Origin of the sequence: Ralstonia sp. NFACC01 (assembly GCF_900115545.1) — a bacterium.
GTDB lineage: Bacteria > Pseudomonadota > Gammaproteobacteria > Burkholderiales > Burkholderiaceae > Ralstonia > Ralstonia mojiangensis.
The window spans coordinates 512101-566727 of the sequence record NZ_FOWV01000001.1 but is presented as its reverse complement, the minus strand read 5'-3'; the positions used below and the strand labels follow the sequence as shown (position 1 = coordinate 566727).

Here is a 54627-nt window from a genome sequence, read left to right as displayed (position 1 = left end):
GAGAATGTCGGCATTGTTGTCGCAACGCGCTTCCCTCTCAGTTGCTGGTATTTCGTAGTAGCTCACCGGAGCAGCAGCGACAAAGCTGGGCATGCCTTCGTGAGTTTCTCCACACGTGGCGCATTGAAAGGCGAAAGTCATAACAGCTAGTCCCGTTTCTTATCCAAGTGTTGCCGGTAAAGCAACCGAATCGCGAGGACCATTTCCAGCGATAGCCACAGCGCTCCAAACCACCTGAAGACAACGATGTTGGCGTGATGCCTCGCGGCACTCGGAACGACGCTGTCGCTATGGAGCACGTTGGCGTTCAGCCACAGGATTCCATCGCGCAGCCAATAGACGGTCGCCACCATCGCCAAGCACAGCGGCACGCGACAAGCAATGCCTTTCCAGCCAGGATGGTTTACAGCATGGTCAATCCACCTAAACGGATTCACTTACACACCTTCTCGAATGGCTACATCTGACCGTCAGCGGACGGACGCGGTGCCTATGTATGTTGCTCAGGTCTCACCACCATACGGTGACGAGACCCAAATGCTCAAACTATCGTTAGCGGCGGCGGGCCTTACGCATCGTCCTTGTATGTCTTCTTCGCTTTTCGCCAAGAGGACTCTCCAAATGGTTGCACCCCAAGCACATGTGCCCAAGAGCTGTATCCACCTAAGGCGCACAGAACTACAGCACTCATGAAAACGATGATTCGGAGGGCACTTGGTGCGACGTCGCAAGCAAGCGCCACATAGCCGATGCCGACACCGAAGAGAAACAACAGAACCCTAACGGCTCCAGAAAAATTCCCGTCGCGAAGTAGCTTCATTGCCTTGCTCTCTTCCTACAGTAGCCACTTCTGGCCGGATGCGGTCGATGCGTCGGTAACCGGCGGCCCTCGCCGCCCCGAACAGGTCACTGTCCTGATTGCCGCGTCACGGGGTCAACCGGTCAGCTCGCTCCTTTGTAAGTTGTTCTTTGCACGAGAGAATGTATAGCCCCTCATATGCACCACCCCCAGCTCCCATCTGCCCTTCATATGTACATGCTGCATCGCGATACGCCTGCCACGCGTGCTGCGCGCGAATAAGCGAGGCTTCGAAACCCTCCTCTTTTGCTTTCACTATCGCTTGCTCGTAGGCGGTATTGAGGCGAATGTCCTCTCTCGTCCACCGATAGCTTGCACAGACCTTCATCGATTGCGTCTCGCCACTACTACAGGCGTCGTAGTTTCTCCGAATGTCCGACGGGCTAAGACCGGTGCGTTTCGCCATTTCCTGGACCACCGCTTCGTCCGGTGCGGCAATGGCCAACGTCGAGACCAGCAAGGGGAGGATTAGGATGACTTTCATCGGTAATAGCGTGTTTGTGTTACGCAGCATATGGGAACGGCAGCTCCTGGCCGAAAGCAGACGGCGCTTACCCGCTCACAGCCGCCAAGGCTGCCTGATCCGTTACACCCGAACATTGCACCGTCTCCCCACCCGCCGTATACTCGGCCAGTCGCCGGAAACACCGGCACACGGGCTTGGCCGCCCGGTTTTCCACAGGCGCAATCAAGCCGCGCCTAAGTATTTGCGCGGCTTCTTTGTTTGCGCACGCTTGGCATCTCCTATGGTGGGCCGGGTGGGGACTCCTTCGGGGGTGCCGGAGCCTGTGGTCCGGTCGGCCAACCCCGCTTCGGTCCACCCCCCACGCTTGGCCGCGTGGTGGGCGGTACAAAAACCGCACCACAGGAGTCTGCTATGACTGAAAATCTCAGCAGCGCGTCCGCGCTCGCCTCTACTCAGAACACGTTCAATTTCGAATCCCACTCGGTACGCGTTGTCATGCGCGACGGAGAGCCATGGTTCGTTGCCGCAGACGTCTGTCTTGCCTTGGGATTGTCGAATCCGAGCGAAGCCTTGCGGTCGCTCGATAGTGACGAACGAATGACCCTCAGCTTAACTGAGGGCTTAACTGGCCGGCGCGGCGGCGCCCGTTTGCAGGCGATCGTCAGTGAATCGGGCATGTACACCCTCGTCCTGCGATGCCGAGACGCAGTGAAGCCCGGTACCGTGCCATACCGCTTCCGCAAGTGGGTCACGTCCATCGTCCTGCCGGCCATCCGCAAGACCGGCCAGTTCACGGCGCAACCGCGCATCGACGCCGCGCCCCGCGCAGCCCTCACACCGGAAGAGCTCGCCAGCCTCTACCCCGCCGACGTCGAGCGTGCGCTGCAACTGCTCAACAAACACATCTACCAGGCAGACCGCTACACCGGCATGCTCATCGTCTTGCAGCACGACGACGCCAAAGAACCCGTCGTGATCTCCGCCGGCAGCTATCGGCACAAGCGCGCCCGCGCGCTGACTGACTTCGCGCGCGCGTCGGTGCAGATTTCGGATTTGATTGAGGCGGGGGTGTAGGGGGTGGGATGGGCTCGCATCGTTGGCCAACCTGCGAGCCCCCTTGTTTTGCGTGCCACACCCATGGTGCGACACGCACAACACGATTGGAAGGCGCCTTAGCTGATCGGCGGAAGGAGTTGGTCTACACGTTGACTGAGGTTCTCTTCTCGCGTTACCACTGCAGGGAAAGTGCGACGCAGGAAAAGCGATGACCTCATATCAACATTGATTGCCATCTTCCCATTGGGAAGATCATCTACCATGGCAAATTTGAACAACGCTGCTGCCTGTGGACTTGCAGCTTTCACGATGGCCTCTAAATCTCCGTCTGCAGTCGTCGCCTGCGCCATTTGAAAAAGAAGTGCCAAGGCACTGGCCAAGTGCGAGCGCAAGAAGAGATTTTCGTCAAACCGGGAGTCTGGGGCGACGTGAAGGATGGCCCTGACGACATCGGCGTAGCGTTCAGATATCTGGGATTCACTCAAATCCGCAAACCCGAGTGTCTCGTTGACCGCGGCCTCTGGCTTGCCGGAGCCAGACAGGAATCCTGTGGCAAAGTAGTAGTCTTCAATCGTTCCTCTGCGCAACACAAAGCATCCGGCCGCCTCTAGCACCTCTAGAAAGCTGTCGAGCATCCTCCTCGCTCTCGCAATTTCAGTTCCGCAAGAAAGCTTCTCAAGCTGCTCAATCGGTGTAGTCAATAGCGAAACGTACGCGGCCCGTGTAGTCGCTTTATCGGTCGGCTTACCGTCCTCCAAATCGGACAGATACCGATGCGTCGCCGACAAATCAGCAAGTACGTTTCCGTGATCACGGATGACCTGTCCCACCACCGACTTCACCTTAGCTGCCATTGCAGCAAAGCCGTCATGCGCGCGGTCAATAGCTAGCTCGTTTGCTGTTTTGCTTACTTGGAAAGAATTGATTAACGAAGCATCGTCCGCAAGCGCATCTAGGTCTGCCAGCACCGCAACGCGCTTCCCGATGAGCCGAAACAGTTGCAGCGTTTCAGAAAATTCCCCTTTCCCTATGACTGGCAGAACACTCACACCATTGCCGGCCAATGAGCATTTCAGTGATTGCTCTAGCGCGTTCACTATGATTTCATCGCTCGGCCCCTCAACAAGCAGCACGGTCTCAGAGAAAAATGCACTCTTGTGCGTTTCCGCAATCCGACTGACGAAGGCTGCCAGCTTCCGCCGCTGCAGAATGGAATCTGTGGGAGATAGTTGGACAGGGGCGCTGACTCGGTTAGTGAAGAATACGAGGCCAGGTAAATCTGCGACCGTTCGCAACTTCAGCATGCTCGGGGAATGCGTAGAGATGACGACTATCTTTTTAGACGAATCGCTAAGAGGGTCCCCCGCAACGTTGTTAATCTCACCAAGAAGAAACGCTTGCAATTGGGGATGAAGGGAAATTTCCGGCTCATCTATGAGAAGCGCGGCAACATTGTCATCGTAAAGCGCAGTCAGAATCCCGATGAGATGAAGTACACCGCTTGCCTCTGTGTTGGTGAAGAATCTTCCCTCTTTGGAAGAGAAGCCTACCTGTAAGCCCGTCTGGGTCCATTCAAGCGTCAAATTGCGCTTAAAAAGTTTGTGCAATCGCGCCTCGACTTTGATACGCAAGTCAGGGCGGTCGTGCAGAGCCAGCACATCACCAACAATTGATTCGAACCCCCAGCGCTGTTGAGTTTGAGATATATGGCCTACTGCGGCCGCGTCGCTCGGAATATATGTCGCAGTGAGCGCAGACCGGAAACCTTCCAGGGGCGCCACGCGACCCGCTGCCAGAAAGCGGACTTGCCCACCAACACCCCTCTGCGGCAACAAGTTAGCGAGCGACGCCTTTAGCCCGCGCATTACTTGGGTTTTGCCCGTTCCGTTTGGACCAAGAAGCGTGGTAACGGGGGTATGAATGCTGAGAGAGACCCCGGCCTCCGAGGTTCCGGGCCGCGCAGGCAAATGCATCTGAAGCGGAAACAATCCAGCCGTGATTTCCTTCTGCGGTAACTCTTGTTCGCCTTCTACGGGCACTCCAAGCTCTGACGTCATCAAGCCCCCCAAGTTCTGTCATTAATGAGAGCCAGTGTACTAGACGCACCTTTCGTTAGTGACCTCAGGGACCGTACTATTGGAACGAGCCACTACAGTGGACAAAAGGCGGTGCGGTTAATCCACGTATCGACGGACCGCTCGCTCCGAAGCCCACTACGTTGTTAAAGCTGGATACAAACATTAGCCCCCCGCACCGCCCGCTCCCTCCCCTGCAAATACCTCAGTTTCTCGGCATCCCGCTCCGCCCCGGCGAAGAGATCGACAAGATCCGCCGCATCCTCTCCAGATAGCTCACATCGGCCGGCGGCTCCATCGCCCAGGCCGGCGCCGGGCTGATCTTCACTTGCGCCGGCACCGGTGTCGGCGTCGGGCTGGCAACGGGCGCGCACTGACATCCGTACAGTGCCAACAGCAAGAGCGTGCTGCAGGCGCGTGTTTTCAGCGGTGGCACGTTGCATCTCCGAGAAATGGGTACGGTCGAGCGCGTCGAGCTGGTCGGTAAGCTGCCGGTGTTTGTCGATGGCAGCCTGCAGCGCCGTCACGACGGTATCGACGGCGGCCTGGCGCTCGATGGCGTGGTCGCGTTGCAGTTGCGCGATGGTCTTGTCGTACCGGTTTGCCTGCCAGCCCCACGCGGCTGCTGCAGCTACCGCCGCCACTGCCACCAGGCGGATCGTTGCGAAGTTCATTGGCTTTGCCTTGTCGGATGATGTGAGTGACCCACAGCCCCGCCACCGCCAGCGCGCAATGCAGTTGCACGGTGGCGATGTCGTGATTGGCGCCCAGCGCAGTGGAGGCGCTGCCGAGCGCGCACAGGGCGACTGCACACAGCAGCAGCGCGCCGCGCAGCCCATGCGGAATGGCCTGCGTGAGTGCAGACCAGGCCGCCCCCGCGCAGATGCCCACGAGCGCCACGATGTCGATGGCGGTGAGCACGTCGTGTTGGCTGAGCGTCATTCTTTGCGGCCTCCTGTCCAGCGTTGGGCTGCCTGCTGCAGCCAGTCGTGCACCAGGCGCCGCAGCGCCGGAAGCTCGCCGTATGCGTAGCCGACGATGGTCAGCCCGAACACGCCGGCGATGAACTTGATGGCGTCAGACTCAAGCCCCGCTGGCACGTGCCACAAAGCAATGACGCCGTTGCCCAGGTAATGCGCGCAGGCAATGCCCAGCAGCAGCGCTGCCACGCGCTGCACCGGCGTGCCCGGTATGAAGCGCAACGACACCAGCGCGCCGGCCGCGCTGGGCAGAATCGTGTCCACCACGCGCAGTAGCGCGCCCCAACCTGTTTGCTCTGCCATTCATGCTCCCAATGCTTGTTTGGCGACCGCCCAGCGCGCGCGGCGCGGCTCTGCGCCCTCCATGGCGGGGCCGTTGATGCGGCGCGTGATCTCGTCAAACTTGCCGGCGTCGGCCAGCTTGCCCAGCCCGAAGGCCCACCAGTACCAGCCGGCGGAGAGCGCGGCGTATTCATCGCGCTCCAGCAGCTCGGGGTGCGTAACGAGATCCAGATCGAGCGCGTGGCCGCACTCGCGGTAGTTGGCCAGGAAGGTGATTTGCTTGAGGCCGCGGCCCCGGTAGCGCCAGCCGTCGCCGCTGGCGGCGTCACCATTGCCGTAGCGGTTGGCGTAGGCGATGTTGGCGATGCGCATCTGCCGCTCGAGCGACACGGCACGCTCGCCGGGCTTGCGGCCGAGCGTGACGGCCAAGGCGGGCGTGACGCGCGAGAACATGGCCGGAAGCGCGGCCACGGCGTAGTTGAACGATTCCGTTACGCGGGTGAAGCCGCCGGACTCATGCCCGATCTGCGCGATAAACGCTGCCTGCTGTGCGGGCGTGGAGATGCCGAAGCGCTTGCACGTGGCCTCGATGTGCGGCCACCAGCGATCGGCAAGCGCGGGCGGCAAGGCTGCAGCCTTGCTGAAGGTGTGTTTGTTCATGGCTTGGAAATGAAAAAAGCCCGCCGAGTGGCGGGCTGTTTGGGATGCGGCCGCAGTTGCGAGCGCGTGTGTCTTGTTACTTGGGCGGCGCAGGAATGACCAGGTTGGTCACCTTGGCTGCCTTCTTCGGCTTGCCCTGGCCGGCTTTGGCCTTGCCGGTGTTGCCGCCGTTCAGGCTCACGTTCACCAGCCAGCTTTTGTTGGCGTAGATGTGCGTGACGGTATCGGCCAGGTAGTCGCCATCGGCTTGGGCTTTAAAGCCCTCAAGGCGCAGCGTTTTCTCGGCGCTGATGTCGGCCCGGCCCATCATCTCCAGATCGCCCTCGGCGGTGCTGCGGTTCATGTCTTGCAGCTTGGCCTTGGCGGCGGCCTTGGCGGCCTGCGGGCTGGCGTGCACGTGTCGATCGGTGTGCGTGGCCTGCGCGGGGCCGCCGTTGGGCGCGTCCGGGTTGGGGATGTACAGATCGATCTTGCGGCCGGTCTTGGCATCGTGCGCGCGGGTTTTGACGCCGCCGACGCTGCTGCGATCCGGAAACGTCAGGCGGTAGCGCATCAGGTCTTCCGGCCGCAGCACGATGGGCGCGAGCGGCTTGCCGTCTGCGGATTTGCCGCCGCCGCGCGGGGCAACGATCAGCCGCCCGCCCTTGACCGTTGCCGTGCCGCCGTACTGCTTTGCAAGCCGGGTGATGAAATGCAGATCGCTCTCGCCGAACTGGTCTGCGCGCTGCACCTGTGCCTCGATCGTGCAGGCGGGCTTCCACCCGTGCCGCGCGGCCACGCTTGCCACGATGGCCGTCAGCGTGGTGCCGGTGTAGCTGGCGTTGCGCTGCGCCTTGGCCGTGGCGCGCATGTCGGCTGGCTTGCCGCGTATGACGATGGTGGCGGGCGGGCCGCTCAGTTCGATCTCGTCGACGGCGTAGGTGCCGCGCGTGGATAGGCCTTTGCCGGCCCAGCCGAACGAGATGCGCAGCTTGGCGCCCTTGGGCGGGAAGGCGATCTTGCCGTCGCGGTCATCGAGGCGGATCTCGCAGCGGTCGGATTCCATGCCGGGCTTGTCGGTGGTGCGGATCTCCAGCACGCGATCGCGCAGCAGCGCGGTGATGTCTTTGCCGTCTGCCAGGACTTCGAATTGGGCTTCCATGGGCTACGTCCAGAGCTGGATGGGCTCGTCACGTGGGGGCGTGAGGTCGGGCAGGTATATCTCCACGCCGGCGGCGTACGGCTGGCGGCGTGCGGCGAGGCCCGGGTTGGCATCGAGCACGGCTTCCACGGTGCCGGCCAGCGTGCCATATGCGCGGTAGCAGAGCACGTCGAGCACGTCGCCGTCAGATGTTCTGATAGTCATCGCCATAGCGTCGGAACTCCAAATCGAAACCCTGTTTGCGCGGCGTGCCATCGGCCAGCAGCGCGCCTTGCTCTTCGCCCACGCGGTCGAGGAAGTAGCGGCCGAGCACGTCGCCCGAGCCGGTGGTGAGCTGCACGGGCTTGAGCGCGGCACCAATCGCCCGCAGGCGATCAAGCTGCCCTGCCCCCGCGCCGCCGGCGGTAAAGATGGCGCCTGATACGGTGATGGTGTCGCCGCCGGCGCCCACGGCCTGCAATGCCTCTTGCCGCTGGATGCGTTCTTGCGCGGCGATGTTGTAGCGGGTCTCGCGGCGCAGGCGGTCGTATGCGGCGGTGCTCAGGCCAAACTGGAATTGCTCGCCTTCATCGGTCGACAGCACGAGCAGGCGTTCGGTGGCGCCTGCGGCTTGGCCGGCGCCGAGGAACTTGTCCGGGCCGAGGGCGTAGCTGGGCACCAGGCTGCGCACGCTGGGCGTGACGGCGGGCAGCACGGCATCGAGGCGGCGGCGTACGGTTGCCAGTGCGTCGCTGGTGGTTTGCGCGGCGCGCAGGACGGATGCGAAGCGCTCGCCCGCGGCGGTGCGCTGGATGCCGGCCAGCGCGGTATCCGTCAGGCCGAGCGCGCGCTGCGCTGCACCTCTGCCTGCAGCCGTTCGGCCTACGCCGCCAATGGCTTCAGCGGCAGCGGCAAGCGCGGTGCCGGCGCTGTTCAGGTCGCCCAAGGCCTGCGCCTCGCGGCGATGGGCGTTGGCTTCCCCTGTGCCGTCCGGCTTGTCCAGCAACCGCTCCATCTGCCGGACATGCTCGGCCGCGCGCGCCGCATGCGTTGCCGCTGCGGATGCGAAGGTCTGAAAATCCATGGTGTGTTCCGTTACAGATGCGGGCGATCCGACATGGCGGCGCGGCGTTGCTGCGCGGCGTATTCGTCGAACTGGCGGCGCAGGTGGGGCATCAACTCCTCGGCAAGCTGGCGCGGGTCTTTGACGTCGCCGTGCACTGTCAGGGCGATGCGCGGGGCGAATTCGAAACGTTGGTCGATCTGCGGCGGCGGTGCCGGTGGTGCCTTGGCGAGCGCGCTGGCCGTGCCAAGCGCCTCCACGGCGCCTGCTGGCAGAACGGGCTTACCGGCTTCCATCGCGGCCTTGGGCTTGGTGCTGCCCAGCGCCAACCCTGCTGCGGCGCTACCCGCCGTGCCGCCCAGGTACGAACCCAGCATGCCGCCCAGCAGCCCGCCGACCACCGTGCCGATGGGCCCTGCGATGGCGGTGCCGGCGATTGCACCGATGGCGCGGCCCGCAGCTCCGCCGGCAAGTTCGCCCGCCAGCCCTGCGCCAATGCCCGCGATGGCTTTGGCCTTATCGGCTTTGGAGCCGGGGCCCTCGGCCGCTTGGGCGCTTGCCATGCCGGCCGTGCCCACCAGCGCCAAAACGCCCGCGACAGCGCCGACCTTGCCCAGCTTGGGCGCTGCACCTTTCAGGAACCGGCCCGAAGCGCCCAGCACGCCGGGTGCCTTTGTTGCAGCCGGTGCCACCTTGGCGGCAGAGGCAGCCACCCCGGCCGTGCGACCCACGCCCGCCGCAACGGCGTTGCCACGAGCGATGTCGGCAACGCCCTTGCCGATCTTCCATACGGCGCGCCCGGTCCTGAACGCCAGAATAGACGCCAGCACGCCGCCGATGGCGACGGTGGCCTTGGGCGATTCCGCCGCCAGCTTGCCGACCGAGTTACCGGCGCCGGCAGCGAGATCCGCCACGCTATCCGTCACAGGCTTGAGCGCATCGCCGATGCGGCGCATGGCTTCATCCCACGCCTGCCCGACTTCGGCCCATTTCTGTTTGGAGCTGGCGCGGCGGTCTTCCAGGTCTTTCTCGATCTCGCCCGCCGCCTTCGCGCCCTCGTTCTTCAAGCGCTGGTAAAGATCGGCGTTCTGCATGTAGGCGGTCAGCGCGGCCTTGACCTGCATGTCGTTGAAGAGATCGCCGGTCTTCATGGTCTCTTCAAACGCACGCATCTGCGCGTCGCGCTTGGCGGGGTCGGATTCGCTGTTGAACTGCTTTGCGGCGGCGGCAAGCTGCTTGGCTTTCTCCGGGTCGGCCTGCTCGATGTACGCGCGGGCCAGCACGAAGGAAGCTTCCATCGTGCTCCAGCCCTTGCCGATGGCCTCGCGCATCTTGGCCTGATAGTCGATGCCGGCCTTGGCGTAGTTGCCTGCCGTCTCGGCGCTGCCGATCTTGGAGAACCAGTTTTTGGTGTTGTTGGCGGCCTCGTCTGCGCTGCCGGCGGTTTTCATCTGCACCTGCAGCAGCGCGCCGAGCTGCTCGACCGATGAGTTGCCGACGATGCCCAGCTTCTGCATGTCGGCCAGCAGCACCGGGAACCAGCGTGCCATGTCGCTCGATTCGAACGAGCCTTCCTTGCCCTGAAACGCGATGGTTTCCAGCGCCTGGGCCATCTTTGCCGGGTCGGATATCTTGGCGTTCTGCTCGAGCGCCTGGATCATCCGCGCCGTTTCTTTCGGGTCGGCGCCCTGGCTGACGGAGAACTTGCCCACCAGCGGCGCGAACGACAGCGCGCGGTCGAGATCCATGCCGGCCGACACCATCTGGTTGACGGCATCCGCCAGCACATTGCGGCCGATGCCGCTTTGCTGTGCGGAGGCGGCAATGCCGCTGCTCATCTCGCGCTCTTTGTCGGTGCGCGCGGCGCCCGCCTTGATGGCGATGTCGCGGATGATGGCTTCGTAGTTGGCGGAGATGGCCGTCGGCACTGCGGCGGCGGCGACGAACTTCCCAGTGTCGCCCATGGTATTGCGCAGGCTGTCTCGGCCACTGGCGACAAGCTCAGTGCCGCGCGCACGCAGTTCCAGCCCGCGTGCGGTACGGCCGAGCCGTTGATACGAGCGGTCGAGCCGGTCGACCTCGAATCCGGCTTCGCGTATCGCGCGGGTGTTGCGCTCGATTTTGATGCGCACCTTGTCTGCCGCGCGGTCGCCGGCGGCGTGCAGATCGCGAAACTCGCGCTGCAGGCGTTGCGTCTCGCCAATGGCGTTCTGCCAGACGCGGGCCTCGCCGGCACGTTTCTTCAGTGCGTCGAGCTTGCTGCCGACCTCGTTGACGGCACGACCCAGTGTGGAGCTGACCGCACCGCCGATGAGGATGCCGAGCGCAATGTCTTTTGTTGCCATGCATTCTCCTGCTCAGTGGCGCCACGGCGGCGCGTCAGTCGGTCAACCACCACACCATGTCGTCGACCGTCATCGCATCAATCTCAGACGGGCTGACGCCCATCGCCAGCAGGCGCTTGGTCAGCAGCTTGACCTCCCGCATCGGCACCCTCGCGGTCGGCCAGCAGCCGAAAGTAGCCGCGCTGCACGCGCTGGTAGTCAACGTAGGTCAGGCCCTCGATGTCGTTCTGGCCGGCGGTGGCCAGCGAGGCAAACAGCAGGATCTCGCGCAGCTCTTCATCGCCGCCCGACTGCTGGCCGGCGACGCGCATGTCGCGCACGGTGGGCTGGCGCAGCGTGAGCGCATCGACCTTGACGCCGTTGACGGTGGCAGGAAACTTCAGCTTGATGGTGGTGGTTTGCATCTTGATGTGTCTCTTGTGGGGCCTTACATGCCGATGGCGGCGCGCACCTCGGCGAGCTGGTCAACGCCGTCGATGACGCGCTTGCAGCCGAGCACGTCGATCTCGTGCCAGACGCGCCCGTCGATCTCGAGCTTGTAGTAATCAGCGCTGACGGAGTACTTGGATTCGGACTTCTCGCCGGGCTTCCACGAGCCGGGATCGACCTCGTAGAGCATGCCTCGCAGGACGAGCACGACGCTGCGGGTCTTGCCGTCTTTGGTGCGCAAGGCGCCACGGAACGTGCCGTTAAAGGCGTTCTGATCGGCCAGGCCGAAGAGCTTCAGCACGGCGGTGGACAGCGTGACGAGCGAGAACGAGGCTTCCATCGCCTCCATGCCCATGTCCAGCTTGACGGGCGCATCCATGCCGCCGGCACGGTAGTCCTCCGTCTTGATCTTGAGCTTGGGTGGCGTCAGTTCCGACGCTTGCCCCGCGAGGTTCGTGCCGTCAACGAACAGATTGAAGTTGTAGAGTGTCTCGGGTACCAACGTGTGCCTCCGTTATTTGGTGTCGAGCACTTCGGTCAGCCACTCGTTGGTGACTTCGAAGCGGAAGATCGGGTTTTCTGCGGGGATGACATCGGTGAACCGCACGTTCCACACGACGCGGCCCTGCTCGATCTGGCTGGCGGTGTTGAGCACCGGGTCTGCGTAGACCTCGAAGTTGATCAGCGCGCCCGCGTTGCGTTGGTCGCGCATGAACGCCTGCAGGCCTTCGGTGACGTCGTGCACGTACGTTTTGGTGATGCCACGATCGACCGCCCATTTGTGGCCGGCCTGCGCGGCATCCATGAGGATGTCGAGCGTGCGCACACGCGTGACGAACGACCATTTCGGGTCTGCCGACAACGTGCGGTTGCCCCACAGCCTGTAGCCACCGTCGCGGATGACGGTGGCGATGCGAGCTTCGTTGAGCAGGTTGGCGCGGCAGGTTGGATCGTTGTCGAGAAACTCGATGGGCCGGCCGGTGCCAGTGATGCCGACGAATTCCTTGTTGGACGGCGACGCCCAGTAGCCGTACTGCGCATCCGTGTACGCGAACAGGCCTGCGACAAAGGCGGATGCAGGTGCCTCGGCTTCTGCGTTGGCGGTGGTGTCCCACGTGCGCACGCCCGGGTCGACCATGTACAGGCGCTTCGAACCGAAGTTCTTGGCATACGCGAGCGCAGCTTCGTCGGTGGTGTTCGGCCCATCGATGATGCCGATGGCGCGCAGCTTGGACGCCAGTGCGTCCACGGCCGTCGCCACTGGCTGGCGTGCGGTGAACCCCGGCGCGATCAGCAGGCGCGGTTGCACGTTGAAACGCGACTTGGCGTCGAGCAGCGATTGCAGGCCCGTGCGCATGCCAGCGCCCGTGGTGCCGCCGATGACGCTTGAGGTTAGCGCGTCTGCATCGTCGGAATCCGCAACGCCGGTTGCGACGATGACGGCCGACGTGCGCTCCTGAATGGCCTTGATGGCGCGGGTGATGGCGCTGTTCTGGCCGAAGGCCTGCGCTGCCTCGCGCGGGTTGGTGATCTGCACCGGCACATCGGGCTGCACGAGATCCGGGCCCGGCGTGTACGTGTCGACCAAACCGATGATGGACGACGACGGCACGGCGATCGGGCGCGGGCCCGTGTCGACAATCGTGGTGGTGATGCCGTGGAAGAAAGAAGATGCCATGCGGCTCCTCGATGGGAAGTGGACATGAAAAAACCCCGCTCGGTGGCGGGGCTCGTTTGGGTGTGCGGTCAGGGGCCCTTACGGCAGGCCGGCGGCGTCGACTCAGTTGTCGATATCGATCTCGATGGGATACCGGCCGTCGCGCGGGACGTGAGCGTGTTGCGTGTGGATGACCTTGCCGGCGCTGTACACCGTGACGGTGTAGGTGCCTTCTGCGATCTCGATTTCCTTGCCGAAATCGACGCCGTTATGGCCCCAACGCGCCGTGCCAACCGTCACGGCCGGACCGACGAGATTCTCTTTGTTGTGCCCCACAAGGGTGACGACGACTTTTGCCATGATTGCTCCTGAACAGTTGAACGTGTGACGGGTGGTCATGGGCGCCTGTGCGTGACGGGTGCGCCGATGACTCTCTTTACGGTAGGGAGCGGCGCGTCGGTTTCCTATGGGGCATGCGTCACGTGTCTGAGGTCTGGGCCTCGGTGTCTTGGGCGTCTGAGAGCGCCCGATCCGACAGCGCATCCGGGATATCCGGCCAGGTGAAATCGGCAGGAAAACCGGGCTGGTCGGGCACCTCGCGCAGTGCCTGCCGGTACTTGCCGACCTGTTGCGCCTTGCTGGCGTCGCCAGTGTCCATGGCCTTGTAGAACATGGCGTCGGCTGCCATGAGGCGACGGTCGCGCTCTTCGCGGGCACGTTGGCCCAACACGTGAAGTCGTGCCGCTTCGCCGTGCTGCTCAATCAGCGCAGTAACCTCTTCGTCGGTGGGCTGGCCGTCTGCGTGCCACGCGATGATGCGCGCGGCTTCGGTCTGCTGGCCGGTGTCGGGGCACATGCTCTGGCCGACCCAAAAATCGACGCCGTGAACGAGATCGGGGTACTTCTGCTGCAGGCAGAAGATCAGTTCATCATGGGTGAGCATTGGCTGTATCCTTATTGGTTGCGCAGTTGGACTGCGCGAAGGTAGTGCGTGTAGAAGCCGTTGCGTAGGCCGACGAGGACGTAAGGCGCAGGCAGGTCGGCTTGACCGGAGCTTGACCCGGTAGAGACGCCACCAAACTCAGTGATGTCGGTGTTCCATTGGCATACCGCGCCCGAGTTGGCTTTGCCACCGCTCAGTCCCGTTAGGTACGTGGAAAGCCACTGCCCAGCCCACGACATGTAGACGTTGCCGTTGGTGGCAAGGATGCCGCCACCGTTGCCAGCGTGTATGTCGCCTTGAGCGACCAGGGTGCCGCTGCCGCCGAAAGTGAAAGCGTTGACGCGGCCTCCGACGTGCATGGAGATATAGGGAACAGTTGCATCGCTACCGCCTGCATAGCAGTCAATCGCCGCAAGGTGGCGGGCGCCCCACTGTGTCCAGCGAATGCCCATGTAGGCCGCTTCGTTCCACGGGCAATCGATCTGAAGCGCCGGCGTCCGGTTGGCGTTCCACTCCGTGAATGCGCCGCCGATGGAATCCGTGCCGTTGGACGAGACCGTCAGCGCGGACCTGCCGTAACCGACACCAAAATAGAGACCCTTGTTGGCCACCAAGCCCCCGCCGTCCGTCGTAAGGGGATTTGGCAGGTTGGCCGTATCCCACGGAGTTGCGCCCTCGAAGAGCGGGCGCACCGCGAAGCCGAAACGGCCGGTCGTGTAGTTGATATAGAACGGCTGGTTCCGATTGCTTCCGTCGGCGTTGTAGCCGTTGAGGACGAGGTTGCCGGTGGAGGCAACCATGAACATGCGCCAGATGACGGTATCGCCACCGAACTCGAGGAACCCTCGTCCGTCTTTGTTGTAGGCCGGTAGATTGATCCCACCGCGCGTCTTGAACAGATCGGCCAGGACACCGGCTGGGGTGGACATGTTGCCGTTCCCATCGATTGCGCACACACGTACATACGTTGAGAAATCACCCTCGGCGGCCGTATTGCGGTCGATGATGAGGCTCCCGTTGCTGGGGACCACACGAAAGCGACCTACCGTGATGGGTTGGGCCGTGTCAGTGAAAAGCAGCTCGTTCGATGGGCCGCTGATGTCAACGATGCCAGTGACCACGCCACCCGAGCGCGGCAACGCATCGGCTGCAATCTCTTGGACCTCATCGACATGCCGGGAGAGCGCCGCGACCGATTCCTTGGTTGCGTAGCGCTTGTCCGCATCACCTGTCACGGCCATGCGAACGGCTGTGACCTGCTCGTCGACATACTCGCGCGTTGCCACGACGATGGCGGGGTCGATCTTGAGCACGATGCTGCCTGCCGCCTTGTGGATCAACATCATGCGGAAAAACTGTCCGCGTCCGGAGCCCTCTGCGAGCACCGGCTTGTAACTGGGCGGCACGTTGGCGACCGCGAACAGATCCCCTTCTTCGTCGTACAGACCCAGCTCGCGCGACCACCACCCGCCCAACTCTTCGGGCAGGTAGACCTCGGCAATGACGATGCTGGGGTTCTTCTCGTCGCGAACGAGGCGGTTCAGCGGACGGCGCAGGCGCTCGCGCACCAGAGCGCGTTGCACGGCGCTCGGCATCACATCGGCGTCGCCGCCACCATCGATGCCGCCATCGCCCACGGCCATCTCGGTGAGCGGGACCATCGTATTGGAGAGCAGCGCGCGAGCCATCTTGGCTTCGCCCGTCTCCGTCAAAGTCGCAAAGTACTTAGCCATTCGATACCGTAGTGATTTCAACAACGTGGGCGGCCACCGCCGAGTGGGTGGGGCCTTCTGTGGTAACAACTTCAGGCATGTACGGGTACACAGTCGCCGTGTCGCCATCGAAGCAGGCAGCCTGTGCGCCAACGTAGCCGGCAATCTCGGCGCTGACTGTCAGGCCGGTGAGGTGCCGCGAGAGTGGTCGAACGTCGTCGACGATCTGCTCGATCTCTTGGTAGGTTGCCTCTGTGACGCCCGTGTTTTCGATGCCGACGTCTAGCGAGAACGTGCCCCGCTGGCCGGCCGGCTGCATCTGCCACCACTCCTGAATCGTCAATCGATAGCCCAGTGGTTCGAGCGCGCGCCGCAGCGCCCCGGCTGTGCCCTTGCGCTGGTGCACGGCAAACGCGTCTCGCACGACACGGCGCTTGACCTCTTCAGGCCAGTTGGCGTTCCAGCGGTCGACCGAGCGAGCGCTTGCCAGGTAGGGCAGCAGCCGTACGGGGCACGTATCCACATCCCACAACTGATTCAGCGGGACAGGCGTGTCGAGCAGCGTGAGGATGGTCTGCGCCAGCGCCCGTTCCAGCGGCGTCGCGTTTGCCGGCAGCAGCGTTTTGTCACTCATCCGCGCCCCCGACAACCACGTCAATGCCCGCGCAGTAAGACGCCTCGGTCAGGTCGACGATGATGTCTTCGGCGGGCTCGGGAACCTCCACGCGCTGGACACCCGCTACGTGTGCGGCCGCAAAGATGGCGGAGCGGCGCACGTCGCGGCCGATGCGGCGCTGTTCCTTTGCATAGGCGTTGAGGCGCTCCCATGCCGCGGCCACCATCGGCTCAGCCTCTGGGCCCGGGTAATGGTACAGAACGACGCGCAGCCGGTATGGAATGATGCGCGCGGCCTGCACCGTCAGCCGGTCGGCCAGCGGGCGGACGTCTTCATCACTGAGCGCCTGCCGCACGCGCTCGACGAGCTCGTCCGACGCCGTGCCATCGCCCTCGTTGCTGAGTACCGACACGATGACTTCCGCCGGCGCCGGCGAGATAGCCCGCGCGTCTGCCACGCGGCCGTCTGCGGCGCGGGCATGCAATTCGTAGGCTGCGCGTGGGCCGGCGACGGAAAGGCGCTCGAATGCGCCCTGAGCACGCGTGCGCAGGCTAGTGTCCGACTCCATCACGGGCGCCACCGGCGGGATTGCTTCGGTGTCGCCCGGCACGGCAACAAGTCGCTTTGTATCCAAGCCAGCGGCCAGGTGTTCCAGATCGGCGCCCACGGCAAAGCCGAGCATGGTCGAGCGTGCGGAATCGTTCACGTGCGCGCGCTGCTGCACGTCGACATACGCGAGCAGTTCCAGCAGCTTGACCGCAGGGTCAGATTCCATGGTGGCCGACCATTCCGGACAGAGCCCCATGAAGGTCGAGAGGAGCCGCTGGTAGGACGCCTCGAAGTCGAGTGGTTCGACAACGTCGGGCGGCGGCAATCCGGAGAGGTCGATTACGCTCATGACGTCACCTTGAGATCGACGGCCCGCTCGTTGTAGATGCCGACGACACGCCAGAGCACCCGGCCGTCTTCAATGCCCTCCACCCGCACGCGCGAGAGGCGCAGGCGCGGCTCCCACCGCGTGATGGCGCGTGCCGCTTCTGCCTGCGCGGCGGCAACCCAGCCGCGCGTGATGGGCAAATCCACCTTATCGGGTAGATCGCTGCCGTATTCGGGCCGCTCCCGCCGGGTGCCGCGTCGTGTGCTCAGGATGTCGGTCAGGCTTTGCAGGAGGTGGTCCATGCCCGAGAGCAGCGCTCCCGTGCGTCTGTTCATGCCGACGACGGCCACGGTGCCTCCAATGAAAAAAAAAGGCGGCACGTGGCCGCCTTGCGATTGATGTGTGCTGCAGCTAGAACGGCTTGCCCACCGGCGCGCCGTCGCCCTGCTCCATGTGCGAGTGACCGCGCAGGGATACATCGCCGGCGACCACATCGTCTGTGGCTTGAATGCCGCCTTGGATGGCGACAGCGGTGCCGCCGGCGGCGCCCTGCCCTGACAAACCGCCCATGAACGCGAGCGCCTTTTCCACGAGCGCATTGCCTGTGAAGGTGGATGCCGGCACGTCGGCCCGCAGTTGCGGCGCTTTCAGCACAGCGCCGTCGGCGCGCAGCGTGAGCGACGTGTCGCCCACCTGCAGGACGATTTGCCCGCCTTCCGGTACGGCAAGCCGGTATTCGTGCGCTGCGTGGTCGTAATGCTCGCGGGCGCCGTCGGGGTAGTCCGTGGCCGTCAAATCTGACGATTGACCATTCGCGCCGCCGTGCTGGTCCGTATAGAAGCCCGCCAGGACAAAGCCGCCTTCAAGGCAGCCGGACGGCGAGACGAGCAATGCCTGCTCGCCCGGCGACGGCGGGCGCCATTCGCGCACGGCGCCGGCAGCCCGCGACCACCACGGCAGCCAGTCAGACGTCCAGTCTGCAACGTTGACGGTGCAGCGGGCAGCAGCGAGGTCGACCTGCGCTATCACGCCGGCCTGCACAATGCACGCCAGCCGCCGGTCTGCCTCACCCGCTTCGTAGCCCATGGTCGGCCTCGCTGTGGCGCGGCTGGATGTCGAAATCGACCGTCGTGCCGCTGGTGTCTTCAAACGCCCATTCGGGCGTGCCCAGGTCGAACTCATGTCGCCATTCAGCGGCGATGACGCTGTAGCCGTCGAGGTCGGGGCGCATGCCGTCTGGATGGAAGCCGTCGCTCTCCAGCTCGGCCATGGTGACGGGCAGGCCCCACGTCTGGTGGTGCAAGACCTTGATGAGCCGTGCGGCGAGTGCCCACATGGCGGCCTCTGCGTTCGGCTCGGTCGGGTCGCCAACGACGCGCAGCTCGATCACGATGTTGATCGCCGGTTGGCCGGTGCCCGGGTCGGTGCCCGGGCGCAGCGCGCCGACGTACAGCAGGATGGCCGGCAGCGGCATGCTGTCTTCGATTTCTGGCGCCCAGCCGATGAGGGCGACGTCCGGGAATTGCGCTTTGAGGTGCGATTCAACGGCGTCGAACAGTTGCTGCAGATCAGCGAGCATGGCCGGTTGCCTTGAGGATTTCGTATTTCACTTCCTGCTCCAGTAAGACCATGAGGCGCGCTTCGATCTCGGCAGCGGCTTTGCGGAAAGCGGCTTCGCCCTTGTCTGCCCAGTCGAGCTTGACGCCCTCGATGGGCATGCGCGCCTTGCCGACGCGACGGAACACCTTGCCGTCACTTTGGCTGCCGCGCTTGCTTCGGTAGATCCACGCCTTGTCGAATCGATGCCGGCCGACAGATACGCCGCGCCGCGTTTGGCGCGGGTTGCCGAGCCGGTGGGCCTCAATGGCGTTGAGACCGAGCCAGACCTTGCCTTTGTCTGCGCTGCGCAAGAAGAAGTAGAGACGCTGCCGTATCAGCTTTTGCGCGATGTGCATCTCGGCCGAGACCTGCTTTGCTGTCTGGCCTTTCACCCAGTTGGCGCTCTTCTTCAGCGCGCGGCGCCAGGCGTTGCGCATGGCGTCTTTGCCAAGGCTTGCAAGCGGAGCCAGCGCGGCGGCAATGTCCAGCTCTGCCTTTAACGTGACGGACATGGTTCTGGCCTCAGTACGAGTTTCGTGGTGCCCGAGCCGTCGGGTTGCAGTTCAATGACGCTGTACACGTCGCCCAGTGCCCTAACCCGCGTACGCGGGCGGACGCCTGCCGCATCGGCATCACGCACGATCACGAACGGCTCACGCAGGCCCGAGCGCTGGCCGCGCATGGGCTCGACATCCAGCCACGGCGAATAGAACATGCCCATCACCGGGTCGGGCTTGCCGTCGATTTGCACCTCGTCAGAGAGCGCCTCGAAGACGGCGGCGTCGAGATCCGCCACGTGGTCCCGAAACGTCATATCAGGCCGCCTTGCCCGTCGCGGCCGACAGCTTGATGACCGCGCGTGGGCGGGTGCACAGGTGCAGCGGGTTGGACTGGGCTTCGAGCTCAACGGCCTTGCCGAACTTGCCGGCTTCCTGCTTGGCGTAGTACGGCAGGCCGTTGGTGTTGACGGCCTCCATGTAGTCCGCCGGCGCGAAACGGGTGATGAACAGTTCCGGCACGCCTTCGGGCACGGCGTAGGCTTCGTCGTCGCCGATGTACCCGACGTTGCCAACGCGGCCGCGATAGCGCTCCCACGTGACGCCGCCGAAGTCGAACGTGTCGCGCGGGTCGCCGCGCAGCGCCGCGGCCATCTGGGTGTTGAGGTACGTTTCGCGGATGTCCTTGGACGTCATCAACTGCCGCCAGAAGTTGCGCCCGCACAGGGCACGCACGCCCGTGTGCGGGGCGGCGCCCAGCGAATCCTCCACCATGTCGAGCAGTTCCAGCGTGGAGGAACGCACGTCGCCGATGAGGATGGGCAGTTGCTGTTGCTTCAGCCCGAAGCGCTCGAACAGGTCGACCAGTACGGACTGGCCGTCCGAGTCGAGGATCTGGCCCTTGATGGCCCCGATGCGGTGGAACTCGTGGGTGGCATCGAGCTGGCGGCGCATTTTCTGCAGGCGCTTGCTCACCACCGTCTGCAGGGCTTCGAGCTCGGTCTCTTCGCCGAATGCGCGCAGGTTCTGCACTTCGTCCGCCTTGATGGTGCCGATTTCCGGCAAGTGCACCGCGTTGAACGGAATGGTTTGCCGCTTGCTGCCAACAACCACTTGCCCGGGCGAGCCACGCTCTGCCGAGGCGACCAATTGCAGCGTTTCGCCATCACGCTCGATCTGCGCGGTGGTGACGGTCATGCCCTCTTCCTCGAACAAGCCGAGGGCGGCCAGCCGCGAGGGCGTCGTCTCGAGTTCGTTGATGCTTGCGGTGAGCGCCGTCATGGAAAAGGCGTCGTCATTGAACAGGGCCATATCAGCCATGGGGTTCTCCTGAATTCGTGTGGGTGCTTAGCGAACGGCGATGAAGGCCGCGAGCAGGTCGGTGCGGGCTTTGGCGTCCAGACCGGTGAGGCGGGTTTCGGCCACTTCTGCCAGGCGCACGATGGCGGTTGCGCGGCGCTTGCCCTCTGATGCACGCAGCGGTGCGTAGAGGATGGCGGCGGCCTTGCCGTCGTCCGTGGTGCCGTACGGGGCGTAGGCGTTGCCGTCGGCGCTCTGCTCGAGCAGTTGGCCGGCGGGAAGCGCATCGCCCGCCGCCACGGCGATCTGCTCGCGCGAGAGGCTGCCCGGGGCTTCGGTCAGCAGGAATTCGGCGGTTTGCACGCCTTGTGTCTGGATCTGCATTTGGGTGACTCCAATGGGTTGCTTCAGGCGAGAGCCGAAGACGTTTTCTTGCGGCGGGCGCTGTAGATGCTTGGGCCGTGCGGGCCGGTCTTGCGCTCGTTGGTTTCGTAACCCGCCTGCGGCTGACGATTCGACAGTCCCGTCGTGCTGGCTGCCATGACGCGGTCGTACAGCCGGGCGCGGACCTGTTCGGCGTTGAGCCCGTCGGCGACGAATTGCGCGGTCAGTTCAGGAAGGTGTGCTGCCGTGCACAGGCCGGCGATATCTTTGGCGCGGGCGACAACGGCGTCGATGGCTTCGTTGCTGGCGAGCGCGCTGGCCGACACGACAGCCTCAGCCAGTTGCGGCAGGCCTGCAGCACGGCACGCTGCGAAGGCGTGTTGCGCGAGCGCGCCGGCGTCGGGCGCCGGCGTGGCAGCGACCGGCGCGGCCGGCGGCGCTGCTGGTGCTTCCGGTGCTCCGGCTTTCGGCGGCTCCGCCGGCGGAGCTTCGAGCGCTTTCAGCAGTGCCTCGGGCGTGTGCTCGAACCGTGCGAGCAGTTCTCCGGTGCGCACAGACGCCTGCAGCTTGACGGGCGCCTCGATCTGATCGGCGAAGCCGCGATCTTTGGCCTCGGCCGCCGTCATCCACGTCTCTGCGTCCATCATGGCGACAATCTCGTCGTCGGTCAGCCCGCATTTGTTGCGGTAGGCGGCGACGATGCCGTCGCGCGTCTTGTCGAGCAGCTCGGCGGTCTTGCGCATCTGCGCGGCGTCGCCGGCGGCGATGGTCCAGGCGTTGTGGATCATCATCATGGCGTTCTCGGGCATGACGATGGTGTCGCCCGCCATAACGACGAGCGACGCGGCCGAGGCGGCAATGCCATCGACGCGCGCCGTCACCTTGCCGCTGTAGCGGCGCAGTGCGTTGTAGATGGCGAAGCCGTCGAACACATCACCGCCGCCGGAATTGACGGCCACGAGGATCTCGTCGGCGTCCTTTGCCACGGCATCCAGCTCGTTGACGAACGCCTTGGCGGTGGTGCCCCAAAAGCCGATGTCGTCATAGATGCGCAACTCCGCGACCGTCTTGCCGGCGGCGTTGCGCGCGGCCTTGAGGTCGTACCACTTCCTCTGTTTAGCTTTCATCGTTGGTGTGTTCCTGGTTGTCGGTCACGCTGCCGGCGCTGTCGCGCCTGCGCGCGTCCGAGTCGAAGACGAGGCCGAGCCTGTCGGCGCGTTCGTTGTCGGCAGCGTTTTCGGCATCGGTGGTCTCGGGGTCTTCGCCCTGGGCGAGGATCGTGGCCGAACGACTTGCCAGCCCTGCGCGAATGGCGATGCGCTGGGCCTGCACGTCTTGCACCGGGTTGATGTACGGCCAGCCCTGCGGCACCCAGCGCACGCGCTGATAGAGGCGCCGGTTCCGGTAGTAGTCGGGCATGGGCAGCACGCCGGACAGCGCCACTGCGTCCGTCCAGGCGGCCCACACGGGGCGGCAGTACTGGTGGATGAAGACGTTCCACTGCAGCTGCTCGAGCTGGCGCCGGAACTCACCGAGGATCACCCGCAAGGCGCGGTCGCTGACGTCGCGCAGGTCGCCGGTGAGCACTTCGTACGGCAGGCCGACCGATGCGGCGGCAGCCATGAGCTGCTGGCGCATGAAGGGGCCGTAGTCGGTGCCGGCGCCGGGTGGCTCGGCAAACTGCACTTCCTCACCCGGAAGCAGTTCTTGCAGCGAGCCGGGTTCCATCGAGGTGAGCGGTGTGCCGTCGATGTCCGCTTGGATCGGCTGACTTGTCAGCGGATCAAGCTTTGAGCTGGTCGGCGCTGGCCGGGTAATGAAGCCCGCAAACAGGTTCGCAACTTCCTGCCGCACGAGTACCGCATCGTCAAAGCTGTCGAGCGTGTGCAAGCGCAGGAGCACGGTGGCGAGCGCCGAGCAACCACGCACTGCACCCGGCCGCACTGGCTCGAATACGTGCTGGATCTCCGCTGCCGGCACACGCACCGTTCCGGCCTGTGTGGTGGCGCGCCCTGCTTCGCCCGGATGCCTGCGGTGCAGGTGGTATGCAACCCGATCGCCATCGCGGTCGAACTCGACGCCGGAGACGATCTCGCCGCCGTTGGGCAGCATTTGATTCAGGTTGGCTGGCAGGTGGTCGGCTTCGAAAAGCTGCACCTGCAGCGGTACGCAGAGGCCACGTTCGGGGCGGCGGGGGCGGACGCGGTTCAGAACCTCCCCATCGGTGAACAAGGCGCGAGCGGCCAGCGTCTGCAAGCCGTAGAAGTCGAGCAGACCATCGGCGTCGGCTTCCTGCACCCAGTCGCTCCAGAGCTCTTTCAGCGCTGTGCGCAGTTCGAGATCGGGATGCTCGGGGTGCGGCACGATGCCGGTACCGATGGCGTTGGTCACCAGCCCGGCAATCGCTTTCTTGGCCCATGGGTCGTTGCGAACGGCGGCGCGTGCACGCGTGCGGATAGTGCCGAGGTTCTGCGTGACAGAGGCATTTGGTCCTGCGCCCGATGCGCGCCAGGCGCGGCCGCGGCTGCCGGTGGTGCCGCCGGCCTCGTACGCCTGCGCCCGGATCGCCCGCTCCGCCGGCAAGACGAAACCAAGCTGGCCCAGCGCAGGGTATCGGGTCATGTCACCCCCTTGCCCGCCGAGCGCAGCCGGATCACCCGCGATGCGGGTGCGGCGTCTTCCAGATTGCGAACGATTTCACTGCGGATGCGCAGCATTTCGTCCACCGAGCGGTATCGGGCGCGCCGGTCCTGAAACTGAACCTCGAGCTCGCCCTTCACCAGTGCACGCTCGATGCGCTGGAGATCTTGCTTCGTGTAAGCCATACGGTTCTCTATCGTCGTTTGAGGTAGCGCGACGCGGCCACGCGGCGGCGTGTGTGCGCGGTGCGCGGCGGCTCAGCGGCCGGTGGTGCGGCGGGTTGTGGTGGCGCTTCGTCGTTGACCGGCGCTGCGGCAAACAAGCTGCCTTGATCGAAGTGCATGCGCAGCCGGCGCCAGTCGGGTTCCTGATACTTGTGCACGCCCAGGTAATGCGCCGCGGCGAGGTTGTAGACGTTCAAGTCGAGAATCTCGTTGCGGTCGCCGCGCGCCTTGACCCACTCGGTGCGCGGGTAGCCCTTCACGTAGCGCACGATCTGCTTCTCGGCGGTGAGCTGCTTGTAGAACTCAAGCGGCAAGTCGTTCGAGAAGTGCAACGCGCCCGGGCCGCTGGTGAGCTTGAAGCGGTTGTAGATCCAGTCCTTGGCGGTGTCGGTGCCGACGATCCACAGTTCGGCGCCGTCGACCTCGGTGGTGCCCTGCCATGTCACGTCCACGCGGGACGGGCGCTGTGCGATCACCGGCTTGTTCGGCTTGCTGGCGCCCTTGACGGCCAGCACGTGGCGCCACTGCCGCAGGCGCGTGAAGTGATACACGTCCTGCGTGTGGCTGCCGCCGGAGTCAACCGCCACGGCGCGGATCTGCATGTCCTTGCCGGAGGCGTGCAGGAACGTTGCCTGCAGGGCTTCGTCGAGCGTCGCCCACAGCGCGGGGTCGGACGGGTCGCCCATGAAGACCTGGTGATCGATCATCCAACGCTCCATGCCCTCGCCCCAGCCCATGACGAGCAGTTCGAGGCGGTCGTCCTGCGTGTCGACGGCGGCGGTCAGCAGCAGCGCGCCGGCGGGCACGGTGCGCAGGCGGTAGTCCTCTGCGCGGTCACGCAGTTCGTCTGCGCTGGTGCGCTGCTGGGCGTTGTCCCAGACGCGCGCGAGACGCGTGTTGTAGAACACCTGCATCAGGCCCGGATCGCCCTTCTCTTGCGCCAGCTTGGCCTCGCGGTGTTCCTTGATGAGCGCGCGCCAGGACACCCAACCGAGCGGCGAGTACACCGTCGACAGGTGGAAGCCGACCGTCTCGCCGTCGCCTTTGGCGTGCGGGATCCAGCGGCCGGTCTTGAAGAGCGCGGGCTTTTCGTGCTCGCGGATGCGGTAGAAACAGGCGGGGCATTCGCAGTAGACGTCGCTCAAGTCGTCGCTTGCGCGCAGCTGCTCGAATTCGAGGATGTGCTCGTGGCCGCAGTGCGGGCACGACACGTAATAGTGGCGCTGGTCGCTCTGGGCGTACAGCTCAGCAATGCGCGAGGCGCCGTCGATCGTCGGCGAACTTGTGTAGTAAAACTTGGCGTTGCGCCCGAAGGTGCTGGCGCGCTTTTCGGCGATGCCGATGGGGTCGCCTTCGTTGTTGAGGTCGCGCACCCAACGGTCGATTTCGTCGCCGTACACGTAGCGCGCGGAGACTTCGGCCAGGTTGGCGGCGGAGCCGGCGGTGTTGATGAAGAGCGTGCCCTTGCGAAAGTCTTTGCGCTCGGCGGTGTTGGCAGCGTCGCGCGAGCGGGCCGATGCGATGCGCTCGCGCAGGACGGGCACGGCATCGATTGTCTTGGCCACACGTGCGGAGAAGCGGCGTGTGAGGTTCAACGTCGGTTGCAGCGCGAGGAAGTTGGCCGGCGCGCGGTGGATCGTCGCCGAGATCCAGTTCAACGCGACCTGCGTCTTGAACAACTGCGACGCGACCATGGCGACGACGCGCAAGCACGGATGCGCGGGCGACAGGCACTGCATGGGCTCGACGGCGTACGGCGTGCGCGCGGAGCGGTATGGCCCGGTTTCGGCGGCGCCCGACTCGTCGGGGATCACCATGAAGTCTTCGGACCACTGGTCTACCCACAGTTCGGGGTCGGGCTTGAGGCCGGCCAGGAAGGCGCGGGCGAACAGTGTGGCTCCGTCGGGATGGCTCACGATGTGTCGATGGGCTCTATGGAGCCGTACCTCTCTTTCCCCGCGCGTGACAGGTCGGCCAACTTGCCGCGGTCGGGATCGTTGATGGATTCGGAAAGCACTGCGGCGCCGTGGTCAATCATGTCGTCGAGCACTTTGCGCAGTGCGGTTTCGAGGTGGCGCTCGACGGCCCATGGGTCGGTCATCGAGGCAAGCTCGGGTGCGATCTGGCGCGGCAGGCCCATGATGCGGTCGCGCAGGTTGGCGCCGATCTTTTCGGCGGCGTCTTCGACGGCAATACGGCTGACCAGCAGGCCGGAGACCCATTGGTATTCGGTGCGGGCTAGCTGTGCCTGGTAGTACTCGCGTTCGGCGCGGGCGGCTTGGAAGTCGTGGCCGAGGGATGGGTCGGCATCGGGCGTTGTGTCTCTGGCGCTGTAGACGTCGCGGTCGATGCGCGCGGCTTCGTGGCGGGCGCGGACGGCTTCCTTTGCGGGGTCGGCGCCGCGCTTGATCTTTGCGAGCGTGGCATCGACGTCGACCAGCTTGCCGTCGGGCGTGGTGACCAGCTTCCCTTCTTTGCCCAGCTTGGTGACGTAGCTTGGCGACCAGTTCTGCCGCGCCGCAAATGCAGAGCGCGTCAGGAGCAGCGTTTCACTCACGATTTCACCTTTTCACCTGTCAGAGGTGAATTTCACTAAGCTGGAAAACTGGCCGCTAACGAAGAGTCGCGGGTGAGCGCCCCCGTAGTACCGGACGGCCCGAGGGGCCCCCGCCCAGGTGATGCAAAGGGGAGACGTCAAATCGCGACTCGCAAGTTTCACCCGGCGCGACATGGAGTCATTTTGGTTTGGCTGACGCAGGTCACAGACGAGTGGCGCGCCAGAGCGCAGAAGATCGATGAAAGTCGACCGGTCGGGCATAATCGCCCGATCAACAAAAATAATGAGTCAACACAGGGAGGGATAAATGGCACTCAGAAACTGCCGTGAGTGCGGCGTCGAAGTCAGCGACCAGGCGAAAATATGCCCTCGCTGCGGAATCAAGAATCCGGTCAAACGAACGTCAATCGTCACCAAGATACTGGCAGTGATAATCGGATTGCCAATCCTCATCGCTGTCCTTGGCAAGATCACGTCCAACGACAAGGACAGCGCGACGTCTTCGAGTGCCACGCCGGCCGCTCAGGCCACCGCGACGCAGGCGGATCAATTGCCTAAAACCCCGTGGCAATACACCTCTAACCCAGACAGTATGGGCAAGGGGACTGTCTACTACGCGGCCAACGTTAGCACCAATACTCTTGACTTCAAGTTTCCCTACACCGGCGAACAGCATGCCACGCTCACGCTGCGGAAACACCCACGTCAAGGCAATGACGTCCTGTTCTCCATCGAGCGCGGCCAGTTCGTCTGCATGATTGACCGTTGCTCGGTTCTCGTGCGATTCGATGACGGAGAAAGCGTCCGCTTTAATGCCGTCGAACCGAGCGACCACAGCACGACAGCCCTGTTCCTAACGCCGTTCGACAAGTTTTACTCGCGCATGCAGAAAGCAAAACGTGTCCGTATCCAGGCGGATTTTTACCAAGAAGGATCACGCACTTTGGATTTCGACGTCGCTGGATTCGAGGCGGCAAAGCTCTCTGCGCCTAAGTAGGCAGCGCAGATCAAAACAAAAAAAGCCCGAGCATTTCCACTCGGGCTTTTCCATTTCGTACAGGCGCGCGTCGCCCCACGAACCGAACTTTAAGCGACGCCCCGCCCCACCATCAATACTCGACACCGAATTTAACAATCCAAGGCCTGATCGCCACCTTCGCCGCCGCATACGCCAACGGCTGCCGCAGCCCCGCACGCGGGTTCCGCCACACCCCCGGCCCAAGGCGATTGCGACACTCCACCCGAATCGCCAGCGCGTGGTCGCCCGAGATCGCCTCCATCGCCGCCGCCACCTGCTGCATCTGCCACGCATCCACGCTCGCCTCGTGAATGTCATCCGTCGACATCCACTGCCGCGAGCTCGCAGACCCGCCGCACGTCGCATCCCGGTTCGAAAACCACTTCGCGCCCGAATACTGCGCCTCCCAGCGGAACCACTCCAACAGCAGATCATCGAGCGCCTGATCCTCGCTCGTCACCAACGCAGATCGCCTCGTCACCTCACGCGGCTTAACGCAATACATCCGGCCTCCTCGATCCCATGATTTGATACATCCGCCCAAGATGCGTCTCCGCCCGCACCATAGACGGCGGCGCCCCCACCAACGGCGCCTCCGGAATCGGCGGCAGATGCTCAGCCATCGCCACCCGCCACAGCGCCGACCACCGCTCATCAGCATCAGCCCAGCGCGCCGCCTCAACGGCCTTCATCCCAAACCGCACCGCCGACCAGAACACCGCCCGCGACGGCCACTCACCTTTGCCACACGCCGCCAGCACCGCCGCGTCGAACGCCTCCCCAGCCGTCATGCCGCACCTCGCGCAACGCCCACCGCGTGCCGCAACCGGCCCGCATGCCACGGCAACCCAGCCACCGCCTGCTCAGCCTGCGCCTGCAACCGCGCCAGCGCCTCCTCCTGCTGGCGCCGCAGCGCCCTCGCCCGCTCGCGCGACTCCCGCACCGCCGCCGCATACGACGGCACCCAATCCGGATCGCTCGCCCGCTTCGCGTGGTACGCCAGCATCGCAAACGGATCGTCCACACCACCCGCCGCCATACGGCCCCGCCATTCGTCGATCACCGTCTGCCTCATGTCCGCAGGTGCACGAGCCACAATGCGCGCAACACGCGCCCGCTCAGGCCCTCTCAGGTCAACCGGCCAGGCAAGGTCTGCTTGCCACGCCACGCCCTGCCCATCCTCACTCTCTGCAAGCCCATCCCCAACCACGCTCGTGTTCTGACCACGTTCCTCTGAGAGCCGGTGCCGCCGCGAGCGACGGTGTTGGGGGCCGTTTCGATCCTCCCGCGCCGCAGGCGTGGGGGACTCAATCTCCTTCTTCTCACGCCCCCGGCGTGGGGGGTTAGGGGGGTTGGTTTTATAGGTGTTACCGGAATACGGATGTGTGGCGGCTTTCGCGTTATCCACAGACTCCGGCACATCCTTGAAACCCGCATCAGCATTGAATTCATAGCCATCCTGCGGGTGTATCGAACCTCGACCGGCTTTCTTTTGGACGCACGAATCCGTATCCGCCAACGGGCACGCAAAAACGAGCTCGTACTGCCCGCCAAGCCGGCGCAGCAGCCCCAGCTTCTCCAACTGCGCCAGCATCCGTTGCAGCTTCGACTTGTCATGCGCCTGGTAGCGCACGCCACGACGCGCAGTGCGCTCCGTCCACTCACGCAGCGCCTGATACGAGATCCGCACCACACGCCCCACCACGCCCGTCCTGAAGTCCATACGCGGGCGCAGCGCCACCAGGTACAGATGGGCGATCTCCGCACCCGCCCCGGCCAGCGCGCTCAACTCAAGATCATTGATCCGATACGCCGACACCCTCGCCTCCATAGGTGCGCGTCAAGCCCATATACCCCGCCAGCCACGCCGCGTGATGCGCGCTGCCAGCCGGATACTCGTTCGCCTCATCCAACGGACGGCCAGACAATGCAGCCGCCCTGCCCTTGGCCCAAACAGCGCCAACGGCCTCGATAGGAATGTCCATGGAATCGCCCTTACAGCCGCAGCGGCGCGGCCTTACACAGCACGTCAAACACTGCCACAAACTCCGGCGACGTCGACGCAACAACAGTGGATCGAAAAGCGAGGCGCTCCGCCTCAGTTGAAATCGCGCGATACCGCGACGCGCAGGCCAACGCCAGCGCAGAAGACTCACCAGCCGCATTGAACGGCCAAAACACATCAGCCAACGGCCACGCGCAAGCATCCAACAGATGCTCCGCAAACTTCGACAGCACCGCCAACCCGCGAGGCTTGAACGCCCCCGCAATGCGGTGCCAGGCACAACACATCTGATCGACGCGCTCACACGACAAGCCCACAGCAAGACGTCCCGCCTTGCAGCACGTCATGCCGTGTGAAAAGCGTGGCGTGTTGTCCTGCGTTTGTGTCATGCGCGGTCTAGCCCTGTCAAAAATCGATACAACGTGGCGCAACAGGTTGCCGCCCCGACCGCTGGCGGCAACACTGCCTCGTCGGGTTTCCGGACCCGATGAAAATCACTTCAACCCCTTCTACGAGGAAACATGGAACTCAAAGACGCCCGCGATGAAGCAGAAAAAATGCTCATGAAACTCATTGAGCAACAACCCACCATGTTCGGATCTCCGAATACTCCCAACGCGCGTGCCGGCGAGACAACAGCGCAGTTCTGCTCTTCGTTTATCGAAACCTACGCCGCCTACCTTGTCAAAAAGGCCCAGTAACCTCGGCTAGCAGCCTTAGCTCGCGCGTCAGGGCCTCACGGGCCTCAGTCAGGCGCGCGGGCATCGCGAGATTGAAGTCGTTGTATTCCTTGACCTGGGTGCACAGAACATCAGCGATTTTCTCGGCATGCTCACGCGACAACTTCGCCTGCCCACCGCAATTTTCTTTACAGCCTTGCATCACTACTCCTATGCGCTCACGCGCTCAAAAAACAGCCAACGCACCGGCATCGGCTGACACATGCACAACAAACAAACATCAGGCGCATCACGCCTTGCCACGCAACCGCTGCAACCGCTCCGCATCACGCTGCGCACGCACACGCAACAGCTCACGCAGCACCATCACAGAAGCCGTCGCCTCTTCAAACTCCCGCTCCAGCTTCCGCATCTCACCCTCCGAGAGATGGTTGTCCGCCAGCGCCGCAGACATCGCGCGGCTCACATCGCCCACCTCGGCCAACACCTGGCACAGCGCCTCATACAGATCCGTATTCGGCAGTTCTTCGCGGGCCACCTCGGGCAGCGGAATCGCCACCATCCCGTGCCGCCAGCACAGCGCCTGAATCGGCAGCTTCGCGTTCGGCACACCAGCGCCTTCCGCGTGCTCGACAATCACCGACACCTCTTCGAACGACACGTAGTTCGTCTGCACATGCGGCAGCAGCTTGTTGCGCAGCACCGCAGCGGACTTGTCCATCCGCGCGGCCAATCCTTCAACGCCGCCCGGGTAGCCGCGTGCCACCCAGTAGAGCGCGTCGTGTTGATTGATCTCGGAATAGTGGTGGCTCAAGTTGTCTCTCCTAAAGAGCTGTCATAGGCAGGTTGTGCGGGTCGCACTACCGGCGGTTTTGGTGGGCGCGTACACTTGCCTCATCGTTGGAAAGGCACGGTCCAATGCGCGGAAGCTGTCCCTGCGGCGAACACGTCGAAGACGGGCCGCAGATGCAGCAGCCGGTATCATTCGAGGGTTGGGCCGCATTGGCCTTTGGTGTAGCCGTGTGGATGACGCGCGGGCAGTGAAAAGTTCGGGCCAGATCAAATGCCAGTCGTCGGGCCGGAGATCCTGACGTCGGACCGAGCCCTGCGTCGCGACTTCAATTGCGACGCATCGCGCTGGGTTGATCCGCAGACCCTTGTTCACGACTTGCGACAAGTAGATCGGCGACATGTCGATGGCGCGCGCGAGTGCCGTCAGACGGCCACGTCGAGCACGGACATACTCGGTTAGTGTCATGGCCATGACGATAGCGTTTTCTATCGCACCAAACAATAGAATCACATAATTTTGCAATCGCTAGGAAAGGGACACCACCATGGATTTGCGCGCGCGAAGAGTTGAGAAGCTTCGCCAAATGGTGAATGACGCGGGCGGTCCCGCCGCCTTCGCTCGATTGCATGAAGGCGTCAATCCAACCTATGTCTCGCAGCTGCTCAACGGCACCGCACCGTTTGGTGATCGAGCAGTAGAAAAGATGGAGAAGCTCATCGGGCTACCGGCTGGAACATTCGACGCCGGGGAAGCCGACCCGGACACTCAGCTTGCGGAGCGAGATCGCGTTATTGCAGAACTGCGCCAACAGTTGGCCGCAAGTCGCGCCCGCGAAGCGCGCGCAGTGAAATTGCTGACCGAGGCAGCCAGCCTGCTCGTTGACACGGAAGTACTTGCATTGGACCCGACAGGGGCCAAGTCGCGACGCTTCGAGGATGCGCCGGCAGAGGTTGCCGAGCCATCCGACTACGGCTACCCCCCTCTCCCGAAGAGTAAGGCGCAGCGCAAACGCGCCGGTTAAAGAATCCCGCTTCGGCGGGATTTTTTGTTTCCTGTTGAGCAGGATGCGAATAGGAGATTTCTTATTCTATTGTTGGTCGCCCACCAACAACATGACTGCCCGCGCGGGCCGTCAGTCGAATCAACAATGGGCATCCTCATTCAGTTTCCTCAGCCAGGCACGCGCGCACCGCCCGAGATACCGCCCTTCACCCACGAGGAAGAGCTAGAAGCGCGTCGCAGTGCTACGTATCGTCGTGACCTCGACCGCGCAGTCGCCCTATTGCTTGAGCATGTGGAAAGCGGCGCATATGACGGCGTTGCTCTCATCCTCAAACCGACGTCGCTTGCTCAGAGGCCAGCGTTTGTGGTGGGCGGCTTCTATAGACACAAGCTGGCGGAAGCGACCAATGCCGCCATGCAATTGCACCTCGCAATTAAGTTGCGCGCGCGCGAGCAACGTCCAGAGCCGCGGGCCCATGCCGCGCACAACGACACTCGGCGTGCACGTTCCTGTAAACCAAGCAAAAGAGGGGAAAACATGCAAGCGACCATGCCGAAAAAATGGAGCGACGTCACTGCGCGATACCATCGATGTGAGCACATGGTCCGCATCGCGTTCAGTCAACAGCTACGCGCGTCGCCAGAGACCACCGCCATTCTGCTGAGCATCACCCAACTGCACATCGAAACAGTAGCAAATTGCCTCTGGGAGCTAGTGCGCCAGCCGGGCCGAACAGCATCTCAGACGAAGCTCGAGACGCTGAACGCTATCCAACTTTTTCGATCAGCTCGGGCACATGTTTCGGCGTGGATGCCACCCGTTGGCCAAGAAGCCGCGTACTTCAAGACTAACATCAGCGCTCTCTCCGAAGACATGCTGGACGAGGGCAATATGCTGTTAGAACACGCCGAGCGAGCCTTCCAGCGCATAGTTGGCGATATTCCCATGGAATCTGTCGGCACGTAGCAACGTCTGACACATATACAATCTCGCGCGTCCATCTTGCATAATGCAGCCGAATGAAGATGAAGTCGGATACAACGTTTCAGCTTTTCGGTTGCGAGAAATCGCATCACAAGCCCCATCGGCACAATGGGGCTACCAGTGCACTATAAAAATTCATTAACCAATTTAATGAAGCTAATATGAAGCGGTTCGACCCCACTGAAAGGATAGGCGTTAGCGCTGTGGAAGGGATTATTCTCAGCGATTTTGGATGGATTTTCCGAGAGCAGCCCGTTATAGATATGGGCATCGACGCTCATATTGAGCTTGTGAACGACAACACGCCGACGGGAAAGTTAATTGCGGTACAAATAAAGACAGGGCCAAGCCATTTCACGGAGACTGACGATGCATACATCTTTCGCGGAAGGATGACTCATCTCAACTATTGGACAAATCACTCCCTCCCAGTCATCATCGCCGCACACCTCCCGGGCTCCAGCCGCACTTATTGGGTGCACGTTGACGCAGACAAGGTCCATCGCGCCGGGAAGTCATGGACGATTCCGATTCCCAAGAAAAACACACTTGACTCTCGAAATAAGCGAGCCCTCACAGCACTCTTCGACGGCTCCCCAGCTCAACAAAAAATGCGTAAATTAGCAATCGATGAGCCCTTGATGCGTCACATATCGCGCGGGGGGAAGGTATCGATTGACTTAGAGGACTGGATCAATAAATCTTTAACTCGAAGCAATGTAGAGGTTTTCGTTCACAACAGAGATGGCAGCGCCAGGACCGAGCACACTTGGATGTTTTGGCATACAGGGCGGGACATGAAAGCCCTCGCGGAGAGTATTTTTCCGTGGTCCGTTGCAAGCTTAGATAGCGAATTCTACGAACAGTATTACGAAGAAAACGGCGATGACGACTGCACGTCCAGCATGTACAGCAAGTATGAATACAAAAGCGCCGGCTCTCGCTTTGAGACCATATGCCCGTACACGAACGAGTCTGGAGAGGTAGATAGGTATCGTTTGAAGCTGAAGCTAGGGAAGTTGGGAAAGGCGTACTTGCTTATGGCCAATTACGCGAAGAACTCAGACAATTGATCAACCGGGTAGCGTCTGGGGACGCACGCTCGATAGGTGGGTGAGGTTCACGTCAGCTGAATCCACACTACTTCACTTTTTTACTATTGATTCAGATCGCAGTCTTTACTATCGTTCGTTTACCCGATAAACGGAGATCCAGGTGGGCTCTCTCCCACGGCCAACCATGCGTCCCACAGCGAACTGCGCCTTTCAGCCGAAGCGAGGCCGCGTCGCAACGCATCGCTTAACCAAATTGCGAGCATCGGTCGCCCGGCCGTCAGTGCGGCCTATCTAGCGAAGAACAGATGGAGGCCATTTATTGCTGCCAAATGGCGGGCATCGCCACTTTCTGGCATTCGGTTGCCGCTCGATCAAGGAGCTCCAGCGCCTCCCCCAAAACAAACGCGCAGTTGTTTGCCATCTTCTTTCGCGCATCCGATTCATAAGTGCCATCACCAAACCAGAATCCCGCCAAGAGACGCCCGACGGCCTTCAACCGATCTTGAGCGCCGGCAATTGCCGAGGCACATCCATTCCCAAGTGGAATTAGCGGTTCGAGGTCAGCCAGCGACAGGTACTCGAAGCTTGTAATGGAGTTGTACCAGCCGGTAAACGCTCCCGGGGCGCAATCAACCTTAGCGGCATCACTCAACGCGTCGTGAAGGCGCTTTACGTCGCTAAACATCGACGAAAGTTGCAGGGTCAGAGAGGCTGCAGCAAGGGACGCTCTCGCATAGGAGTCCGCCGACCTTCGGCGCGACTCTTTGCCGGACAGATACAACGCAGTAACGACAGCTGCTACGGTCGCGAGGGCAGTTGTTATGTCCCAAACATCCTTCTGCGGACTGAAGTTCCATACCGTGGCCACCGAAGCACCACCTACGAGACCGCCAACGAGCGCACCGACCCAGCTTCTCTCAGAAATCTTAGGCCGCATAAGCCTCCCCCAATTTTTGCGGCGTGATCCTAGCACGCAGGATGAAGAAGTCTCAGTAGACGAAGACGCACAAACTCCATGACACAGTAGGTGATGACCACAATCGCAGGCGCCCACCGTCGCATAGCTTCACGTTCCCATTCGAATTGACATTTCTTACCGCAATCGTAGTCGCCGCAGGCCACCGTCTCGGAGCGGGGTGAATTCAGGCATCTCCAAGCGGCGATCGCCCTAAGACGGCCCCGGCCCGAAAGGACGCCCATGTTAGAATTTTGACGACCTACTATGCCAAGAGCCGACCTAATTGTGAGCCTCGTAAAGGCGGGCTCCCAGGGGGACCAGAAACTATTCCGGTCCACCGTGGAAGCTATCGCCGCAGAAGAGCGCTCCAAACGCCACAACATCCTAGCCGATAGGCTGGTCGAGAATTTGCGTCCCGGCGGAAATCCGAAGCCGACGGAAGTGTCACGCACGTTTGACGGTGGCCACGGCGGACTCTTGTTCGAGATAGAGCCTCGCCGAAGCCTCGAGTCCATCATCGTGGGCGAGGAGGTCTCTCGGCCGATTCGGGAGCTTATCGAAGAACAGCAACGACGAGAGCTACTCCGCTCGTATGGTCTTGAACCTCGCCATCGCTTGCTGCTGTCTGGACCGCCAGGAAATGGAAAAACCACGATGGCTGAGGCCATCGCTTGTGAGTTGATGGTCCCACTCTTCGTAGTCCGCTACGAGTCCGTAATTGGAAGTTTCCTGGGTGAAACTAGCGGCCGGCTCAAGCGCTTATTTGACTTCGCTCGAACCCACGACTGCGTTCTGTTTTTTGACGAGTTTGACACGCTCGGCAAAGAGCGCGGGGACACACACGAGACGGGCGAAATAAAACGCGTTGTCAGTTCGCTACTGCTTCAAATTGACGCACTGCCCAGCCACGTGGTTGTTGTCACCGCGACCAACCACTCTGAGCTGCTAGACCGGGCTGTCTGGCGGAGATTCCAGATTCGTCTTGCCTTGTCCGCCCCTTCGTTGCAGCAGAGAACAGCGTGGTTTGAGCGGTTTGAGAAACGCCTGGGCATCCGCCTCGGCATTACACCTCGTGCGCTGGCTACGAAGCTCAACGCCGCAAACTTCTCCGATCTCGAGTTGTTCTGCGAGGACGTGCACCGGCGGTTCGTATTGGATTTACCCGATGCTGATTTACCCAAGATTATTGCCGCGCGCCTTGAACAGTGGAAGAATAGAACGACCATAATCAATTAGGTCGCATGCGGCTTCGGGGGCGATGGCACAAGAAAAAGAACTACCTCTTCTGTTATTTCCGACTAGTGCCAGCTCTGAAAAGGATAATCGGCCGCCAGCCTGGCAACGACTTCGCGTTCCGTCACACGAAAGACAGCGCATTCGCCTCGGGCCGAAATTCGTAACGCTGCAGGAGAATTTTGAGGGGCAACGCCTTCGGCTTCAAGAAGCAGATCCAGGCGAAGATCCCGAGCTGGTACTTGTTTTCGAAACCGTTGGCCCTATCGAAAATTTCGTGGGTGCCGTTCGGCGAACGGTGGGTCTCGAATGGCTTCTTGAGGCAGACGAGTCCGATATCCTTCCCGACGACGATTTCCATAGCCTTACCGAGGATGACGAGCGAGAGGATAAGCCGCTGAAGGGGACGCTGTTTCTTTTGGGAACGAATAGACAGGCCCTCAATGAGATTATCTCGCTCTGGAACCGTTACAGCCGTGATCCCAACGTTCAATTTGAGTACGGGTTCGCGAAATGGAAGCAGGTATTTGCGCATCTCCGAGACGTACGGTTCTGGGGCATAGAAGACCGGATAGGCACCGACATCCGGCAGTTCTGGAATGATCGCCTTGATAGTGGTAGCGACAGCATTCGGTTTGAGATTGAAGCCTGGTGCTACAGCTCTGCTGACAAGAATGACGCCAGCGCACTCGAGATCGAAGTGCTTGTCGGAAACCTCGGTGGCCGGATTCTCCATTCGGCCCTGATATCTGCAATTGCGTACCATGGCTTTTTGGTCGAAGTGCCCGCCGAGGGCGTCCGAGAGCTAGTCGATGGTATCCGCCCTGAGCTATCCCTCTCCGACCGAGTAATGTTCTTCCGCCCCCAAGGTCAGGGGCTTGCGGACAACGGCACCCTCGAAGACCCTCGCCCCAATACGGTCTACCCTATTGCAGGAGCGCCCCAAGGTGCCCCGATCGTCGCCTTGCTGGATGGGCTACCCGTACAAAATCACCCGCTGCTGCAGGGCCGTCTGATAGTTGACGACCCGGACGGCTGGGGCGCCTCCTATGAAGCGGATGATCGTCAGCATGGCACTGCAATGGCGTCTCTGATCATTCACGGAGAACTTGACGCTCAGGATTCCGCTCTTCCAACGCCTCTCTACGTTCGGCCTATTCTCCGCCCTGACTCATCAGATACACGACGCCCCAGGATCGAGACAACTCCCGATGACCGGCTTCTAATCGATCTTTTTCATCGAGCGGTTCGGCGCATTTTTGAAGGTGAAGGCGGCTCTCCCCCTGCAGCGCCGACAGTCAAGGTAATCAATCTCTCTGTCGGAGACGGCCATCGTCCGTTTGACACGAATCTCTCGCCGTGGGCCCGCCTAGTTGATTGGCTCGCAGACAAGCACAATGTTCTGTTCGTGATTAGTGCGGGGAACTTGAGTTCGGATATGACACTGAACATTCCTCGCGACACGATTGGCTCCATGAGTGAGAGAGATCGTGCCAAGCTCGTGCTTGCAGAGGGTATCGCTGGGACCGCCCAACGCCGCATCATTGCCCCAGCCGAATCAATGAACTCGTTGACGATCGGCGCTATCCACGGCGATGCGTCGACAGTCCCCAATGTCCATGGCAGATATGATCTTGTGCCACGCGGAGCGCTTGCTTTGTATTCGCGGGTAGGCCACGGATATAGGCGCATCATCAAGCCAGACATCGTGCTGCCCGGCGGCCGAATCCTCTACAGGGAGCGCCCTGGAGGCCCGCGCGAGACCACCACCCTTACAGCAGTGAACGGCGTTGCAGCTCCAGGACATCTTGTCGCCGCGCCGCCTGACAATGCCGGCGGCTACACGAAGTACTGCCGCGGGACAAGCAACTCGGCTGCATTAGGGAGCCGATGGGCAGCACTTGCGCATGGAGTAATCCAGTCCTTGCGCAACGGGCGCGAAGAAACGCTGCCGGAAGAGTTTGACGCGGTGCTTATTAAGGCACTCCTAGTCCACGGGGCCGAATGGGGCCCCTTGGGACGACTTATTGCGAAATTGCGTGACGACCTGCCCTCACGTCGGAAAAAGCAGGATTTCATAGCGCGAGTCATTGGATATGGTCACGCTGATGTCGGCCGCGCCCTTGAGTGCACGGAACAACGTGCCACGCTCCTCGGGGTTGGGAAGGTCAGGGATGGCGAAGCGATCATCTTTCAGGCTCCTTTACCACCCTGCCTGCGAGCACAGACGGTCAAGCGCAGACTTACGATTACGTTAGCTTGGATCTCGCCGACCAATGCGCGGCACGCACGTTATCGGTCAGCGCGGTTGTGGATATCGCCGCCAGACTCAGATTTCGGCGTAAACCGGCTGGACTGTGATTGGCAGCACGTTAGGCGGGGCACTTTGCAGCATGAAGTGCTCGAAGGCGAACAAGCACTCGCCTTCGTGGACGGAGACAAGCTTTCGTTCAAGGTGAACTGCGCAAAAGACTCGAGTGCTTTCGAACTTCCCGTACGCTTCGCCTTGTGTGTATCACTCGAAGTGGCAGAAGGTCTGGCGCTGCCAATCTACCAAGAAGTACGGGACCGCGTTGTGCCGCGAGTCGAGATCGTTCCTCGTTGACGAATCTATTTCACTGCAATGTGAGCGCCGCGTTCCCGCACCCACATTGCTTCATTGATTCCACTCACAACAGAGCGGGCCGGACTACGTAACAACTCAATTTGTTAGAGGAACATCCCCTCAAAAGCAGCATTGGCGGCGGCCGAACAGGTATCAAAAGTTGACCTCTTCACTATTGTTATGATCGATAGTTTTAACTATCGTGCATCCATCAAGTGAATGGAGATCAATGTGAAACCCGTCGTACAGGCAGCGCTCGCCCTTGCCTATCTCGCCGCCCTCGGCCTAGTCCTAGCCTTCCACGCATACGCCCTCCATCTCGACGAAACGTCCGAGACAGAGCCCACGCGCAGCACCCAGCGCCAGGCATAAGGAGGACACGATGCACCGTTCCGCCCTCCACCGCCTCGCGTCCGGCTACTTCAGCCACCACCCCGCCCTCGGCCTCGCCGTCGTGCTGATCGCGTTCGGCCTCGCCGGCGCCATCGCGCCCGATGCCGCAATGGTGCTCGGGGCCTGACATGCCGCCGCGCCCCATCGCGGACGCGGCCGTGCTCGCCGAGCGCAACAAGCTCCGCCTCATCTGCACGGATGCGCAAGCGCTCGCCGCCGGCCCCATCCGCACCGCCATCGAGGCATCCGCGCACGCCCGCACCCATCCGCGCATTCGCACGACCCGCCGCGTGTGGGTCGACCTCAAGAAACTGGCTGCAGGCGACTTCGACGACTGACCAGCCGCAACGGAGACCAACCATGCATCGCATAGTGAACCGCACCCCCGCCACCATCCGCATCGGCAAGCACGACGTGCAACGCCGCCCCCTGCCCGGCTCGCTGCATTGCAGCTACACCCTGCGCGTCAATGGCATCGTCGTGTGGGAGAGCATCAGCATCCCCTGCGCACGAGATCTCGACGGCGCCGTCAAGACGCACCGCTCGTGTCAGGAAGTCATCGAGTCCGCGCGCCGCGGTGGGCGCCGGATGGGTATGCAGAAGATCAACGGCGCTGTTCGGCCGAAGCGGGGGGCGTTGTGAGGAGGCTCATTGCCACCCTGAAGAATGCGGGACTGGCAAGTGACAATATGCGCGCTGCGGCAACGGACACTGCGAGCTACCGCTGCGCAACAGTGACGGCAATGGAAGGAGCTATGGTTCCTCGCTGTCTTGTCGCTTTACTCCGGACCTCTCAGCCATTCGTCGAGCACCTCACTGTCGAGGTGAATACGAATCTGCGGATCGCTGGCCTCACCCAAGTCCACACCGCCCGCGAAGACCCGATTGATAACGTCGATCGAGCGTTGCCCGATTGCGTTTCGGGTCGCGGCGTCACCGCCATCCAGTGCCTCACGTACGTCACGCTCAAGAACCACGAGAAACTCGCGACTCGTACGATGCGGCCGCTCTGCGGTGGGCATTGGCTTGGTGAACAGGCCATTCCCGTTCTGCGTAACAGTCATCTCGAAGTCTCGGAAGACCTGCCCGGGATATGCGCGCATCCATTGCGTGAGATCGAACATCGCTCGCCTCCGAAAGATTGCGGGAATGCTAGCACGCAAGCCGCTACAAAATTGCTGAGGCTAGAGATACATCCCGCAAGCGCCCATGGCGCCAACACAAACGATGACGATAGCTGCAGCCCACCAGCGCAGCGACTCACGATAGAGGTTTGATCGATACATCGCGCCATCGTAGGTGGCGCATGCCCGCTAGAGTGCGGGCGCAACAGGATTTGACATCATGAACCAACGACTGATGACCGAAGCCGATCTGTACCGAGTGACCAAACTGAAGCAGAACGCGGCGCGCGTGCGCTGGTTCTTGATGAACTTCGGCGTAAGGCCCGTGCAGAGCGCGGACGGCAGCCTGACCCTGACATGGGGAGCCTACGAGATCATGCAGGCCCGGCGCGCCGGCGGCGTGACGCCATCGAATGACGCGCACGCGGCGGCTCGGCCCAAGCTCGTGCGTGTGGGTAGAGCAGCATGAACGCACGCCGTCGCACGAAACCAGACGGGCTGCCCAGCCGCGTCTACAAGCGCAACGGTAGCTTCCACTGGGTCCGGCCGAACGATCAGAAGTGGATCAAGCTGTGTCGCATCGATGACGGTGAAACGCGCATGTACGAGCGTCTGGCGGACGAGAAGCGCAAGGTGTCGATCGATGTTGGCGAGCGCACCATGCCGCGCCTCGTGCGTATCTACATGGATCAGCACGTGGCCGGCTACGCGGCATCGTATCGGGCTGAGTGGGAACGCCGCGGCGAGGTTGTGCGCACTGCTTTTGCGAACTTCGACATCGAGCTGGTGGACGTCGAGGCCTGCGAAGAATTTCTGACCAGCAACTGGGGCAACAAGCTCAACACGCAGAGGGCCATGAAGGCGTGGCTCCAGTCGTTCTTTTCCTGGGCGGTGCGCAAGAGACACATCCAGATCAACCCAGTGCGTGAGATCAAGGTGAAAAAACCGAAGGTGCGAAAGGTCTACATCCGGCCTGAGCACTTCGTCGCCATCCGCGACGCGCTTACCGTGGCCGCCGACGGTAAGAAGACGCCGACTGGCCCCATGATGCAGGTGTTCGTCGATCTGTGTTACCTGACGTGCCAGCGCTCGACCGAGATCCGCAACCTCCGCTGGGCAGACATCGACGCCAAGCGAAAGCTGATCCGGTTCGTGCCCACCAAGACGGAAGACAGCAGCGGCGAGGCCGTGGACTGGCCGCTCACGCCCGAGATTGAGGAAGTGCTGAAGCGCGCCAAGAAGATCGAGCCCATCGGCGGCGACTATGTGGTGCGGGACAAGAACGGCAAGCCAAAGACGGCGGCAGCCTGCCGCGATGCGTGGAACGACGCCAAGGCACGCGCCGGCCTGACCGACACGGGCTACACGATCAAGGACATTCGCGCCCAGGCGCTGACCGATGCCAAGCGCGCTGGGTACGACATCGACGAGCTGCAGATCGCGGGCGCGCACACTGATCGGGCAACAACCGAGGGCTACATCAAGCAGCGCGACGTGCCGGTTTCAAACGTTCGTCTCACGCTGCCGGCGGCCTGAAATTCTGTCAAATATGAGCCACCCGACGTGCCGGAAAGCCGCATGGCCACGTGCTTAAGAAATAAGCACAATATTGGACAGTTTTCTTAGAAACCGTTGACCGGCGCGGTTTTGCGACTGATTGCGCACCTACATGGGGTGCAGGTGGTCGGAGGTTCAAATCCTCTCGCCCCGACCAAAACAAAAGCCCGCGTAACGGATCACGTTACGCGGGCTTTTTCGTTTCTATCTGAGCGCTTCTTGTCTGCAATATCGGCTTTATGGCTTGTCGGTACGCAGCACTTCCAACACGGCCGACAGCTCACGCCGCAAGTCCTGAACATCGACCGACGCGCTCGCAGCGACGGACATCGGCGCCGCAACCTCCATTTCCAATTCTTCGGCCTCGACCGGCGACGCTGCGGCCACGCCATGCCGCAACTCGTCCAGCCGGTTCCGCGCGCCATTGATCGTGAAGCCCTGCTCATACAGCAGCTCGCGAATACGCCGGATCAGCAGCACTTCATGATGCTGGTAGTAACGCCGATTGCCGCGTCGCTTGACGGGCTTGAGCTGTGTGAACTCCTGCTCCCAATAGCGCAGCACGTGCGGCTTGACTGCGCACAGGTCGCTCACTTCGCCAATGGTGAAGTAGCGTTTGGCAGGAATCGGCGGCAGGTTGACCCGCTCCGTGTGTTTATCGGCGGCCATACAGGGCTGAACTACAGGGCTGGCGAAAGAAACGGATTGAACGGACAGCTGAACGAGATCACGCAGCAGAGTTACGCGACGTCGACAGGCAGCGGCTCGACGCGCTCTTCAACGAGCGCCTTGAGCTTCTGGCTCGCATGGAACGTAACGACGCGACGCGCGGTAATGGGGATGATCTCCCCCGTCTTTGGGTTTCGGCCCGGGCGCTGCGGCTTGTCGCGCAACTGGAAGTTACCGAAGCCGGACAGCTTGACGCTATCACCCTGTTCGAGCGCCTCGCGAATCACGTCGAAAAATGCCTCGACCATGTCCTTCGACTCACGCTTGTTCAAGCCGACCTGCTCGAACAGCATCTCGGCAAGCTCGGCCTTGGTAAGCGTCGGCACGTCCTGACCGCGCGCATCACGTGCGTCGGCCAATGCTGCCGAAGAAGAACCGAGCGAGTCGCCCAAGGATGCCGCCAACGCTGGCGCGTGTTGATCGTTCATAGGATTCGCTTAGCGTATTCGATCCGAATGCGGAGGTTCGTTCGAGCTGTCTCTAGCGCAGTGCGGACGTCTGAGACGTCAAGCGCGCAGGCGCGCGCCAAATGCATCGCCGGCCGCTCGAATCAGTTGCTGTGTGGCGGCCTCGACAATGTCGTCCTGAAGGGTGCTGTCAGTATCTTGCAACGTAATTCTGAAGGCAAGGCTTTTCTCCTGCGCCCCAATGGCAGCCGTGGCGGCCTTCGGACGGAACTCATCGAACAGCACAACGCCCTGCAGATAACGCTGCCAAGGGGTGCCGACAGCCGTTTTCTCGAACGTGTCGACCAGATCCTGCACCGCCACATCCTGGCGCACAACCAGCGCGATGTCGCGCGTCACGGCCGGCACACGTGGCACTTCACGATACTTCGGCAAGCCTACTGCGGTAATGGCGTCTAGCTCGACTTCCCACGCCACCGGTGCAGTCGCCAGATCGTACTTCTGCAGCCAACGCGGATGCAGTTCACCGATCCAGCCGATGGCGCGGCCATTCAGCACCACGCGCGCGGAGCGCCCCGGATGCAGCGCGGGATGTTCGGCGCGCTCGAAACGCGCCTGCAGCGGCCACAGCAGCGACTCGACATCGCCCTTCACATCGAAGAAATCGACCGGACGGGTCTGCACGCCCCACTGCTCTTCCTTCGACGGACCATATGCAATGCCGCCCGCCATCATCGGTTGCGCGTAGCCGGCGATCGACAGGCCACCGTCGGCGACGCTCGCATCGCGGTGGAACACACGTCCCACCTCGAACATACGCACGCGCGAAGCCTTGCGATTCAGGTTGTAGCGCACCTTGTCCAGCAAACCGCCGATGAGCGTGCTGCGCATCACCGAGTACTGGCTGGCAATCGGATTCAGCAGCGGAATCGGGTTGGTGTTGCCAGCAAAGTCGGCTTCCCATTCGGTCTCGACAAAGGCGAAGTTGACGACCTCGTGGTAATCGCGTGCGGCCACGGCATGACGCACGTCGTGCATCGTGCGATGCGCCTCGTCGGTCGGGCGCATCGCGCTCTCGGCCACCGGCGGCTTGGCGGGAATCTGCTCGAAACCGTAGATGCGGGCGACTTCTTCGATCAGGTCTTCCTCGATTTCGAGATCGAAGCGATACGACGGCGGTTCGACGATAAACACGTCGCCGTCCACGCTGAACGTGAGGCCGAGGCGCTTGAACACGTCCGCCACAACGTCGTGCGACAGCGGAATACCGAGCACACGTGCAGCACGTGCGACACGCATGCGCACCGGTTCGCGCTTGGGCAAGTTGACAATCTGATCGTCGATCGGGCCAGCCTGGCCGCCGCAGATTTCCAGGATCAGCGCGCTGATGCGCTCGATGTGTTCAACGGTCGTCGCATAGTCAACGCCGCGCTCGAAGCGATGGCCGGCATCGGTCGAGAAGTTGTAGCGGCGTGCACGGCCCTGGATGGCTTCCGGCCACCAGAATGCGGCCTCGACGTAGATGTTCTGCGTATCGAGCGTGACGGCCGTCTTGTCACCGCCCATGATGCCGGCAAGGCTTTCGATGGCCTGCTCGTCCGAGATCACGCCGACCTTCTCGTCGACGGTGATGGTGTCGCCATTGAGCAGCTTCAGCTGTTCGCCAGCCTTGCCCCAGCGCACCGTCAGGCCGCCGTGGATCTTGTCCAGGTCGAACACGTGCGACGGACGCCCCAGCTCCAGCATCACGTAATTCGAAATATCGACCAGCGCCGACACGCTGCGCATGCCCGCGCGCTCGATGCGCGAGACCATCCAGGTCGGGGTCTTCGCATGCGCATTTACGCCGCGGATGATGCGACCAGAAAAGCGACCGCACAGGTCCGGCGCCTCAACCTTGACGGGCAGCTTGTCAGCCAGCGCTACCGCAACGGGTGCCATCGACGGCATGGTGATCGGTGTGCCCGTCAGAGCGGAAACTTCACGTGCCACGCCGTGGATCGACAGGCAGTCCGCCTTGTTGGGCGTGAGTTTAATGATGAAGATCTGGTCGTCCAGATCGAGTACCTTGCGGATGTCTTCGCCCACCGGCGTGTCTTCCGGCAGGATCAGGAGGCCGCCGTGGTCTTCCGACAGCTTCAGCTCGCGCGCCGAACACAGCATGCCGTAGCTCTCCACGCCACGCAGCTTGCCGATCTTGATCTTGAACGGCTTGCCATCTTCGCCAGGCGGCAGCTCGGCGCCGACCATCGCGCACGGCACCTTGATGCCTACCGACACATTCGGCGCGCCGCAGACGATCTGCAGCAGCTCGCCCGTACCCGCATCGACCTTACACACGTTGAGGCGATCGGCGTCCGGGTGCTTGTTCACCTCGACCACATGGCCGACAACGATCTGCGAGAACGGCGGCGCAACGGGGTCGACCTCTTCCACCTCGAGGCCAGCCATCGTCAGACGATGGGAGAGTTCATCCGTGGTGATCGACGGATTGACGAAACTGCGAAGCCAGGATTCCGGAAATTGCATGGCGCGACAGGAAAGAGAATTCGATTAACGGGGCGATAAAGTACCAGTGCGAGCGCTCGGCGCTTACGCGAACTGGCGCAGGAAACGCACATCGCCCTCGAAGAACAGGCGCAGGTCGTTGATGCCATAACGCAGCATCGTCAGGCGCTCCAGGCCGGAGCCGAACGCAAAGCCGATGTAGCGCTCAGGGTCCAGGCCCATGTTGCGTACCACGGTCGGGTGCACCTGGCCGGAACCGGAGATCTCCAGCCATTTACCGTTGCCGAATGCCATGTCGATCTCGGCCGACGGCTCGGTGAACGGGAAATACGACGGGCGGAAACGCACCTGGATGTCGTCGCGCTCGAAGAAATTGCGCAGGAAATCGGTATAGACGCCCTTCAGGTCGGCAAAGCTGATGTTGTCTGCAATCCAGAGGCCTTCGACCTGATGGAACATCGGCGAGTGCGTGGCATCGCTGTCAACGCGGTACGTGCGCCCCGGAGCGATGACCTTGATCGGCGGAATGCGGTCGAGATGCTTGTACTTCTCGACGTGCATGCGGGCATAGCGCACCTGCATCGGGCTGGTGTGCGTGCGCAGCAGCAGAAGCTTGTCTTCGCTATCGCGACCGTCGATGTAGAACGTGTCCTGCATCGAGCGCGCCGGATGGTTGTCCGGATTGTTCAGCGCCGTGAAGTTCATCCAATCCGATTCGATTTCGGGGCCGTCAGCCACATCGAAACCGATCGAACCGAAAATCTTGGCGACCCGCTCCCAGGTATTCATCACCGGGTGCAGACTACCCTCGGCCACATCGCGGCCTGGCAGCGTTACGTCGATCGCCTCGGCTGCAAGGCGGGCGTTCATCAGCGCATCAGCCAGCGCCTGGCGGCGGGCGTTCAGCGCCTCCTCAACACGGCTCTTGGCTTGGTTGATGCGCGCGCCTTCGGACTTGCGCGTCTCCGGATCGAGCTTGCCCAAGCCTTTGAGCAAGTCGGTCAGCACGCCGGACTTGCCGAGAAAGCGCGCCTTCTCGTTTTCCAGCGAGGCGTTGTCCTCCACGGAGGCAAACGCGTTTTGGGCATCGACGACGACTTGATCCAGATCCAGTGACATGGGAAGGCGAGCGAAAAAATTCGGGGTGATTCGGGTCCGCGAAATGCGCGGAATAAAAAACGGGGCTCGGTGAGAGCCCCGTCAGGGTGATCAGCCGGCAAACTTACTGGGCAATTCCAGCGGCCTGCCCGGCCAATCCAATTCAGGCGACGTTGGCTTTCACCTGGTTCACGATGGCAGCAAAAGCCACCTTGTCGTGAATGGCCATGTCCGACAGCACCTTGCGGTCCAGCTCGATGGACGCCTTCTTCAGGCCGTTCATGAACTTGCTGTAGGTCAGACCATGCTCGCGTGCGCCAGCGTTGATACGTGCAATCCAGAGCGCACGGAACACGCGCTTCTTGTTGCGACGATCGCGGTAGGCGTACTGACCAGCACGCATGACCGCCTGCTTGGCGATGCGATAGACGTTATTGCGGCGGCCGCGGTAACCCTTGGCTGCGCTGATAACCTTCTTATGACGGGCCCGCGCTGTGACCCCACGTTTTACTCGAGGCATGAAATGCTCCTTTCGTAGTTAGTTAGGGTTAGGCGTACGGCATCATTGCGCGAACGGACTTCAGGTTCGTCTCATGGACGCCCTCGGTACCGCGCAGGTGACGCTTGTTCTTGGTGGTCTTCTTGGTCAGGATGTGACGCTTGAAGGCTTGGCCACGTTTGATCGTGCCACCAGGACGGGCAGTAAAGCGCTTGGAGGCGCTTTTCTTCGTCTTCATCTTCGGCATGGAACAACTCCGCTTTTGACATGAAGCCAGGTGGACGGCTGGCGCCGACACTTGCAAGACCCGGGCTCACTTGTTGTATCGCGGCGGGTTTTGACACCTGCCGCGTTTTCCGACGTTTCCGTCTGGAACCTACTCAGCGCGGTCGGAATCGCCCGACCGCCACTGCATTACTTTTTCTTCTTGGGCGCCAACATCATCACTGCCTGGCGACCTTCCATCTTCGGCATCTGCTCAACCTGACCGAATTCCTCCAGGTCAGATTTGATACGCTCCAGCACGCGCATGCCGAGTTCCTGGTGAGCCATTTCGCGGCCGCGGAAACGCAAGGTAACTTTTACCCTGTCACCATCTTCCAGGAAGCGTGTCGCGTTGCGCAGCTTGACGCCGTAGTCGTTGTCGTCGGTGCCAGGGCGGAACTTGACTTCCTTCACCTGGATGACCTTCTGCTTCAGCTTGGCTTCGTGAGCCTTCTTCTGCTCCGAATACCTAAACTTGCCATAGTCCATCAGGCGGCAGACTGGCGGCGTTGCAGTCGGCGCGATCTCGACCAAGTCGACGTCCTTCTCTTCTGCCAGACGCAGCGCGTCGAACAGTTTGACGATGCCGAGCGCCTCATTATCAACCCCGGTTAGCCGGACTTCCGGCGCGGTGATCTCGCGGTTGAGGCGGTGAGAAGATTTGTCAGTAGCGATGTTGATGTCCTCGAAGAATCAAAAAAACAGGCCGTGCCCAGCTCATGACTTGTTGGCGAGATCGTTCTGCAGTCGCTCAACGAACGCCGACACCGGCATGGAGCCTAGATCGACGTTGCCACGGGCACGCACGGCCACCTGATTTTCATCCCGCTCTTTGTCGCCAACCACAACCTGGTATGGGACCTTCTGCACGGAATGCTCGCGGATTTTATACCCAATCTTCTCATTCCGCAAATCGACGATCGCCCTAAATCCTTGTTTTTGCAGGGATTGCGCAACGGATTGTGCGTATTCGGCGTGCGAATCGGTGATGCTGAGCACCGCAACCTGCACTGGTGAAAGCCACGTCGGCAGCGCTCCGGCATATTGCTCGATCAAGATACCGATAAAGCGCTCTAGGCTGCCGACAATGGCCCGGTGCAGCATGATGGGGCGATGGCGCGCGCCATCTTCGCCAACAAACTCGGCATCCAAGCGTTCCGGCAGGTTCGGGTCGACCTGAATCGTGCCGCATTGCCATTGACGGCCAAGCGCATCCTTAAGCACATATTCGATCTTCGGACCGTAAAACGCACCCTCGCCTGGCAGATACTCGAACTCGCAACCCGAGGCACGCAAACCTTCGGCCAATGCGGCTTCGGCGCGATCCCAGCTTTCTTCGGTGCCGATGCGCTTGTCCGGCCGCGTCGATAGCTTGTAGAGAATCTCGGTAAAGCCGAAATCCTTGTAGACCTTCTGCAGCAACGTCGTAAACGCCGTCACCTCGGCCTGGATCATGTCTTCCGTGCAGAAGATGTGGCCGTCGTCCTGCGTGAAGCCGCGCACGCGCATGATGCCGTGTAGGCCACCCGAAGGCTCGTTGCGGTGGCAGGCACCGAATTCACCGAAGCGCAGCGGCAGATCGCGATAGCTCTTGATCCCCTGTTTGTAGATGAGGATGTGGCCAGGGCAGTTCATCGGCTTGAGCGCGTATTCGCGCTTTTCCGATTCCGTGATGAACATGTTCTCGCGGTACTTGTCCCAGTGGCCGGTCTTCTCCCACAACGACTTGTCGAGAATCTGCGGCCCCTTTACTTCCTGGTAGCCGTTCTCGCGGTACACGCGGCGCATGTACTGCTCGATCTCCTGCCACAGCGTCCAGCCCTTCGGGTGCCAGAACACCGTGCCAGGCGAGTACTCGTCGATATGGAAGAGGTCCAGCTCGCGGCCGAGCTTGCGGTGGTCGCGCTTTTCGGCCTCCTCCAGCATGTGCAGGTAGGCTTCCTGGTCCTCCTTCTTGGCCCAGGCCGTGCCATAGATGCGCTGGAGCATCTCGTTGTTGTGGTCGCCGCGCCAGTAGGCACCAGCCACCTTCATCAGCTTGAAGACCTTGAGTTTGCCCGTGGACGGCACGTGCGGGCCGCGGCAGAGATCAACGAAATTGCCTTCGCGGTACAGACCAATTTCCTGATCCTCAGGAATGGAGGCAATGATCTCGGCCTTGTACTTTTCGCCCATGCCCTGGAACAGCTTGACGGCTTCGTCGCGGCTCAGCACTTCACGCGTAACCGTCTCGTCTTTCTTGGCAAGTTCACCCATCTTCTTTTCGATGGCGACGAGATCTTCGGGCGTGAAGGGACGCTTGTAGGCGAAGTCGTAGTAGAAGCCGTTCTCGATGACCGGACCGATGGTGACCTGCGCGTCCGGATACAACTCCTTGACTGCGTAAGCCAGCAAGTGGGCCGTAGAGTGACGGATCACGTCGACGCCGTCGGCGTCCTTGTCTGTGATGATGGCGAGCTTCGCATCGCGGTCAATCGTGTAGCTCGTGTCGACCATCTGGCCGTCCACGCGGCCAGCCAGCGCGGCCTTGGCCAGCCCAGCTCCGATGCTCTGTGCCACTTCGGCCACCGTCACCGGGCCGGGAAACTCACGCCGGGAACCATCCGGCAACGTGATTGCGATCATGCTTGCTCCTGTGGAGTCACCGTTGCGCGTTTGAGAGATGCGCAGCGGCCGTTATTCTGTCGTGCGCCACGCCAAATCAGCGCAGCAGGTTGTCGAATCGAATGCTTCGAAGCGCTTTCAGCTTGATCGCCACGCGTGACACGAAACTGCGGACGAAAAAAAACGCGGCCAAGGCCGCGTTTTCATTTGCGCCATCCACCGCTTGGGCAGACCGCAAAGGGCGAAAAACGCACCTTGACTACTGTCGCTCCGAAGCGGTTGTAGTTCGCGGTGCCCGAATCATATTTCGCCTTGTGTTCAGTTGTACGGGACAAACCCGGGAATTGCGAGGATGACGGCTTGGACACCCTACCCGACGCGTCCTGCCAAATGCGTTGGTAGGCTCGATTGGACTCGAACCAACGACCCCCACCATGTCAAGGTGGTGCTCTAACCAGCTGAGCTACGAGCCTGCCGAAGAACGAAACTATACCGTCACTTCCTTCGGGCTGTCAATACCCCCTGCACTTCTTCGATCAACGTCAGCGCGCGCTGCAGTTGTGTCGCCTCTGACACTTCCGCGGTGAACTGCATTTTTGCGACGCCCTTGCTCGACAGCGTGCGCACCCCGGTCACGTTGATCTTCTCGCGCGAGAGGATTTCCGAGATGTCGCGCAACAAGCCCTGCCGGTCCAGTGCCTCGACCTGGATGTCGATCGGGTAGACCGAATCGCTGCGTTGGCCCCATTCCGTCTGGATCACGCGGCCGGGCGCGCGCGCGGCAAGCTGCTGGAACGTCGCACAGCTCTGCCGGTGAATCGATACGCCACGCCCGCGCGTGACAAAGCCCACGATCGGGTCGGGCGGCGCAGGCTTGCAGCAACGCGACATCTGCGTGAGGAGCGAATCGACGCCCACCACCAATACGCCGCTCTTGGCGCCGCGAGCCACGCTGGTGGCGCGGCTCTTCTTGGTAATGGCCGCTTCGTCGTCGACGGGGGCGGGGGGCGGCGCCCCATCCGAGCGCAAAACAGCCTCGATGCGACGCAGGCTCAGCTCGTCCTTGGCGACCACAGCATAGAGATCGTCCGGCGTCTTGTAGCCGAGCTTGGCGGCCAGCTCTTCCAGGTTGACGGCGGTCTTGCCTTCGCGCTGCAGCGTCTTGTCGATGAGCGCACGGCCCTGCGCAAGGGTCTCTTCCAGCTCCATCGCGTTGAACCACGCGCGCACTTTCGTGCGGGCACGCGGGCTGACGAGATAGTGCAGCTCGGTGTTCAGCCAATCGCGCGACGGCCCGCCCTGCTTGACGGTGACGATCTCGACGGTCTGGCCGTTCTTGAGCGGCGTATTCAGCGGCACCATCGTGCCGTCGACGCGCGCGCCGCGGCAGCGGTGGCCGAGATCACTGTGCAGGTAGTAGGCGAAGTCGACCGGCGTTGCACCTTGCGGCAACGCGATCACGCGCGCCTGCGGTGTCAGCACGTAAATGTGATCATCCAGCTCGGTGTGCTTGAGTTGCTCCCACGGGGAATCCTCGTGCGCGACGATGTGCTCGGCGTCGTCCTTCCAGGCGAGCAGTTGGCGAAGCCAGGCGATTTTCTCGTCGTAGCGCTCGCTGGCGGAGAACTGTCCGGCATAGCCCTTGTTGCCCGCCTCCTTGTAGCGCCAGTGCGCGGCCACGCCGTACTCGGCGAAGTGGTGCATCTCCCGCGTACGGATCTGCACCTCCAGCGCGCGGCCGTCGTCTCCGATCACCACCGTATGCAGCGACATGTAGCCGTTGGCCTTCGGACGCGAGATGTAGTCGTCAAACTCCTTCGGGATCGGCTGCCACATGTGGTGCACGAAACCGAGCACCGTATAGCAATCCTTGATGTCGTCGACGATGACGCGGAAGGCTCGCACGTCGTACAGATCGGCAAAGTCGAGTTCCTTGCCGCGCATCTTTTTCCAGATGCTATAGATGTGCTTGGGCCGACCGCTTACCTCCGCCTGAATGCCGGCGTCGTGCAACGTCTTTTGCAGTTGCGCGATGGCCTGGCCGATGAACTTCTCGCGTTCGATGCGCTTTTCATCCAGCAAGCGGGCAATGCGCTTGTAAGTGTCGGGATCCTCAAAGCGAAAGCCCAGATCCTCAAGCTCCCACTTGAGCTGCCAGATGCCCAGGCGGTTAGCCAGCGGTGCGTAGATATCCAGCGTTTCGCGCGCCATGCCGTCCGGCGCCGGACGTTTCGTCTGCGCAAGCCAGCGCAGTGATTGCAGCCGCGACGCTAGCCGGATCAGCACCACGCGAATGTCTTGCGCGAACGCGAGCAACATCTTGCGCAATGCCTCGACTTGCGCACGGCGCGCTTCAGCTTCGTTCTTGCGCGTGATGCTAGCATCGGTCGGGCTGGCGAGACCGGCAATCGCGCCAATGCGCAGCAGTTGCCGCACGTCGTGTACGAGCTTGACAACCTCGCCACCGAACGCGGGCTCGAGCGCCTTTTCGTTGTCCATTGCCAGCGTGGGCAACAGAAACAGCGCGGCCGCCTGCAACGACGGCGTATCGACGCGCAGCCCTTCAAGGATGGCGATCGTGCCGCGCGCGTGCGACTCCAGCGGCTCGCCGGTCAGCGTGACGCTGTCTGCGGCATTCGCCACGAGGTATTCGATCGCCCGTGCGACCTGCTCTGCCGCCGTTCCGTGCCCCTCGGCCGGCCGTTCGGTCTTGTTCTCCATGATGCGTCCTGCTTGCGTCTGGCCTGTTGCGCGACGGGCTCAGTTCTTCTGTGCGGCCGTCACGACGATTTCGATGCGGTACTTCGGATTGGCCAGCGCAGCCTCAACGGTGGCGCGCGGCGGCGAGTTCTTTGAGTCGGCGGCAACCCACTGGTCCCACACCTTGTTCATCTCGCCAATCTCGCCGATGTCTTTCAGGAAGATCTGGCACATCAGGATGCGTGTCTTGTCGCTGGCGTTGGCGGCGAGCACGCGGTCGATGATGGCGAGCACTTCTGCGGTCTGCTCGGCAATGCCGGCGTCCAGTGTGGTCTCAGGCACCTGGCCTGCCACATAGACGACACCGTTGTAGACGGCTGCGTCGGAATAGCGGTGCTCAACGTTGTAACGCTTCAGTTCAGTGCTCATCTTGCAAATCGAATGAGGTCAAGCAAACGGTCATTGACCGAGAAAGAATTTGCGGGCGATCGCCACCTGATCCGGCTGGATGAAGGTCGGCGCATGGCCCACATCGGGAATTTCCACCGTGTTCACATGCTGGCCGCGCTGCATCATGGCTTCGACTGTCTCGCGCGTCAGCAAATCGGAATGCGCGCCGCGCACCACCAGCACCTCGCCGGGAATCGCCTCGAACAGTTTCCACAGCGTGGCTTCGCCAGCGGCGATCATTTCCGGCGTGGTGTTCTTGAATGGCTCGGCCAGGCGCGGATCGTAATGCAGAATCCACTCGCCGCCCTGCGGTTTCAGAATCGCGGCATTCAGTTCACGCCATTGATCCGGCGTGTGGGGGCCGAACGAAGCGCTGATCGTCTTCAGGTACGCCAGCCCTTCATCGAAGGTCTTGAAGCGTACGTTCAGGCCGAGGTAAGCACCGATGCGCGTCAACGACGATTCCGTCACACGCGGGCCCACATCGTTGAGCAGCAGCTTGCGAATCGGCGATTTCGGCAAGCCTGCCAAACCGATGCCGATCAGACCGCCCATCGAGGTCCCGAACCAATCGACGGATTCCGCATTTACGCGCGCGAGCAGCGTGACCATGTCGGACGCGTATTGCGGTAGCACATAGCCTTTCGGATCGGCCAGCCAATCGGAGCGCCCGCGGCCCACCACATCGGGGCAGATGACGCGATAGTCATTGCACAGCGCCTGCGCCAGTACGTCGAAATCGCGCCCCGTGCGCGAGAGGCCATGCACGCAAACCAGCACACGCGGATTCTGTGCGTCGCCCCACTCGTGATACGCCATCCGATGCAAGCCGGACGGGCTCAGGCATTGCACGAAGGCAAGGCGCGGCGAAACTGGCATGAACAACTCCTACACGTGAATGACGGAGACAGCAAAGCCTGATTGTACGCGGGCCCGCGAGCATGCGACGGCGCAGCAGGCATGCGCTGTCCATCAAAAACAAAAAAGCCCCGCCGGAGCGAGGCTTTTTTTGAAACAGATCGGCTTACTGCGCGACCCAGCCACCATCCATGTTCCACGCCACGCCGCGCACCTGCTCGGCCGCATCGCTGCACAGGAAGACCGCCAGCGCGCCGAGCTGATCGGGCGTAACGAACTCGCCCGACGGCTGCTTTTCCATCAGCAGATCCTTCTTGGCCTCGAGCGCGGACAGGCCGTCCTTCTCGGCGCGCGCATCGATCTGCTTCTGCACGAGCGGCGTCAGCACCCAGCCCGGACAGATCGCGTTGGACGTGATGCCCGTCTGTGCCGTCTCCAGCGCCACCGATTTGGTGAACCCGACGATGCCGTGCTTGGCCGCCACATACGCCGATTTCTGCGCCGATGCCACCAACCCATGCGCCGAAGCGATATTGATGATGCGGCCCCAGTTCTTGCGCTTCATGCCCGGCACGGCAAGCCGCGTCGTGTGGAAAGCCGAGGTGAGGTTGATGGCGATGATGGCATCCCAGCGCTCGGTCGGGAAATCCTCCACGTTGGCCACGTACTGGATGCCGGCATTGTTGACGAGGATGTCCACGCCGCCGAATTCTGCATCGGCGTAGGCGAACATCGCTTCGATCTCGGCCGCCTTGCTCATGT

Annotated in this window: 65 protein-coding genes and 1 tRNA gene (2 of these 66 cut by a window edge); 13 read left to right on the top strand and 53 right to left on the bottom strand. The window is 62.1% G+C overall.

What is annotated here, in order from left to right:
* A protein-coding gene (locus BM136_RS25735; RefSeq protein WP_139219340.1) for a DUF2199 domain-containing protein crosses the window boundary here: on the bottom strand, positions 1–141 show its 5' portion. It extends 15 nt beyond the left edge of the window; only the first 141 of its 156 coding nucleotides appear in the window; its start codon is at positions 139–141; its stop codon lies beyond the left edge, outside the window.
* 785 nt (positions 142–926) lie between these two features.
* Complete coding sequence (locus BM136_RS02735; RefSeq protein ID WP_175537064.1) at positions 927–1343, bottom strand: lysozyme inhibitor LprI family protein; 417 nt, start codon at positions 1341–1343, stop codon at positions 927–929.
* Between the two features lie 393 nt (positions 1344–1736).
* Here BM136_RS02735 and BM136_RS25555 point away from each other — a divergent pair, with 393 nt between their 5' ends.
* The gene (locus tag BM136_RS25555; RefSeq protein ID WP_254775601.1) at positions 1737–2399 is read left to right on the top strand and encodes a BRO-N domain-containing protein; all 663 of its coding nucleotides are present in this window, start codon (positions 1737–1739) and stop codon (positions 2397–2399) included.
* A gap of 98 nt (positions 2400–2497) precedes the next feature.
* Here the strand turns inward: BM136_RS25555 and BM136_RS02720 are convergent, their stop codons facing one another.
* From BM136_RS02720 to BM136_RS02585, 28 genes are all read right to left on the bottom strand, one after another.
* The gene (locus BM136_RS02720; RefSeq protein ID WP_139219339.1) at positions 2498–4438 is read right to left on the bottom strand and encodes an ATP-dependent nuclease; all 1941 of its coding nucleotides are present in this window, start codon (positions 4436–4438) and stop codon (positions 2498–2500) included.
* Positions 4439–4602: 164 nt separating this feature from the next.
* Positions 4603–5130 carry a lysis system i-spanin subunit Rz gene (locus BM136_RS02715; protein ID WP_092970056.1) on the bottom strand — a complete coding sequence of 176 codons (528 nt, stop codon included), beginning with the start codon at positions 5128–5130 and terminating at the stop codon, positions 4603–4605.
* Between the two features lie 264 nt (positions 5131–5394).
* Positions 5395–5739, bottom strand: a complete 345-nt coding sequence (locus BM136_RS02710; protein WP_092970054.1) for a hypothetical protein — start codon at positions 5737–5739, stop codon at positions 5395–5397.
* Positions 5740–6378 carry a glycoside hydrolase family 19 protein gene (locus tag BM136_RS02705; RefSeq protein ID WP_092970052.1) on the bottom strand — a complete coding sequence of 213 codons (639 nt, stop codon included), beginning with the start codon at positions 6376–6378 and terminating at the stop codon, positions 5740–5742.
* 76 nt (positions 6379–6454) lie between these two features.
* Positions 6455–7519, bottom strand: coding sequence for a phage late control D family protein (locus tag BM136_RS02700; RefSeq protein WP_092970050.1), 1065 nt, complete (start codon positions 7517–7519; stop codon positions 6455–6457).
* Between the two features lie 3 nt (positions 7520–7522).
* A complete protein-coding gene (locus BM136_RS02695; RefSeq protein ID WP_092970048.1) occupies positions 7523–7729 on the bottom strand; it encodes a tail protein X in 207 nt (68 codons plus the stop codon).
* Entirely contained in the window at positions 7704–8582 is an 879-nt protein-coding gene (locus tag BM136_RS02690; RefSeq protein WP_092970046.1) for a phage tail protein, read from the bottom strand. Before BM136_RS02690 ends, BM136_RS02695 begins: the two co-directional genes overlap by 26 nt.
* A gap of 11 nt (positions 8583–8593) precedes the next feature.
* The gene (locus BM136_RS02685; protein WP_092970044.1) at positions 8594–10906 is read right to left on the bottom strand and encodes a phage tail tape measure protein; all 2313 of its coding nucleotides are present in this window, start codon (positions 10904–10906) and stop codon (positions 8594–8596) included.
* Positions 10907–10989: 83 nt separating this feature from the next.
* Entirely contained in the window at positions 10990–11310 is a 321-nt protein-coding gene (locus BM136_RS02680) for a phage tail assembly protein (protein ID WP_092970042.1), read from the bottom strand.
* Positions 11311–11333: 23 nt separating this feature from the next.
* A complete protein-coding gene (locus BM136_RS02675; protein WP_092970040.1) occupies positions 11334–11837 on the bottom strand; it encodes a phage major tail tube protein in 504 nt (167 codons plus the stop codon).
* Between the two features lie 12 nt (positions 11838–11849).
* Complete coding sequence (locus BM136_RS02670) at positions 11850–13013, bottom strand: phage tail sheath subtilisin-like domain-containing protein (RefSeq protein ID WP_092970038.1); 1164 nt, start codon at positions 13011–13013, stop codon at positions 11850–11852.
* Between the two features lie 102 nt (positions 13014–13115).
* Positions 13116–13352 (bottom strand): hypothetical protein, encoded by a 237-nt coding sequence (locus BM136_RS02665; protein WP_092970036.1) that lies wholly within the window; start codon positions 13350–13352, stop codon positions 13116–13118.
* 118 nt (positions 13353–13470) lie between these two features.
* Positions 13471–13935 (bottom strand): phage tail assembly chaperone, encoded by a 465-nt coding sequence (locus BM136_RS02660; protein WP_254775600.1) that lies wholly within the window; start codon positions 13933–13935, stop codon positions 13471–13473.
* Positions 13936–13946: 11 nt separating this feature from the next.
* Entirely contained in the window at positions 13947–15668 is a 1722-nt protein-coding gene (locus BM136_RS02655) for a phage tail protein (protein ID WP_175537063.1), read from the bottom strand.
* Complete coding sequence (locus BM136_RS02650; protein ID WP_092970719.1) at positions 15661–16281, bottom strand: phage tail protein I; 621 nt, start codon at positions 16279–16281, stop codon at positions 15661–15663. The genes BM136_RS02655 and BM136_RS02650 overlap by 8 nt, the downstream gene beginning before the upstream one ends.
* Positions 16274–17161, bottom strand: a complete 888-nt coding sequence (locus tag BM136_RS02645; RefSeq protein WP_092970030.1) for a baseplate assembly protein — start codon at positions 17159–17161, stop codon at positions 16274–16276. The genes BM136_RS02650 and BM136_RS02645 overlap by 8 nt, the downstream gene beginning before the upstream one ends.
* Positions 17158–17475 (bottom strand): GPW/gp25 family protein, encoded by a 318-nt coding sequence (locus BM136_RS02640; protein WP_092970717.1) that lies wholly within the window; start codon positions 17473–17475, stop codon positions 17158–17160. The genes BM136_RS02645 and BM136_RS02640 overlap by 4 nt, the downstream gene beginning before the upstream one ends.
* Positions 17476–17551: 76 nt before the next feature.
* Positions 17552–18226, bottom strand: a complete 675-nt coding sequence (locus BM136_RS02635; RefSeq protein ID WP_092970028.1) for a phage baseplate assembly protein V — start codon at positions 18224–18226, stop codon at positions 17552–17554.
* Entirely contained in the window at positions 18207–18719 is a 513-nt protein-coding gene (locus tag BM136_RS02630; protein WP_092970026.1) for a hypothetical protein, read from the bottom strand. The genes BM136_RS02635 and BM136_RS02630 overlap by 20 nt, the downstream gene beginning before the upstream one ends.
* Entirely contained in the window at positions 18709–19251 is a 543-nt protein-coding gene (locus tag BM136_RS02625) for a phage tail protein (protein ID WP_092970024.1), read from the bottom strand. The genes BM136_RS02630 and BM136_RS02625 overlap by 11 nt, the downstream gene beginning before the upstream one ends.
* Positions 19236–19553 carry a head-tail joining protein gene (locus BM136_RS02620; protein ID WP_092970022.1) on the bottom strand — a complete coding sequence of 106 codons (318 nt, stop codon included), beginning with the start codon at positions 19551–19553 and terminating at the stop codon, positions 19236–19238. The genes BM136_RS02625 and BM136_RS02620 overlap by 16 nt, the downstream gene beginning before the upstream one ends.
* A gap of 1 nt (position 19554) precedes the next feature.
* A complete protein-coding gene (locus tag BM136_RS02615) occupies positions 19555–20556 on the bottom strand; it encodes a major capsid protein (protein WP_092970020.1) in 1002 nt (333 codons plus the stop codon).
* Positions 20557–20583: 27 nt separating this feature from the next.
* Positions 20584–20919, bottom strand: coding sequence for a head decoration protein (locus BM136_RS02610; RefSeq protein WP_092970018.1), 336 nt, complete (start codon positions 20917–20919; stop codon positions 20584–20586).
* Positions 20920–20942: 23 nt separating this feature from the next.
* Positions 20943–22046 carry a head maturation protease, ClpP-related gene (locus BM136_RS02605; protein ID WP_092970016.1) on the bottom strand — a complete coding sequence of 368 codons (1104 nt, stop codon included), beginning with the start codon at positions 22044–22046 and terminating at the stop codon, positions 20943–20945.
* On the bottom strand, positions 22036–23541 hold the full coding sequence (locus tag BM136_RS02600) for a phage portal protein (protein WP_092970014.1): 1506 nt from the start codon (positions 23539–23541) through the stop codon (positions 22036–22038). The genes BM136_RS02605 and BM136_RS02600 overlap by 11 nt, the downstream gene beginning before the upstream one ends.
* Entirely contained in the window at positions 23538–23744 is a 207-nt protein-coding gene (locus tag BM136_RS02595) for a phage head-tail joining protein (RefSeq protein ID WP_045203149.1), read from the bottom strand. Before BM136_RS02595 ends, BM136_RS02600 begins: the two co-directional genes overlap by 4 nt.
* 8 nt (positions 23745–23752) lie before the next feature.
* Positions 23753–25699 carry a phage terminase large subunit family protein gene (locus tag BM136_RS02590; protein WP_217649339.1) on the bottom strand — a complete coding sequence of 649 codons (1947 nt, stop codon included), beginning with the start codon at positions 25697–25699 and terminating at the stop codon, positions 23753–23755.
* The gene (locus tag BM136_RS02585; RefSeq protein WP_217649338.1) at positions 25696–26340 is read right to left on the bottom strand and encodes a hypothetical protein; all 645 of its coding nucleotides are present in this window, start codon (positions 26338–26340) and stop codon (positions 25696–25698) included. The genes BM136_RS02590 and BM136_RS02585 overlap by 4 nt, the downstream gene beginning before the upstream one ends.
* A gap of 307 nt (positions 26341–26647) precedes the next feature.
* On the opposite strand from BM136_RS02585, the gene BM136_RS02580 reads away from it, so the two are divergent.
* Positions 26648–27337: a hypothetical protein gene (locus BM136_RS02580; protein WP_092970012.1), complete on the top strand. Its 690-nt coding sequence runs from the start codon at positions 26648–26650 to the stop codon at positions 27335–27337.
* 112 nt (positions 27338–27449) lie between these two features.
* Here BM136_RS02580 and BM136_RS02575 read toward each other — a convergent pair whose 3' ends face one another.
* Genes BM136_RS02575 through BM136_RS02560 form a run of 5 tightly spaced genes read right to left on the bottom strand, consistent with a single transcriptional unit; the run spans position 27450 to position 29794 of the window.
* Positions 27450–27818: a hypothetical protein gene (locus BM136_RS02575; RefSeq protein WP_254775608.1), complete on the bottom strand. Its 369-nt coding sequence runs from the start codon at positions 27816–27818 to the stop codon at positions 27450–27452.
* Between the two features lie 31 nt (positions 27819–27849).
* Positions 27850–28149: a hypothetical protein gene (locus tag BM136_RS02570; protein ID WP_092970010.1), complete on the bottom strand. Its 300-nt coding sequence runs from the start codon at positions 28147–28149 to the stop codon at positions 27850–27852.
* A complete protein-coding gene (locus BM136_RS25310) occupies positions 28146–29147 on the bottom strand; it encodes a hypothetical protein (protein WP_175537062.1) in 1002 nt (333 codons plus the stop codon). The genes BM136_RS02570 and BM136_RS25310 overlap by 4 nt, the downstream gene beginning before the upstream one ends.
* Before the next feature lie 7 nt (positions 29148–29154).
* The gene (locus tag BM136_RS25095; protein WP_139219337.1) at positions 29155–29343 is read right to left on the bottom strand and encodes a hypothetical protein; all 189 of its coding nucleotides are present in this window, start codon (positions 29341–29343) and stop codon (positions 29155–29157) included.
* A 10-nt stretch (positions 29344–29353) separates the two neighbouring features.
* The gene (locus BM136_RS02560) at positions 29354–29794 is read right to left on the bottom strand and encodes a hypothetical protein (protein WP_254775599.1); all 441 of its coding nucleotides are present in this window, start codon (positions 29792–29794) and stop codon (positions 29354–29356) included.
* Between the two features lie 90 nt (positions 29795–29884).
* Between BM136_RS02560 and BM136_RS02555 the strand changes: the two genes are divergently transcribed.
* Positions 29885–30064, top strand: coding sequence for a hypothetical protein (locus tag BM136_RS02555; RefSeq protein WP_092970006.1), 180 nt, complete (start codon positions 29885–29887; stop codon positions 30062–30064).
* Here the strand turns inward: BM136_RS02555 and BM136_RS02550 are convergent.
* The 3 genes from BM136_RS02550 to BM136_RS02540 all read right to left on the bottom strand — a co-directional run bounded on the left by BM136_RS02550 (position 30048) and on the right by BM136_RS02540 (position 31301).
* The gene (locus BM136_RS02550; protein ID WP_092970004.1) at positions 30048–30245 is read right to left on the bottom strand and encodes a hypothetical protein; all 198 of its coding nucleotides are present in this window, start codon (positions 30243–30245) and stop codon (positions 30048–30050) included. The two genes, BM136_RS02555 and BM136_RS02550, sit on opposite strands and share 17 nt — an antisense overlap.
* Positions 30246–30332: 87 nt before the next feature.
* The gene (locus tag BM136_RS02545) at positions 30333–30857 is read right to left on the bottom strand and encodes a phage regulatory CII family protein (RefSeq protein WP_175537061.1); all 525 of its coding nucleotides are present in this window, start codon (positions 30855–30857) and stop codon (positions 30333–30335) included.
* Positions 30858–30878: 21 nt separating this feature from the next.
* The gene (locus BM136_RS02540) at positions 30879–31301 is read right to left on the bottom strand and encodes a transcriptional regulator (protein ID WP_092970709.1); all 423 of its coding nucleotides are present in this window, start codon (positions 31299–31301) and stop codon (positions 30879–30881) included.
* A gap of 79 nt (positions 31302–31380) precedes the next feature.
* Between BM136_RS02540 and BM136_RS02535 the strand changes: the two genes are divergently transcribed.
* The 3 genes from BM136_RS02535 (at position 31381) to BM136_RS02525 (ending at position 33896) form a co-directional block, all read left to right on the top strand.
* Positions 31381–31857, top strand: coding sequence for a hypothetical protein (locus BM136_RS02535; RefSeq protein ID WP_139219336.1), 477 nt, complete (start codon positions 31381–31383; stop codon positions 31855–31857).
* A 126-nt stretch (positions 31858–31983) separates the two neighbouring features.
* On the top strand, positions 31984–32805 hold the full coding sequence (locus BM136_RS02530; protein WP_092970000.1) for a hypothetical protein: 822 nt from the start codon (positions 31984–31986) through the stop codon (positions 32803–32805).
* Positions 32806–32984: 179 nt separating this feature from the next.
* Complete coding sequence (locus BM136_RS02525; protein WP_092969998.1) at positions 32985–33896, top strand: DUF4365 domain-containing protein; 912 nt, start codon at positions 32985–32987, stop codon at positions 33894–33896.
* 298 nt (positions 33897–34194) lie between these two features.
* Here BM136_RS02525 and BM136_RS25090 read toward each other — a convergent pair whose 3' ends face one another.
* On the bottom strand, positions 34195–34563 hold the full coding sequence (locus BM136_RS25090; protein ID WP_139219335.1) for a hypothetical protein: 369 nt from the start codon (positions 34561–34563) through the stop codon (positions 34195–34197).
* A gap of 612 nt (positions 34564–35175) precedes the next feature.
* Here BM136_RS25090 and BM136_RS02515 point away from each other — a divergent pair.
* From BM136_RS02515 to BM136_RS02500, 5 genes are all read left to right on the top strand, one after another.
* Complete coding sequence (locus BM136_RS02515) at positions 35176–36072, top strand: AAA family ATPase (RefSeq protein WP_368073435.1); 897 nt, start codon at positions 35176–35178, stop codon at positions 36070–36072.
* 22 nt (positions 36073–36094) lie between these two features.
* Positions 36095–38674, top strand: coding sequence for a S8 family peptidase (locus BM136_RS02510; RefSeq protein ID WP_092969992.1), 2580 nt, complete (start codon positions 36095–36097; stop codon positions 38672–38674).
* Positions 38675–39056: 382 nt separating this feature from the next.
* Positions 39057–39194, top strand: coding sequence for a hypothetical protein (locus BM136_RS25305; protein ID WP_175537060.1), 138 nt, complete (start codon positions 39057–39059; stop codon positions 39192–39194).
* Position 39195: 1 nt separating this feature from the next.
* Complete coding sequence (locus BM136_RS02505) at positions 39196–39405, top strand: hypothetical protein (protein WP_092969991.1); 210 nt, start codon at positions 39196–39198, stop codon at positions 39403–39405.
* Positions 39406–39427: 22 nt separating this feature from the next.
* On the top strand, positions 39428–39709 hold the full coding sequence (locus BM136_RS02500) for a hypothetical protein (protein WP_092969989.1): 282 nt from the start codon (positions 39428–39430) through the stop codon (positions 39707–39709).
* A gap of 137 nt (positions 39710–39846) precedes the next feature.
* Here BM136_RS02500 and BM136_RS02495 read toward each other — a convergent pair whose 3' ends face one another.
* Positions 39847–40191 carry a hypothetical protein gene (locus tag BM136_RS02495; RefSeq protein ID WP_092969987.1) on the bottom strand — a complete coding sequence of 115 codons (345 nt, stop codon included), beginning with the start codon at positions 40189–40191 and terminating at the stop codon, positions 39847–39849.
* Positions 40192–40411: 220 nt separating this feature from the next.
* Between BM136_RS02495 and BM136_RS02490 the strand changes: the two genes are divergently transcribed.
* Entirely contained in the window at positions 40412–40660 is a 249-nt protein-coding gene (locus BM136_RS02490) for a hypothetical protein (RefSeq protein ID WP_092969985.1), read from the top strand.
* Positions 40657–41727: a tyrosine-type recombinase/integrase gene (locus BM136_RS02485; RefSeq protein WP_092969983.1), complete on the top strand. Its 1071-nt coding sequence runs from the start codon at positions 40657–40659 to the stop codon at positions 41725–41727. Before BM136_RS02490 ends, BM136_RS02485 begins: the two co-directional genes overlap by 4 nt.
* A 258-nt stretch (positions 41728–41985) precedes the next feature.
* On the opposite strand, the gene BM136_RS02475 is transcribed toward BM136_RS02485, so the two are convergent.
* The 13 genes from BM136_RS02475 to BM136_RS02415 all read right to left on the bottom strand — a co-directional run.
* Entirely contained in the window at positions 41986–42417 is a 432-nt protein-coding gene (locus tag BM136_RS02475) for a MerR family transcriptional regulator (protein ID WP_092969981.1), read from the bottom strand.
* 71 nt (positions 42418–42488) lie between these two features.
* Positions 42489–42905, bottom strand: a complete 417-nt coding sequence (locus BM136_RS02470) for an integration host factor subunit alpha (RefSeq protein WP_092969979.1) — start codon at positions 42903–42905, stop codon at positions 42489–42491.
* Between the two features lie 78 nt (positions 42906–42983).
* Positions 42984–45413, bottom strand: a complete 2430-nt coding sequence (gene pheT / locus BM136_RS02465; protein WP_092969977.1) for a phenylalanine--tRNA ligase subunit beta — start codon at positions 45411–45413, stop codon at positions 42984–42986.
* A gap of 63 nt (positions 45414–45476) precedes the next feature.
* Entirely contained in the window at positions 45477–46511 is a 1035-nt protein-coding gene (pheS, locus tag BM136_RS02460; protein ID WP_027681227.1) for a phenylalanine--tRNA ligase subunit alpha, read from the bottom strand.
* A 142-nt stretch (positions 46512–46653) separates the two neighbouring features.
* Positions 46654–47010 carry a 50S ribosomal protein L20 gene (gene rplT, locus BM136_RS02455; RefSeq protein ID WP_012762124.1) on the bottom strand — a complete coding sequence of 119 codons (357 nt, stop codon included), beginning with the start codon at positions 47008–47010 and terminating at the stop codon, positions 46654–46656.
* A 28-nt stretch (positions 47011–47038) separates the two neighbouring features.
* The gene (gene rpmI / locus BM136_RS02450) at positions 47039–47236 is read right to left on the bottom strand and encodes a 50S ribosomal protein L35 (protein WP_004636003.1); all 198 of its coding nucleotides are present in this window, start codon (positions 47234–47236) and stop codon (positions 47039–47041) included.
* A gap of 167 nt (positions 47237–47403) precedes the next feature.
* Positions 47404–47934, bottom strand: a complete 531-nt coding sequence (gene infC / locus BM136_RS02445) for a translation initiation factor IF-3 (RefSeq protein WP_081311267.1) — start codon at positions 47932–47934, stop codon at positions 47404–47406.
* Between the two features lie 36 nt (positions 47935–47970).
* Positions 47971–49878 carry a threonine--tRNA ligase gene (gene thrS / locus BM136_RS02440; protein ID WP_092969975.1) on the bottom strand — a complete coding sequence of 636 codons (1908 nt, stop codon included), beginning with the start codon at positions 49876–49878 and terminating at the stop codon, positions 47971–47973.
* A gap of 375 nt (positions 49879–50253) precedes the next feature.
* Positions 50254–50330 (bottom strand) — tRNA-Val (locus tag BM136_RS02435).
* Positions 50331–50352: 22 nt separating this feature from the next.
* On the bottom strand, positions 50353–52578 hold the full coding sequence (locus BM136_RS02430) for a RelA/SpoT family protein (RefSeq protein WP_092969973.1): 2226 nt from the start codon (positions 52576–52578) through the stop codon (positions 50353–50355).
* A gap of 39 nt (positions 52579–52617) precedes the next feature.
* The gene (locus BM136_RS02425) at positions 52618–52986 is read right to left on the bottom strand and encodes a RidA family protein (protein ID WP_092969971.1); all 369 of its coding nucleotides are present in this window, start codon (positions 52984–52986) and stop codon (positions 52618–52620) included.
* A 30-nt stretch (positions 52987–53016) separates the two neighbouring features.
* The gene (locus BM136_RS02420; protein WP_092969969.1) at positions 53017–53886 is read right to left on the bottom strand and encodes an alpha/beta fold hydrolase; all 870 of its coding nucleotides are present in this window, start codon (positions 53884–53886) and stop codon (positions 53017–53019) included.
* 145 nt (positions 53887–54031) lie between these two features.
* Positions 54032–54627: the 3' portion of a 3-hydroxybutyrate dehydrogenase gene (locus tag BM136_RS02415; protein WP_092969967.1), read on the bottom strand. The gene runs 184 nt beyond the window's last position; 596 of the gene's 780 nt are visible here — the last part of the coding sequence; its start codon lies beyond the right edge, outside the window — the gene reads right to left on this strand; its stop codon occupies positions 54032–54034.

Excerpts from the sequence above, each read along its gene's own strand:
- BM136_RS02735 (WP_175537064.1), bottom strand. The coding sequence starts at position 1,343 with ATGAAAGTCATCCTAATCCTCCCCTTGCTGGTCTCGACGTTGGCCATT.
- BM136_RS25555 (WP_254775601.1), top strand. The coding sequence starts at position 1,737 with ATGACTGAAAATCTCAGCAGCGCGTCCGCGCTCGCCTCTACTCAGAAC.
- BM136_RS02720 (WP_139219339.1), bottom strand. The coding sequence starts at position 4,438 with ATGACGTCAGAGCTTGGAGTGCCCGTAGAAGGCGAACAAGAGTTACCG.
- BM136_RS02715 (WP_092970056.1), bottom strand. The coding sequence starts at position 5,130 with ATGAACTTCGCAACGATCCGCCTGGTGGCAGTGGCGGCGGTAGCTGCA.
- BM136_RS02710 (WP_092970054.1), bottom strand. The coding sequence starts at position 5,739 with ATGGCAGAGCAAACAGGTTGGGGCGCGCTACTGCGCGTGGTGGACACG.
- BM136_RS02705 (WP_092970052.1), bottom strand. The coding sequence starts at position 6,378 with ATGAACAAACACACCTTCAGCAAGGCTGCAGCCTTGCCGCCCGCGCTT.
- BM136_RS02700 (WP_092970050.1), bottom strand. The coding sequence starts at position 7,519 with ATGGAAGCCCAATTCGAAGTCCTGGCAGACGGCAAAGACATCACCGCG.
- BM136_RS02695 (WP_092970048.1), bottom strand. The coding sequence starts at position 7,729 with ATGGCGATGACTATCAGAACATCTGACGGCGACGTGCTCGACGTGCTC.
- BM136_RS02690 (WP_092970046.1), bottom strand. The coding sequence starts at position 8,582 with ATGGATTTTCAGACCTTCGCATCCGCAGCGGCAACGCATGCGGCGCGC.
- BM136_RS02685 (WP_092970044.1), bottom strand. The coding sequence starts at position 10,906 with ATGGCAACAAAAGACATTGCGCTCGGCATCCTCATCGGCGGTGCGGTC.
- BM136_RS02680 (WP_092970042.1), bottom strand. The coding sequence starts at position 11,310 with ATGCAAACCACCACCATCAAGCTGAAGTTTCCTGCCACCGTCAACGGC.
- BM136_RS02670 (WP_092970038.1), bottom strand. The coding sequence starts at position 13,013 with ATGGCATCTTCTTTCTTCCACGGCATCACCACCACGATTGTCGACACG.
- BM136_RS02665 (WP_092970036.1), bottom strand. The coding sequence starts at position 13,352 with ATGGCAAAAGTCGTCGTCACCCTTGTGGGGCACAACAAAGAGAATCTC.
- BM136_RS02660 (WP_254775600.1), bottom strand. The coding sequence starts at position 13,935 with ATGCTCACCCATGATGAACTGATCTTCTGCCTGCAGCAGAAGTACCCC.
- BM136_RS02655 (WP_175537063.1), bottom strand. The coding sequence starts at position 15,668 with ATGGCTAAGTACTTTGCGACTTTGACGGAGACGGGCGAAGCCAAGATG.
- BM136_RS02650 (WP_092970719.1), bottom strand. The coding sequence starts at position 16,281 with ATGAGTGACAAAACGCTGCTGCCGGCAAACGCGACGCCGCTGGAACGG.
- BM136_RS02645 (WP_092970030.1), bottom strand. The coding sequence starts at position 17,161 with ATGAGCGTAATCGACCTCTCCGGATTGCCGCCGCCCGACGTTGTCGAA.
- BM136_RS02640 (WP_092970717.1), bottom strand. The coding sequence starts at position 17,475 with ATGAACAGACGCACGGGAGCGCTGCTCTCGGGCATGGACCACCTCCTG.
- BM136_RS02635 (WP_092970028.1), bottom strand. The coding sequence starts at position 18,226 with ATGGGCTACGAAGCGGGTGAGGCAGACCGGCGGCTGGCGTGCATTGTG.
- BM136_RS02630 (WP_092970026.1), bottom strand. The coding sequence starts at position 18,719 with ATGCTCGCTGATCTGCAGCAACTGTTCGACGCCGTTGAATCGCACCTC.
- BM136_RS02625 (WP_092970024.1), bottom strand. The coding sequence starts at position 19,251 with ATGTCCGTCACGTTAAAGGCAGAGCTGGACATTGCCGCCGCGCTGGCT.
- BM136_RS02620 (WP_092970022.1), bottom strand. The coding sequence starts at position 19,553 with ATGACGTTTCGGGACCACGTGGCGGATCTCGACGCCGCCGTCTTCGAG.
- BM136_RS02615 (WP_092970020.1), bottom strand. The coding sequence starts at position 20,556 with ATGGCTGATATGGCCCTGTTCAATGACGACGCCTTTTCCATGACGGCG.
- BM136_RS02610 (WP_092970018.1), bottom strand. The coding sequence starts at position 20,919 with ATGCAGATCCAGACACAAGGCGTGCAAACCGCCGAATTCCTGCTGACC.
- BM136_RS02605 (WP_092970016.1), bottom strand. The coding sequence starts at position 22,046 with ATGAAAGCTAAACAGAGGAAGTGGTACGACCTCAAGGCCGCGCGCAAC.
- BM136_RS02600 (WP_092970014.1), bottom strand. The coding sequence starts at position 23,541 with ATGACCCGATACCCTGCGCTGGGCCAGCTTGGTTTCGTCTTGCCGGCG.
- BM136_RS02595 (WP_045203149.1), bottom strand. The coding sequence starts at position 23,744 with ATGGCTTACACGAAGCAAGATCTCCAGCGCATCGAGCGTGCACTGGTG.
- BM136_RS02580 (WP_092970012.1), top strand. The coding sequence starts at position 26,648 with ATGGCACTCAGAAACTGCCGTGAGTGCGGCGTCGAAGTCAGCGACCAG.
- BM136_RS02570 (WP_092970010.1), bottom strand. The coding sequence starts at position 28,149 with ATGACGGCTGGGGAGGCGTTCGACGCGGCGGTGCTGGCGGCGTGTGGC.
- BM136_RS25095 (WP_139219337.1), bottom strand. The coding sequence starts at position 29,343 with ATGGACATTCCTATCGAGGCCGTTGGCGCTGTTTGGGCCAAGGGCAGG.
- BM136_RS02555 (WP_092970006.1), top strand. The coding sequence starts at position 29,885 with ATGGAACTCAAAGACGCCCGCGATGAAGCAGAAAAAATGCTCATGAAA.
- BM136_RS02550 (WP_092970004.1), bottom strand. The coding sequence starts at position 30,245 with ATGCAAGGCTGTAAAGAAAATTGCGGTGGGCAGGCGAAGTTGTCGCGT.
- BM136_RS02540 (WP_092970709.1), bottom strand. The coding sequence starts at position 31,301 with ATGACACTAACCGAGTATGTCCGTGCTCGACGTGGCCGTCTGACGGCA.
- BM136_RS02535 (WP_139219336.1), top strand. The coding sequence starts at position 31,381 with ATGGATTTGCGCGCGCGAAGAGTTGAGAAGCTTCGCCAAATGGTGAAT.
- BM136_RS02530 (WP_092970000.1), top strand. The coding sequence starts at position 31,984 with ATGGGCATCCTCATTCAGTTTCCTCAGCCAGGCACGCGCGCACCGCCC.
- BM136_RS02525 (WP_092969998.1), top strand. The coding sequence starts at position 32,985 with ATGAAGCGGTTCGACCCCACTGAAAGGATAGGCGTTAGCGCTGTGGAA.
- BM136_RS25090 (WP_139219335.1), bottom strand. The coding sequence starts at position 34,563 with ATGTTTAGCGACGTAAAGCGCCTTCACGACGCGTTGAGTGATGCCGCT.
- BM136_RS02510 (WP_092969992.1), top strand. The coding sequence starts at position 36,095 with ATGGCACAAGAAAAAGAACTACCTCTTCTGTTATTTCCGACTAGTGCC.
- BM136_RS25305 (WP_175537060.1), top strand. The coding sequence starts at position 39,057 with ATGCACCGTTCCGCCCTCCACCGCCTCGCGTCCGGCTACTTCAGCCAC.
- BM136_RS02505 (WP_092969991.1), top strand. The coding sequence starts at position 39,196 with ATGCCGCCGCGCCCCATCGCGGACGCGGCCGTGCTCGCCGAGCGCAAC.
- BM136_RS02500 (WP_092969989.1), top strand. The coding sequence starts at position 39,428 with ATGCATCGCATAGTGAACCGCACCCCCGCCACCATCCGCATCGGCAAG.
- BM136_RS02495 (WP_092969987.1), bottom strand. The coding sequence starts at position 40,191 with ATGTTCGATCTCACGCAATGGATGCGCGCATATCCCGGGCAGGTCTTC.
- BM136_RS02490 (WP_092969985.1), top strand. The coding sequence starts at position 40,412 with ATGAACCAACGACTGATGACCGAAGCCGATCTGTACCGAGTGACCAAA.
- BM136_RS02485 (WP_092969983.1), top strand. The coding sequence starts at position 40,657 with ATGAACGCACGCCGTCGCACGAAACCAGACGGGCTGCCCAGCCGCGTC.
- BM136_RS02475 (WP_092969981.1), bottom strand. The coding sequence starts at position 42,417 with ATGGCCGCCGATAAACACACGGAGCGGGTCAACCTGCCGCCGATTCCT.
- BM136_RS02470 (WP_092969979.1), bottom strand. The coding sequence starts at position 42,905 with ATGAACGATCAACACGCGCCAGCGTTGGCGGCATCCTTGGGCGACTCG.
- pheT (WP_092969977.1), bottom strand. The coding sequence starts at position 45,413 with ATGCAATTTCCGGAATCCTGGCTTCGCAGTTTCGTCAATCCGTCGATC.
- pheS (WP_027681227.1), bottom strand. The coding sequence starts at position 46,511 with ATGTCACTGGATCTGGATCAAGTCGTCGTCGATGCCCAAAACGCGTTT.
- rplT (WP_012762124.1), bottom strand. The coding sequence starts at position 47,010 with ATGCCTCGAGTAAAACGTGGGGTCACAGCGCGGGCCCGTCATAAGAAG.
- rpmI (WP_004636003.1), bottom strand. The coding sequence starts at position 47,236 with ATGCCGAAGATGAAGACGAAGAAAAGCGCCTCCAAGCGCTTTACTGCC.
- thrS (WP_092969975.1), bottom strand. The coding sequence starts at position 49,878 with ATGATCGCAATCACGTTGCCGGATGGTTCCCGGCGTGAGTTTCCCGGC.
- BM136_RS02430 (WP_092969973.1), bottom strand. The coding sequence starts at position 52,578 with ATGGAGAACAAGACCGAACGGCCGGCCGAGGGGCACGGAACGGCGGCA.
- BM136_RS02425 (WP_092969971.1), bottom strand. The coding sequence starts at position 52,986 with ATGAGCACTGAACTGAAGCGTTACAACGTTGAGCACCGCTATTCCGAC.
- BM136_RS02420 (WP_092969969.1), bottom strand. The coding sequence starts at position 53,886 with ATGCCAGTTTCGCCGCGCCTTGCCTTCGTGCAATGCCTGAGCCCGTCC.